41 protein-coding genes (1 of these 41 only partly in view) are annotated in these 57,671 nt (G+C 68.9%); 8 read left to right on the top strand and 33 right to left on the bottom strand.

Going from position 1 to position 57,671, the window contains the following annotated elements; translation table 11 throughout:
- Both KY469_02785 and KY469_02780 read left to right on the top strand, forming a co-directional pair.
- On the top strand, positions 1-720 hold the 3' end of the coding sequence (locus tag KY469_02785) for an acetyl-CoA carboxylase carboxyl transferase subunit beta (GenBank protein MBW3662000.1). Its footprint begins 795 nt before the window's first position; only the last 720 of its 1,515 coding nucleotides appear in the window; its start codon lies beyond the left edge, outside the window; the stop codon is at positions 718-720.
- Positions 717-1,226: a hypothetical protein gene (locus tag KY469_02780; GenBank protein MBW3661999.1), complete on the top strand. Its 510-nt coding sequence runs from the start codon at positions 717-719 to the stop codon at positions 1,224-1,226. The genes KY469_02785 and KY469_02780 overlap by 4 nt, the downstream gene beginning before the upstream one ends.
- A 135-nt stretch (positions 1,227-1,361) precedes the next feature.
- Here the strand turns inward: KY469_02780 and pcrA are convergent, their stop codons facing one another.
- The 13 genes from pcrA to KY469_02715 all read right to left on the bottom strand — a co-directional run bounded on the left by pcrA (position 1,362) and on the right by KY469_02715 (position 23,826).
- Complete coding sequence (gene pcrA / locus KY469_02775) at positions 1,362-3,551, bottom strand: DNA helicase PcrA (GenBank protein ID MBW3661998.1); 2,190 nt, start codon at positions 3,549-3,551, stop codon at positions 1,362-1,364.
- Between the two features lie 124 nt (positions 3,552-3,675).
- Positions 3,676-5,172: a hypothetical protein gene (locus KY469_02770; GenBank protein ID MBW3661997.1), complete on the bottom strand. Its 1,497-nt coding sequence runs from the start codon at positions 5,170-5,172 to the stop codon at positions 3,676-3,678.
- Between the two features lie 140 nt (positions 5,173-5,312).
- A complete protein-coding gene (locus KY469_02765; GenBank protein MBW3661996.1) occupies positions 5,313-6,701 on the bottom strand; it encodes an ABC transporter substrate-binding protein in 1,389 nt (462 codons plus the stop codon).
- Between the two features lie 76 nt (positions 6,702-6,777).
- On the bottom strand, positions 6,778-7,896 hold the full coding sequence (locus tag KY469_02760; protein ID MBW3661995.1) for a branched-chain amino acid ABC transporter permease: 1,119 nt from the start codon (positions 7,894-7,896) through the stop codon (positions 6,778-6,780).
- A gap of 2 nt (positions 7,897-7,898) precedes the next feature.
- A complete protein-coding gene (locus tag KY469_02755; protein MBW3661994.1) occupies positions 7,899-8,792 on the bottom strand; it encodes a branched-chain amino acid ABC transporter permease in 894 nt (297 codons plus the stop codon).
- On the bottom strand, positions 8,789-10,720 hold the full coding sequence (locus KY469_02750; protein MBW3661993.1) for an AMP-binding protein: 1,932 nt from the start codon (positions 10,718-10,720) through the stop codon (positions 8,789-8,791). Before KY469_02750 ends, KY469_02755 begins: the two co-directional genes overlap by 4 nt.
- Positions 10,717-11,559: an ABC transporter ATP-binding protein gene (locus KY469_02745; GenBank protein ID MBW3661992.1), complete on the bottom strand. Its 843-nt coding sequence runs from the start codon at positions 11,557-11,559 to the stop codon at positions 10,717-10,719. Before KY469_02745 ends, KY469_02750 begins: the two co-directional genes overlap by 4 nt.
- A 23-nt stretch (positions 11,560-11,582) precedes the next feature.
- Entirely contained in the window at positions 11,583-12,368 is a 786-nt protein-coding gene (locus KY469_02740; GenBank protein MBW3661991.1) for an ABC transporter ATP-binding protein, read from the bottom strand.
- Between the two features lie 173 nt (positions 12,369-12,541).
- Positions 12,542-18,544: a cell wall-binding repeat-containing protein gene (locus KY469_02735; protein ID MBW3661990.1), complete on the bottom strand. Its 6,003-nt coding sequence runs from the start codon at positions 18,542-18,544 to the stop codon at positions 12,542-12,544.
- Between the two features lie 275 nt (positions 18,545-18,819).
- Entirely contained in the window at positions 18,820-20,367 is a 1,548-nt protein-coding gene (gene guaA, locus KY469_02730) for a glutamine-hydrolyzing GMP synthase (GenBank protein ID MBW3661989.1), read from the bottom strand.
- A 32-nt stretch (positions 20,368-20,399) separates the two neighbouring features.
- Positions 20,400-21,659, bottom strand: coding sequence for an O-antigen ligase family protein (locus KY469_02725; GenBank protein MBW3661988.1), 1,260 nt, complete (start codon positions 21,657-21,659; stop codon positions 20,400-20,402).
- 54 nt (positions 21,660-21,713) lie between these two features.
- On the bottom strand, positions 21,714-22,652 hold the full coding sequence (locus KY469_02720; GenBank protein ID MBW3661987.1) for a hypothetical protein: 939 nt from the start codon (positions 22,650-22,652) through the stop codon (positions 21,714-21,716).
- Between the two features lie 61 nt (positions 22,653-22,713).
- Positions 22,714-23,826 (bottom strand): GuaB3 family IMP dehydrogenase-related protein, encoded by a 1,113-nt coding sequence (locus tag KY469_02715; protein MBW3661986.1) that lies wholly within the window; start codon positions 23,824-23,826, stop codon positions 22,714-22,716.
- 130 nt (positions 23,827-23,956) lie between these two features.
- Here KY469_02715 and KY469_02710 point away from each other — a divergent pair, with 130 nt between their 5' ends.
- Complete coding sequence (locus KY469_02710; GenBank protein MBW3661985.1) at positions 23,957-24,580, top strand: DUF5319 family protein; 624 nt, start codon at positions 23,957-23,959, stop codon at positions 24,578-24,580.
- Here the strand turns inward: KY469_02710 and KY469_02705 are convergent.
- The 8 genes from KY469_02705 to KY469_02670 all read right to left on the bottom strand — a co-directional run bounded on the left by KY469_02705 (position 24,577) and on the right by KY469_02670 (position 34,136).
- On the bottom strand, positions 24,577-26,049 hold the full coding sequence (locus KY469_02705) for a sugar transferase (GenBank protein MBW3661984.1): 1,473 nt from the start codon (positions 26,047-26,049) through the stop codon (positions 24,577-24,579). The genes KY469_02710 and KY469_02705 overlap by 4 nt on opposite strands.
- Positions 26,046-27,047, bottom strand: coding sequence for a glycosyltransferase family 2 protein (locus KY469_02700; protein ID MBW3661983.1), 1,002 nt, complete (start codon positions 27,045-27,047; stop codon positions 26,046-26,048). Before KY469_02700 ends, KY469_02705 begins: the two co-directional genes overlap by 4 nt.
- 10 nt (positions 27,048-27,057) lie before the next feature.
- A complete protein-coding gene (locus KY469_02695; protein MBW3661982.1) occupies positions 27,058-28,353 on the bottom strand; it encodes a nucleotide sugar dehydrogenase in 1,296 nt (431 codons plus the stop codon).
- 61 nt (positions 28,354-28,414) lie between these two features.
- Positions 28,415-29,542, bottom strand: coding sequence for a DegT/DnrJ/EryC1/StrS family aminotransferase (locus KY469_02690; protein ID MBW3661981.1), 1,128 nt, complete (start codon positions 29,540-29,542; stop codon positions 28,415-28,417).
- Between the two features lie 16 nt (positions 29,543-29,558).
- Positions 29,559-30,608 carry a nucleotidyltransferase family protein gene (locus tag KY469_02685; protein ID MBW3661980.1) on the bottom strand — a complete coding sequence of 350 codons (1,050 nt, stop codon included), beginning with the start codon at positions 30,606-30,608 and terminating at the stop codon, positions 29,559-29,561.
- Positions 30,608-31,774, bottom strand: a complete 1,167-nt coding sequence (gene neuC / locus KY469_02680) for a UDP-N-acetylglucosamine 2-epimerase (hydrolyzing) (protein ID MBW3661979.1) — start codon at positions 31,772-31,774, stop codon at positions 30,608-30,610. The genes KY469_02685 and neuC overlap by 1 nt, the downstream gene beginning before the upstream one ends.
- A complete protein-coding gene (locus tag KY469_02675; GenBank protein MBW3661978.1) occupies positions 31,771-32,820 on the bottom strand; it encodes an N-acetylneuraminate synthase family protein in 1,050 nt (349 codons plus the stop codon). The genes neuC and KY469_02675 overlap by 4 nt, the downstream gene beginning before the upstream one ends.
- Before the next feature lie 11 nt (positions 32,821-32,831).
- Positions 32,832-34,136, bottom strand: coding sequence for a NeuD/PglB/VioB family sugar acetyltransferase (locus KY469_02670; GenBank protein ID MBW3661977.1), 1,305 nt, complete (start codon positions 34,134-34,136; stop codon positions 32,832-32,834).
- A 130-nt stretch (positions 34,137-34,266) separates the two neighbouring features.
- Between KY469_02670 and KY469_02665 the strand changes: the two genes are divergently transcribed.
- The gene (locus KY469_02665; protein MBW3661976.1) at positions 34,267-35,289 is read left to right on the top strand and encodes an NAD(P)-dependent oxidoreductase; all 1,023 of its coding nucleotides are present in this window, start codon (positions 34,267-34,269) and stop codon (positions 35,287-35,289) included.
- Here the strand turns inward: KY469_02665 and KY469_02660 are convergent.
- The gene (locus tag KY469_02660) at positions 35,271-36,275 is read right to left on the bottom strand and encodes a hypothetical protein (protein MBW3661975.1); all 1,005 of its coding nucleotides are present in this window, start codon (positions 36,273-36,275) and stop codon (positions 35,271-35,273) included. The genes KY469_02665 and KY469_02660 overlap by 19 nt on opposite strands.
- Positions 36,276-36,335: 60 nt before the next feature.
- On the opposite strand from KY469_02660, the gene KY469_02655 reads away from it, so the two are divergent.
- The 3 genes from KY469_02655 to wecB are packed head-to-tail and all read left to right on the top strand — an operon-like array spanning position 36,336 to position 43,476.
- The gene (locus KY469_02655; protein ID MBW3661974.1) at positions 36,336-38,753 is read left to right on the top strand and encodes a tetratricopeptide repeat protein; all 2,418 of its coding nucleotides are present in this window, start codon (positions 36,336-36,338) and stop codon (positions 38,751-38,753) included.
- A 16-nt stretch (positions 38,754-38,769) separates the two neighbouring features.
- Entirely contained in the window at positions 38,770-42,390 is a 3,621-nt protein-coding gene (locus KY469_02650) for a hypothetical protein (protein MBW3661973.1), read from the top strand.
- 12 nt (positions 42,391-42,402) lie between these two features.
- Positions 42,403-43,476 (top strand): UDP-N-acetylglucosamine 2-epimerase (non-hydrolyzing), encoded by a 1,074-nt coding sequence (gene wecB, locus KY469_02645; protein ID MBW3661972.1) that lies wholly within the window; start codon positions 42,403-42,405, stop codon positions 43,474-43,476.
- Between the two features lie 18 nt (positions 43,477-43,494).
- Here the strand turns inward: wecB and KY469_02640 are convergent, their stop codons facing one another.
- The 9 genes from KY469_02640 to KY469_02600 are packed head-to-tail and all read right to left on the bottom strand — an operon-like array spanning position 43,495 to position 52,837.
- Positions 43,495-44,445: a Gfo/Idh/MocA family oxidoreductase gene (locus tag KY469_02640; protein MBW3661971.1), complete on the bottom strand. Its 951-nt coding sequence runs from the start codon at positions 44,443-44,445 to the stop codon at positions 43,495-43,497.
- Between the two features lie 35 nt (positions 44,446-44,480).
- Positions 44,481-45,533: a DegT/DnrJ/EryC1/StrS family aminotransferase gene (locus tag KY469_02635; protein ID MBW3661970.1), complete on the bottom strand. Its 1,053-nt coding sequence runs from the start codon at positions 45,531-45,533 to the stop codon at positions 44,481-44,483.
- The gene (locus KY469_02630) at positions 45,530-46,123 is read right to left on the bottom strand and encodes an N-acetyltransferase (protein ID MBW3661969.1); all 594 of its coding nucleotides are present in this window, start codon (positions 46,121-46,123) and stop codon (positions 45,530-45,532) included. Before KY469_02630 ends, KY469_02635 begins: the two co-directional genes overlap by 4 nt.
- Positions 46,120-47,211 (bottom strand): glycosyltransferase, encoded by a 1,092-nt coding sequence (locus tag KY469_02625; GenBank protein ID MBW3661968.1) that lies wholly within the window; start codon positions 47,209-47,211, stop codon positions 46,120-46,122. Before KY469_02625 ends, KY469_02630 begins: the two co-directional genes overlap by 4 nt.
- Before the next feature lie 39 nt (positions 47,212-47,250).
- Entirely contained in the window at positions 47,251-48,039 is a 789-nt protein-coding gene (locus KY469_02620; GenBank protein MBW3661967.1) for an ABC transporter ATP-binding protein, read from the bottom strand.
- A 1-nt stretch (position 48,040) separates the two neighbouring features.
- The gene (locus KY469_02615; GenBank protein ID MBW3661966.1) at positions 48,041-48,898 is read right to left on the bottom strand and encodes an ABC transporter permease; all 858 of its coding nucleotides are present in this window, start codon (positions 48,896-48,898) and stop codon (positions 48,041-48,043) included.
- Positions 48,888-50,342: a glycosyltransferase gene (locus KY469_02610; GenBank protein MBW3661965.1), complete on the bottom strand. Its 1,455-nt coding sequence runs from the start codon at positions 50,340-50,342 to the stop codon at positions 48,888-48,890. Before KY469_02610 ends, KY469_02615 begins: the two co-directional genes overlap by 11 nt.
- The gene (locus tag KY469_02605) at positions 50,339-51,682 is read right to left on the bottom strand and encodes a hypothetical protein (GenBank protein MBW3661964.1); all 1,344 of its coding nucleotides are present in this window, start codon (positions 51,680-51,682) and stop codon (positions 50,339-50,341) included. The genes KY469_02610 and KY469_02605 overlap by 4 nt, the downstream gene beginning before the upstream one ends.
- 30 nt (positions 51,683-51,712) lie before the next feature.
- Positions 51,713-52,837, bottom strand: coding sequence for a glycosyltransferase (locus tag KY469_02600; GenBank protein ID MBW3661963.1), 1,125 nt, complete (start codon positions 52,835-52,837; stop codon positions 51,713-51,715).
- Positions 52,838-52,942: 105 nt separating this feature from the next.
- Here KY469_02600 and KY469_02595 point away from each other — a divergent pair, with 105 nt between their 5' ends.
- On the top strand, positions 52,943-55,159 hold the full coding sequence (locus KY469_02595; protein MBW3661962.1) for a hypothetical protein: 2,217 nt from the start codon (positions 52,943-52,945) through the stop codon (positions 55,157-55,159).
- Here the strand turns inward: KY469_02595 and KY469_02590 are convergent.
- Positions 55,134-56,099, bottom strand: a complete 966-nt coding sequence (locus tag KY469_02590; GenBank protein ID MBW3661961.1) for a WxcM-like domain-containing protein — start codon at positions 56,097-56,099, stop codon at positions 55,134-55,136. The two genes, KY469_02595 and KY469_02590, sit on opposite strands and share 26 nt — an antisense overlap.
- Entirely contained in the window at positions 56,096-57,172 is a 1,077-nt protein-coding gene (locus KY469_02585) for a glycosyltransferase family 2 protein (GenBank protein ID MBW3661960.1), read from the bottom strand. The genes KY469_02590 and KY469_02585 overlap by 4 nt, the downstream gene beginning before the upstream one ends.
- Positions 57,173-57,671 lie beyond the last annotated feature (499 nt).

The following is a 57,671-nucleotide window of genomic DNA, read 5'->3' as shown; positions in this document are numbered from 1 at the left end:
CAGCTCGCCCGTGCCCCCGACCGGCCCCGGGCATCGGAGTGGCTGGCACCGCTCGACGATCCGTTCGAGCTGCACGGCGATCGCGAGGGCAGCGACGACCCGACGGTGCGCGTCGTCCTGGGCCGTGTCGGGGGACGCCGACTGGTTGCGGTCGCGCTCGATCGCAACGCGAACGCGGGGCGGGTCACGCCCGCGGGGTACCGCAAGGCTTGGCGCGGTCTTCACATCGCGGATCGCCTCGCCGCACCGGTCGTGGTCTTCATCGACACCCCTGGCGCGGACGCTTCGGCGCCCTCGGAGGCTGGAGGCATCGCGGCGGCCATCGCCCGCACGTTCAGCGAGGTGCTGGCGTGCCGGCCCCCCATCGTGGTCATGGTGATGGGCGAGGGTGGATCGGGCGGGGCGCTGTGTCTGACCGTAGGTGACCGCGTGTTGATCCAGGAGCACGCGGTCTTCAGCGTCATCGCCCCGGAAGGTGCCGCGGCGATCCTGCACCGCGATCCCACCCGTGCCGCAGAGGTCGCTGCGCTGCTGCGGCCCACGGCGTCAGGGCTGGCCGAGATCGGCATCGCCGACGAGGTGGTCGCCGAACCCGAAGGAGACGAGGTCGTCGTGGGCTGGGAGGCCATCCTGCGGCACCTCGACGAGATCTCGGGTCAGCCGTGGCCGGCGCGGATGGCGACCCGGCGTCGTCGCTGGCGCGGTGGGGGACGCGCGTGAGCGATGAGGATCCCGGCTTCGGTCCGGGTGGGTACCTGCCGGACCGCGCGGCACGGCGGGCGCGGAAGATCATGCTGCGCGCCCCGCTCGGTCTGCAGTGGATCATCGCGTCCGCGATCGCGGGGGTGGTCGTGCTCGTGGCGGGGCTGCTGTTCCTGCGGAGCGCCGACGAGCCTCCGGGCGATCCCTTCGTAGCCGCGGCAGACGACGCCGCGGTCGATCCTGCACTCGAGGTCGAGGGACTCGGAGTCCTCCTCGTCCGCGGCGGACGGCTCCGCGCGTTCCCGATCGGTGACAGGGGGATCGTCTGGTGCCCGCAGAGCGACTCCATCGAGTCGGCATCGGGGCGGGTGTGGAGCCCGACCGGGCGTGCGCTCGACGGTGGCGAGTCGCTCGCGTCACACCCCACCGTGGTCCACGACGGGACCGTCTACGTCGATCCGACCCGCCTCGAGGACGGCCCTCCCGGCACGAGGGCCGGCAACGCCGATCCCGCCTGCACCTGACGAACCCGACACGCCCCGAGCGGACGCTAACGCGCATCCACGCGTGTTTCCGTCACTCGCCCACCCCCGACCACGCCCCCAACGGACGGCAACGCGCATCCACGCGCGTTTCCGTCAGAAGCCGGGGACGAGCGGTCAGGTGCGCACGAGCGGGGCGTAGGCGAGGAGCAGCTGCTTCTGGCCCTCGTCCTCGAACACGACCGTCGCCTCGGTGTTCTCGCCCTGGCCAGCGAGGCGCACGATGACACCTGCGCCGTAGCGCGGGTGCCGGACGCGGTCCCCGACGCGGAACTCCTCGCCCTCGAACGAGACGACCTCGCGGTCGCGGACCCGCTGAGCAGCCGACCCTCCACCGGCCCGACGCAACTCGACGAGCTCCTCGGGCACCTCCGCCAGGAACCGCGACGGCGGGTTGTAGGAGGTGCCGCCCCACAGCGTGCGGTGCGAGGCGTGGGTGAGGTAGAGGCGCTGCTCGGCGCGGGTGAGTCCCACGTAGCACAGCCGTCGCTCCTCCTCGAGTTCGCTGGGTGTGTCGAGCGAGCGCACGTGGGGGAAGACCCCGTCTTCGAGGCCGACGAGGAACACGACCGGGAACTCCAGTCCCTTCGCGGTGTGGAGGGTCATGAGGGTGACCTGGCCCTCGTCGTCGTCGTCGAGCTCGTCCTGGTCGGAGACGAGGGTCACGGACTCGAGGAAGCCCTCGACCCCGCCTTCGGGATCGCGTTCGACGTACTCCTGGGCGACCGACTTCAGCTCGCGCAGGTTCTCCTCGCGGCCGAGCGCCTCGATGGAACGTTCCGCCTGGAGCTCGGCGAGGTAGCCGGTCCGTGACCACACCTCCTCGACGAGGTCGTCGACCGTGGCGCCCTCGACCATGAGGGTTCGGAGCAGGTCGATCAGGTTCACGAACGAGGTGACCGCCGAGACCGCGCGGCCGCCGAGCTGGGGGATGTGCTCGGCGGCGCGACAGGCATCGAGGAAGGCGATGCCCTCGCGGCGCGCGTGCATGGCGACGGCGTCCACCGTCTTCTGTCCGATGCCGCGGCGGGGCGTGTTCACGATCCGGCGTGAGTTGATGTCATCGGCGGGGTTGACGAGCACGCGCAGGTACGCCAGGACGTCCTTGATCTCCTTGCGCTCGTAGAAGCGCACGCCCCCGATCACGCGGTAGGGCGTGCCGACTCGGACGAACACCTCCTCGAGGACACGTGACTGGGCGTTGGTGCGGTAGAAGACGGCGACGTCGTCGAAGCCGTGTTCGCCCTCGGCGCGGAGCTTCTCGACCTCCTCGGCGACGAACGCGGCCTCGTCGTGCTCGTCCTCAGCCTCGTAGCGCACGACCAACGGTCCTACGCCCGCGTCGGTCCACAGTTCCTTGGGCTGGCGCTGCTGGTTGTTGCGGATCACCGCGTTCGCCGCGTCGAGGATGTTCTGCGTCGAGCGGTAGTTGCGGGTCAGCTTGATGACCGTCGCCTCGGGGTAGTCGCGCTCGAAGTCCAGGAGGTTCTGGATCGTGGCGCCCCTGAAGCGGTAGATGGACTGGTCCCCGTCCCCGACCACCATGAGGTTGCGATGCTCGGACGCGAGGTCGTTGACCAGGTGGTACTGGGCGCGGTTGGTGTCCTGGTACTCGTCGACGAGCAGGTAGCGGAAGCGGTGGCGGTAGTGCTCCAACACCTCGGGGAACAGCCGGAGGACCTCGACGGTCTTCGTGATGAGGTCGTCGAAGTCGAAGGCGCTCGCCCGGAGCAGCCGGTCCTGGTAGGTACGGTAGACCTCCGCGATGCGCTCCTCGAGGAAGCCCGAGGCGGCGGAGGCGTAGGTCTCGAAGTCGATCAGCTCGTCCTTCGCCGCGCTGATGGCGTAGCGCACCCCCTTGGGGGTGAGCCGTCGATCGTCGATGCCCAGATCCTTCATGATCTGGGTGACGAGCCGCACCGAGTCGGCCTCGTCGTAGATCGTGAACGCGCTGGCGTAGCCGAGCCGCTTGGCCTCGCGGCGCAGGATCCGCACGCACGCCTTGTGGAACGTCGTGACCCACATGTGTTGCCCCAGCCGAGTGCCGAGCAGCGCCCCGACACGATCAGCCATCTCGGACGCAGCCTTGTTCGTGAACGTGATGGCCAGGATCGCGAAGGGGTCGACGCCGTGGTCCTGGATCAGGTGCGCGATGCGGTGCGTCAGCACCCGAGTCTTGCCCGAACCGGCTCCGGCGACCACGAGGACGGGTCCCTCGACGGCCAGCACCGCCTCGCGCTGGCTGGGGTTCAGCCCCGAGAGGAGGTGGTCGGAAGCATGGGCGGCGTGCGTCGGCGTGTCGGACAAGAGACGTCGGGTTCCCGGTCGGGGCGCGGCGGATCGAGGCTACCGGACCCCACCGACACCCTCTCGTGCCACGGAGGGCCCGCCGATGGCGAGCCCTCCGTGCCCTCTCTCCCCAGCGGTCTGGTCAGTCGCTGCCGCCGCAGAGCGCGTCGATGTTGTACAGGCACCGGGTCGGCTCCAGCTCGCGCGGCTGCTCGAGCAGCTTGCCGCCCTCGGTCGCCTTGATGAAGATCGGGTTGCCGACCGGCTTGGGTCCACCGACGGGGTTGGCGACGGTGGTGTCACCGCTGACCACGAAGATGGTGCCCTCGTGGTCGAAGTTCACCGTGAAGAAGTCACCCAGCCGCCTATCGCCGGCCTCGAAGCTCTGGTTGGCGTTGCAGGTCGTGCCGCTGAGGCAGATGTTGCCGACGTGGATCGGGTCCTTCGACGCGTTCGTGATCGCGAACTGCGGCGGGCAGCCGTCCTCGGAGCCGTGCGCGTTCAGCGAGTACGCGACGAACAGGTAGAACTTCGTCGGGTCGTGCTCGCCGGTCTCGGGATCGACGAGCGTCTGGTACCAGGTCACGGCGACACGTCCGTCGTCTCCGGCGATGATCCAGGGCCACATCGCGTCGCCCTCGGGGATGTCGAGCATGACCTTCTCGCCCCACGTCCCGTTCGTCACGACCTCCGGGTCGCGCTCGAAGTACGCGAACTCGACGAAGCCGTTGGGGTTGGTGTCGCTCGAGCCGCGGTAGCCGCCGGCGCTGGACTGGTACACCGTGCCGCCGTTGTCGATGGCGATGGCGCCGAAGAACTGCGTGCCGGACTCAAGTCTCTTACCGTCTTCGATGTTCGGGTGGGTGACCCACGTCTCGCCGTCGTCCGGCGTGATGGTGATCCCGCTCTGGCCGGCGGGGGCGATGAACCCGGGTGCGTCGAGGTTCTCCCAGTCGACCTGGAGCGGGTCGCGGATGAGCTTGCTCGTTCCCGGGAAGCCCGTCTTCACCATGTCCCAGGTGATGCCGCCGTTCTCGGAGCGCCACAGCTGCTTGGGCAGGTTGACGTAGAGGAAGACCTCCTCGGGGTTGCCGCCCGTGACCCAGGGACGGTCGCCGGCCGTGACGAAGGCCTCGGCGAGGTTGTAGGACTGGCCGTAGTCGTCGCTGGAGAACACCGCGACGTTCGCCAGGTCGATCTCGGTGTTGTAGATGCGTCCACCGAGGTCGATGTCGAAGTCGGGGTCACTGAACCCGGTCGACGTCGGGCTGTGGGGACCGACCGGCAGGCCGGCGGTGCCCACGTACTGCCACGTCTCGCCGCCGTCGGTGGAGCGCCAGTTCAGCGTCTGGTTGTAGTAGCTGCCCAGGAAGTCGTAGTAGCCGGGCAGCGCCGCCGGGTCCTTGTAGATGTGGGTCGTCCCCGCGTGAGCCGAGACGCTGATCGATCCGTCCGGCGCGACGACGCTGACGGGCTCGCCACCCGCACGCGTCGTGTCGATGTAGCGGCGACGGTCGAACTCGAGCGGGGGCGGGGCGTGCTCGGAGCAATCGTCCGACAAGGCCGGCAAGGCGGACAGAGCGGGTACGAGGGCGGCGACGAGGCCGATGGACAGCAGGAGCGCGAACTTCCGACGCATGGGGTCATCCTCCGGTGAACCGGGCACGCGGGGGTCTCCCGTCTCCGGTCACCAGGGACTTCGCCGCCGACACCCCGGTCTCCTGCCACCCACGCGAGGAGGGGCGGCCAGCTGGCCGCCCCTCCTCGTCGTGTCCCGCGTCAGCCAGCAGCCACGCACGCTTCGGTCAACTCGAACGCCTCCGCCGTGGGACCGACGAAGAACTCCTCCTGCACCGACGCGCCCAGCGGCGCCTCGGGGTCAGGGGCGACGATCAGCGCCTCGCGCACGACCGTCTCGTTCGGGTCGCCGCCGTAGCTCTTGTCCGGCAGGGCACCCTCGTAGTCCACCGTCACGGACTCGATGACCGCGAGGAGTCCCTCACGTGTGAGGTCGCCCGCCTCGGCGGCAGCCTCGAGCACCGAGAGCACCGGGTACGACCAGACCCATCCGAAGGTGAAGCCGTCGTTGTCGGGTGCGTTGCCCTCGCCCAGCGCCTCCTGCATGGCTGCGTGCGCCTCGCTGTCCGAACCGAACGGGCCCCACGGGGCCACGAAGCGGTACATGGCCTGGATCGCCGGACCCGCCTCGCTCTGCAAGACCGCCGGGTTCCAGGTCGGGACGGAACCGACGAACTGCGGCGCGTAGCCCGACTCCTGGCCGGCGGCGGCGACCTTGCCGACGATCTCGGCCATCTCGAGCGGTCCCGTCGCGATCACGATCACGTCCGGCTGGACGTTCATGATCGCCTGCACGGGAGCGTCCTGGTTCCCCGCCACGGCGTTCGGGGCCGTCTGCACGATGTGGGTGCCCTCGTCGAACTCGATCGAGTTCGCCTCGGCCCAGTGGGCGACACCCGCGGCCGAGTCGCCGCCGTAGTCGCCGGGGTAGCCGACGGCCATCACGGTCGCGACGTCACCTTGCTCCATCGCCCAGTCGAGCCCGTTCATGGACTCGATGCAGTAGTTGTAACCCGACTGGACGATGTTGTCGTTGAACTCCCAGCCGCTCCACCAGCTCGCAGGCGCCCCGAGGACGTTGTCCTCCGCCATCAGGTCCGCCGCAGCCAGGGTCGTCGGCGTCCCCAGCGTCTGTGCCAACGCGAGGACGTTGGGCTCGATCTCGCGGTACCGCGCGACGTGCTCCTGCGGGTTGTACTTGTTGTCGCGCGTGTAGGTGTCGATGTCGATCTCGTAACGATCGGCGATCCCGCCGTTCTCGTTGACACGCTGCCAGAAGGCCTTCTGACCCTCCACGATCGGGACCGCGAGGGCCGCGAACGGGCCCTCGGTCAGGTCCGACAGGATGCCGAGGTAGATGCAGCCCTTGCTGTCATCGACCGGGTTCGGACAGGGCTCCTCGGTGACACCGACGTCGGTGGCGATATCGCCGCCGTCACCTCCGTCACCGGTCGTACCGTCGGTCGCCTCACCGGTCGGTTCGCCGCCGGTGGCCGTGTCGTCATCGTCGTCGCCGCCGCACGCCGTCGCGGCGAGCGCGGTCACGGCGAGCACCGCCGCTGCCTTCCGCCACTTGCTGGGGACCCGCATGTGCTGCTCCTCCTGGGTTGTCGTTCGATACTACGCGTGTAGTAGAGCCCGTGTCAGCAACTCGCTCCTGTCGTGATCAGTACGAGAACGGCCACGCCCTGAAGTAGTTGCGCGCTCGGACCCACAGCCCGTACAGACCACGGGGTTCGGCGATGAGGAACACGACGATCAGGACGCCGAACAGGATCGCCTGGACCTGGAAGGTCGTGAGGAAACCGCCCGTCGACTGGCCTTCGATGAACGGGACGAACCGTGGCAGCTCCTGCACGAGGCGGGGGAGGAGGATCACGAACGCCGCACCGAGCAGCGACCCAGAGATCGTGGCGATGCCGCCGATGAGGATCATGGCGAGGTACTGCACCGACAGGATCAGGTTGTAGCTCTCCGGCACGATGAAACCGGCCTGCGCGGTCACCGCCAACAGCGCCCCGGCGATGCCGGCGTAGAACGACGAGATGGCGAAAGCGATGACCTTGTACCGCGTGAGCGGGACGCCCATGATCTCGGCGGCGATGTCGCGGTCGCGGACGGCGGCGAACGCGCGCCCGACCTTGGATCGGACCAGGTTCTTGGCCAGCACCGCCATGACGATCAACAGCAGCAGGCAGAACAGGTACAGCTTGACGCGGCCGTCGAGCTCGATCCCGAACACCGAGCCCGTGCGGTCGAAGCGGAAGCCGCCGATCTCGACTGGGGCGGCGCGACGCCCCACCCCCGGACCGCCGGTGACGTCGCGCAGCTCGCGGAAGAAGTGCTCGCCGATGAACACCAGGCCGAGCGTGACGATCGCGAGGTAGAGGCCCCGCAGGCGCGTCGCCACCGGCCCGACCAGCAGACCCACGATCGCAGGCACCAGCCCCGCGAGCGGCAGCCAGATCCACATGTCGAGGTCGAAGCCGATGATGTTGGCGCTCCCTTCGCCCCCGAACACCGCCGCCGTGTACGCCCCGAGCCCGATGAAGAACGCGTGGCCGAGCGAGACCTGGCCGGCGTAGCCGGTCACGATGTTCAGCCCGATGGATCCGATCGCGGCGACGAACGCCCAGGTGACGAGGGATTCGAGCTCCGTGGAGAGCACGGCAGGCGCGAACGCGAGCAGCAGCAGGAAGATGCCCGTGGCCGTGCGCTTGGTGGGCGTGTTGAGCGCGGCCTGGTCGGACGCGTAGGAGGTGAAGAGCTCGGGGCGACCGCGCATCCTCAGACCCGCTCGATCTCGGGCGTGCCGAACAACCCGTAGGGTCGGACGAGCAGGACGATCAGCATGACGATGTAGGGGACGGCCTGGTCGAAGTTGGCCCCGGCCCAGGGGAACAGGTCGGGCTGGTAGGTCTTGGTCAGCGCCTCGGCGAGCCCGATGACGAGGCCGCCGATGACCGCACCGGGGATGGAATCGAGACCACCGAGGATGATGGCGGGGAGCGCCTTGAGCGCGAGGAACGAGGTGCCGGCCTCCACGCCGACCCCGATGCCCACGAACGTCCCGGCGACCGCCGCCAGTCCGCCCGCGATCGCCCACGACAGCCCGAACACGTACCCGACCTTGATGCCCTGGGCGAGCGCGGTCTCCTGGTCGAACGCGGTCGCGCGCATGGCGAGACCGGTGCGCGAGTACTTGAAGAACAGGACGAGGGCGGTGACGATCACGGCGGCGAAGACGAACACCGCCAGATCGCGGTGGAGGAACACGACGCCGCCGATCGCGGAAGAGCCGAACCCCCATGGTGCGCCGACCTGTCGCGGTTGCAGCCCGATGAGGTCGGCCGCCACCACCTGCAGGGCGAAGAAGACCCCGATGGTCACCATCGCGGCCGCGAACACCGGTTCGCCGACCATCGGGCGCAGGGCCACCCGCTCGACGGCCGCCCCGATGAACGCTGACACGATGATGGCCGCCGGCAGGGCGAGCGCGAACGGCAGGTCCATCGTGACCGCGAAGTAGCTGGTGAAGTAGGCACCCAGGATCATCAGCGACGGCTGGGCGAAGTTCACGACCTGGGTGCTCTTGAAGATGATCACGAAGCCGAGCCCGAGCAGGGTGTAGATCGAGCCCGTTCCGAGGCCGCGGATGACGCTGGTCAGGAACTCGGTCACGACGCCTGTGCCTCAGCGCCGGAGATCGCCGGTGAGTGGATGTCGGTCAGGTCGCCCCCGGCGTGGAGCGTGCGGTTGCCGTACATGTCCTCGACGAGATCGCCGAACATGTCCGCGATGGCCGCCCGCTTGACCTTCTGCGTGGCGGTCAGCTCGCCGTCCTCGTGGTCGAGCTCCTTGGTGATCATGCGGAACTTGCGCACGTTCTCGACCCGCGCGAACCGCTCGTTGGTGTCGCGGACGACGCCCTGGACGAGCCGCAGCACCTCCGGCTTCTCCGACAGGTCACGGTAGGTGGTGTAGGGGATCCGCTTGCGCTGCGCCCACTCGCCGACCGTGTCGAGCTCGAGGCCGATGAGGGCCACCAGGTAGGGCTGGCGATCACCGATGACGACCGCCTCGCGGACGAACGGCGACGTCTTGAGGCTGTTCTCGATCTCGGACGGCGAGATGTTCTTCCCGCCTGCCGTGATGATGATGTCCTTCATCCGGTCCACGATGCGCAGGTGGGTGCCGTCCACCCACTCGCCCACGTCGCCCGTCCGGAGGAAACCGTCCTCGGTGAACGCCTCCTCGGTCTTGTCTGGCTTGTTCCAGTAGCCCCTGAAGACCGCGGGGTGTCGCGTCTGGATCTCGCCCGTCTCCTCGTCGAGCCGCACCTCGATGCCTGGATGCGCCTCGCCGACGGTGCCCAGCTTGACCCGGCCTGGTCGGTTGCTGGTGGCAACGGCGGCGTTCTCGGTCATCCCGTAGATCTCGTAGATGGGCACGCCGATGCCGAAGAACCACTTGAGGATCTCGGGTGCGATCGGGGCGGCCCCGGAACCGGCGACACGGCACTTGCGCAGTCCGATGCGGTCGCGCAGCGCCCGGTACAGGAACGGGTAGCCGACCCAGTAGCGGATCCGTGACCAGGGTGTATGGGCCCCGCCGTTGGCGACCATGTCGTCGCCGATGCCCTCCGCCACGCGCATCCAGAAGGCGAAGTTGGCGCGCTTGAGCCAGCTCGCCCCGGCCATCCGGATCTGGATCCCGGCGTGGATCTTCTCCCAGATGCGGGGGACCGCGAAGAACAGCGTGGGTTGGACCTCACGCAGGTTGGTCGTGACGGTGTCGATCGACTCGGCGAAGTGCACGGTCGTTCCCGCTTCGGCGTTGTACCACTCGGTCGAGATGCGCTCGGCCACGTGGCACAGGGGCAGGTAGGACAACGTCACGTCGGATTCGTTCGCCGGCGGGTAGAAGAAGCCGCCCTCGGTCACCAGCTTGGTGATGGCGAACTCGACGTTGGCGACCGTCAGCATCGCGCCCTTGGGCGGGCCGGTCGTGCCCGACGTGTAGATGAGCGTGACGAGGTCATCGGCTTCGAGCTGGGCCAGCGAAAGGTCGATGAGGTCGGGGTGCTGGTCGCGGTGATCACGAGCGCGCTCGAGGAAGTCCCCCCAGAACAGCAGCTCCGGGTCGTCGTACTCACGCACGCCCCGAGGTTCGAAGTAGACGATGTGCTCGAGGTCGGGCAGGTTGCCCCTGACCGCGAGCGCCTTGTCGACCTGCTCCTGGTCCTCGGCGAAGAGCACCTTCGCACCGGAGTCGCGCAGCAGGTACTCCACCTCCACCGGAGGGTTTGTCGGGTACAGCCCGATCGTGATCGCGCCGGCCGCGACCGTGCCGACGTCGGCGTAGAGCCACTCAGGGCGGTTCTCGGAGTGGACCGCCACGCGATCACCGCGCTCGACGCCGAGCGCAGCGAGTCCGTGCGCCACCAGGGCAACCGTGTCCCAGTAGCTCGCCCACGTGATGTCCTGCCAGATCCCGAAGCGCTTCTCGCGCAGTGCCACCTTGTCGGGCGTCCGGCGTGCCCACTCCCGGATCCGGCCGGGGACGCTCGCGACGGTGGTCGTTGGCTCGACGTTGGCGGTGGCGGTCACGACGATCCTCCTTCGACGGTGGCGTGGTCCTCCCCCAGGTAGGCGCGGATGACCTCCGGGTCGCTCTGGACCTCGTCGGGGGTGCCGAGGGCGATGGACTTGCCGAAGTCCATGACCAGGACGCGGTCTGCGAGGTCCATCACCAGACCCATGTCGTGCTCGACCAGGATCATCGCGAGGTCGAGCTCCATGCGGATGTCGAGGATGTAGCGAGCCATGTCCTCGGTCTCCTCGACGTTCATGCCCGCGACCGGCTCGTCGAGCAGCAGCAGCTTGGGTTCCATGGCCAGCGCGCGCCCGAGCTCGACCCGCTTCTTGATGCCGTACGGCAGCAGGCCGACCGGGAACTTGCGGTAGGCCTCCAGCTCGAGGAAGTCGATGACGTCCTCGATGACACGGCGGTGCTCGACCTCCTCGCGCTTCGCCTTCCCGAGCCACGCGAAGGCGGCCGCGGTGCCGTAGCCGATGTGGACGTGCCGTCCCAGCATCAGGTTGTCCAGGACGGTCAGGTTCTCGAACAGTTCGATGTTCTGGAACATCCGGGCGATGCCGGCCGCGGCGACGCGGTCGGGCTTGCGGCCCAGCAGCGGCTGGCCGAGGTAGCTGATCGCTCCCTGTTGGGGGTGGTAGACGCCCGAGATACAGTTGAAGATGGAGGTCTTGCCCGCACCGTTGGGGCCGATGATCGCGAACAGCTCCTCCTGGTGCACCTCGAAGCCGACCCCATCCAGCGCGCGGACACCGGCGAAGGAGAGCTGGAGGCCGGAGACCTCGATCACCGGCCTTCCCTCGGGCAGATCGACCGCGGTGTTGGTCAGCGCCTCGCTCAACGGTCGGATGATCGCCACGGGTCAGCTCCGGCTCACGACAGCCAGCGCTTGCGACGCTTGTAGTGCTTGACGTCCCGGAACGACTTGACGTCACCCTCCTTGCGCAGCCCGAGGTAGAACTCCTTGACATCCTCGTCCTCGCGGAGCTCGGCTGCGGGCTTGTCCATGACGATCTTGCCGGTCTCCATGATGTAGCCGTGGCTGGCGATCGACAGCGCCAGGTTCGCGTTCTGCTCGACGAGCAGGATCCCGGTGCCCTGCCCGTTGATCTGCACGATCAGGTCGCGGATGGAGCGCATGATGAGCGGGGCGAGCCCGAGGCTGGGCTCGTCGAGGAGCAGGTAGCGGGGGTCGGCCATCAATGCGCGTCCGATGGCGAGCATCTGCTGCTCACCACCCGACAGGTAGCCCGCGACCTGCTTGCGACGCTCAGCGAGCCGCGGGAACAGCTCGTAGACGCGCTCGAAGTTCGTCTTGATGTTGCGGGTGTTGGTGTGCCCCCCGACCCGCAGGTTCTCTTCGACGGTGAACTCCGCGAAGACCCGCCGACCCTCCATGACCTGGCTGATGCCGGCGTTGACGATGTCGGCGCTCGGGGCGCCCCGCAGCGGCTGGCCGTCGAGGGTGATGCTGCCCTTGCGGATCTCGCCTCGGTGCACGTCGAGCAGACCGGTGAGCGCACGCAGCAACGTCGTCTTCCCCGCCCCGTTGGCGCCGAGGAGCGCCACGATCTCCCCGTCCGGAACCCGGAGGCTGACGCCCTTCAGGACGAGGATGACGTCCTCGTAGACGACCTCGAGGTTCTCGACCGCCAACACCCGTCAGGGCTCCCGTCGCCGCCTCGCCCACGCGACGCTGAAGCGTTGAACGCGTCGCGACGCATCCAACCCTTCAACCTCGATCCGTTCGGTCCAGGGGGACGCTAGTAGGAACGAACCCGGTCCGTCAGAGGTTTCTCGAGCAGGTGGACCGGCAGGCCGCCGGGCGGGGGCTACGGATCGCCGCGCCAGATGGTCTCGCCGACTCCGAAGACGTCGTCATCGGGGTCGAAGTCGGGTCGCGTCGGCTCGCCCGACGCCACGATGATCCCATCGGCGCAGCCGTCTCCATCGGTGTCGATGCAGACCACGATCACGTCGATCGCGTCGCCCTCCGTTCCGTCGTACTGGTACTCGAACGTCGCCTCGCCGTTGTTGCCGGTGATGACGGTGCCCGTCTCGACCGGCATCGCCATGAAACTGGCGCCGCCATCGGTGGATCGGAACACCTCGACGGTGAGTGTCTCCGCGGCCATGACGTCACCGAACGGATCGATCAACTGGATGCCGACCGTGCGGGTCTCCGCGTCCGGGCTGTGCATCAGCTCCACGTTCTCGGGCGTGAGGATGATGCGCAGCCAGCGCTTGTCAGCCGATGCCGAGAGCTCGTCGCCATCGTCCAGCTCGACGTCGCCGCCGACGAGCGTCGCGCAGTCACCGTCGCCGTCGTCCACGCACACCACGATGCGATCGTGCACAGGCGCCTCGTCGCCCGTGTACGAGTACGTGAAGGTCGTCGTGCCATCATCGGCCGTCGTGACCGTCGTGTCGATCACCGGGCCGGTGTAGTTGGCGCCGAGATCGAACGAGCGGAAGACTTGGAGCGGCAGCGTGTCCTCGATGCCGTTGCCGAACTCGTCCTCCAACTTGATCGTCACGGTGTGGTCTTCGCCGTTGCGGTTGGTCGCCGTCTCCGGCTCGAGGGTGAGCAGGTCCGGAGCCGCGGCAGCCCACACCTTCGTCGCCGTGACGTTCACCTCGGGGGAGTCGTCCGCGGTGAACGTGACCTCGCCGGTCGTCGTGTTGACCGCCGTCGGACCGGCGGTGCTGCACGCCCCGTCGCCGTCCTCATCCCAGCACGCGATGATGGCGTCGACGCCCTCCCGGGTCGACGTGAAGTCGTGGCTGAGGCGGCCGTCCGGGCCCGTCGTGCCGCTCGCACCGACGAGCTCGGTGAAGCCGTTGCCCTCTGGCTCGACGTCACGCCACAGCTCGATGACGGCGTCCTCGCCGGCCATCGCCGCGCCGAACTGGTCGCGCAGCTCGACCGTCACGGTGTGGGTCGTTCCGGCCGGGTTGGTGGCAGCCGCCAACGTGCCCGCGACGAGCTCCAGCGTGGTGGGGAACGCCCAGCGCTTGACGACGCTCGCAGACACGAACGGGGCGTCTTCGTCATCCAGCGTCACCTGCGGCACCCCGGAGCTGAGCCCGACCGACTCGGTGCACCCGTCGGGTGAGGGATCCCGGTCGATGCAAGCCACGATCACGTGGACCGCACCCTGAGGCGCCCCGGCGTAGGGGTACGTGAAGTCGACCTCGCCCCGGTCGGCGAACACCCCGCTCGTCTCGAGGATCTCCGAGTCGACCTCGGTGAACGATCCGCTCCCGGTCGGGTCGTCGGACTCGTGGACCTCGAACCGGAGCGAGGACGGAAGCACGCGGTTCCCGTACTGGTCGAGCACGAGGGCGGACACGGTGTGCTCCGCTCCCGTCGCCGCACGGTTCGTCTCGGATGTCGGAGTGAGCGATACCGTGGCCGGGACATCCGGCTCCCAGGTCTTCGCCCCCATCGCCAGGACGTCGTCGCCATCCGGAACGACGTCACCAAGGACGACCGACGCGCAGCCATCGGCACCCTCGTCGATGCACACGACGATCGTGTCGATCGCCGTCGCGAACTGCGGCCCGTAGTCGAAGTAGGCCACACCGGGGAGCACGGGGACCGCGACGTTGTTGTCGTTGCGGTCGTCCCCGGTCTTGTCGGCGAGGCTGACGACCGGCCCCGCGAACGACACTCCGTCGTCGGTCGACCGGAACACGTCCACGTCCAGCCACACGTCATCGATCCTGCGCCCGAACGGGTCCACCAGGCGCGCCTCGAACGCGTGGACGTTGCCGACGACGTTGGTCGCGTTGACGGGGTCGAGCAGGATGCGTCGTGGTGCAGGGTCGTGCGGCCCCCACGCCTTGCCGACGTCGGCGATCAGGCCACCCTCATCGTCGAGCTCCACGACATCGTCCGCTGCAACCTGCGCGCAGTTGCCGTCATCGGCTCCGATGGTGTCGTTGTCGAGGCACGCGACGATCCGGTCGATCGCCACCACCGACGAGGTGTAGGTACCCAGGTCGACCTCCCCGGCGGCATCCGTCGGCTCGTTGGTAAGGGATGGGGTTCCGAGCGCGACGAAACTCCTACCGTCGTCTTCCGACCGGAAGACGTGCATCGTGACCTGGTCACCCTCGCGCGGATTGCCGAAGCGGTCTGTCACGCGTGCGGTGGCGGTGTGTGGCTGATTCAGCTCGTTGACGCTGGCGCCCGGCGTGATGGTCACGCTGGCTGCCGGACCGGGGATCCAGGTCTTGATCGTCGAGTCCTGCACGGCATCGTCACCGTCCAGCGTAAGTGCCCCGGTGGTGTTGAGTTGGGCACAGCCGTCGTTGTCGCTGTCGACGCACGCGATGATGCGGTCGACGCGCGGGGCGGTGGGTCCGCGGTAGCTGAACGTCGCCACACCGGCCGCCTCGGCCACGGCTGCGCCGTCGGGGTCGAGGTTGTCGCCAGTGGTGTCGAGCTTGGACCGTCGACGCACGTCGAACGTGAGACCACCGTCCGGGGAGCTCCACACCTCGAAGCGCACGTCGGTAGGAACGCCGTTGCCGAACGTGTCGACCACGTTCGCGGTGCTGACGTGGACGCTGTCGACCTCGTTGACGGGGAGGTCGGGTAGCAGCTCCAGCGTCTCCGGGGGACCGGCGACCCAGTTCTTGGTCACGAGGCCGGCCAGCGGCGTGTCTTTGCCGTCGAGCGTTGGCGAGGCCGTACCCGTCTGGACCGCGCAGCCGTCCGCGTCCACGTCGACACAGACGAAGATCCGGTCCCGCGCCGGAGCCTGCGTCGGCCCGGTGTAGACGAAGGTCGCGACGCCGGTCGCCTCCGCGATCGAGCTGCCACGGTTGTCGCTGCCATCTCCGGTCAGGTCGTCGCCATCCGCCGGAACGGGCGGATCGTTCAGGTCCACCTCGTTCCAGGTCGTGCCGTCGTCGAAGGTGCGGTAGACGTCGATGTGCACCGTGCAGGTGCCCTCGGGATCCGGGTCGGGAGCGCCGTCGCACTCGAGCGCAGGGTTCGTGCGCGCGTCGGTGAGTGTGGCCGTGACGATGTGGCTCGTCCCGACCGGGTTCACCCCCGTGGGGGGAGACACCAGGATGTCGACGGCGGCGCCGGGCAGCCACGTCTTCGTGACGACGCTGCGGACCTCGTCGTTGGGATCGATGACGACGACCCCGTCTGGGGCGGCAGCGCAGCCGTTGGCCTCGACGTCCCAGCAGGCGACGATGCGGTCCACCGCCGGCTGAGCAGGGCCGACGTATGTCAGGGTCGCAATGCCGGGCGCCTCCGACGGCGGGGCGATGTCCAGATCCGGGTCGAGGATGTCGCCGTCGGCATCCACCCGAACGCGCTGCTGATCGCCTGGGAGGTCGATGGCGCGGGGGCCCCAAGGCTCGAAGGGCCCGCCATCCATGGAGCGGAAGATCTCGAACGTGACGACCTCGTCGGCACCGTTGGTGTGCTGGTCGCGCGAATCCGCGGTCACGGTGTGCGACTCCGCCACGGTGTTGAACGCCGTGACGGGCGTCGCCGTGATGGAGGCTGGGACGTCCGCCTCCCAGATCACCGACTTCGAGTGCCGGGCCGTGTCATCGGGGTCGGCTGACGGGATGCCACCTCCCAACGACGCGCACCCGTCGCCGTCGACATCGACGCACGCGAAGATGCGGTCTTCGCCGACCTGGAGGGGCCCTCGGTAGTCGAACGTCGACACGCCCGTCGCCTCGGTGACGATGTGGCCGTCGTCATCGCGCCCGTCGCCGGTCTTGTCCGTGACGAGGGCCGGAGGCAGCAAGGTGAAGGGGCCACCGACGGGGCCTCGGAACACCTGGTAGCGCACCGTCGCCCCGTTGACGGCGTTGCCGAACTCGTCACGGACGGTGGCGCGCACCTGGTGGGTCTGGTTGACGATCCCGCGGTCGCCGGGGTGTGTGAGCAGGAGCGCCGTTGGCGCGCTCGGCAGCCACGTGACGGAGACGTCGGCGTTGACCTCGCCACGGTCGAGGATGACCTTGCCACCTACCGTGCGAGCGCAACCGTCGGGCCCCGCCGTGGCGCGATCACAGGCCACGATGCGGTGGACCTCGGCCTTCTCCGGACCGGGATAGCTGAAGGTCGCGTCGCCGGCGCCCTCCCCGTCGGCGACCGGGTCGTTGCCCGCGTCGAAGTTGTCGCCGGTCTGGTCCTCACCGCTGCGGAGTGCGGTGAAGGTCGATCCGCCGTCAGTAGAGCGGTAGACCTCGAAGCGGATGTCAGCGCCGCGTTGCTCGACGCCGAACCCGTCCCGCAGGTTCGCCGTGACCGTGTGGATCGTGTTGACGGTGCGCTTCGACGCGGTGGGGGTCAGCGTGAAGATGGGGGGACGCTGGAGCCACTCGTGGGTGACGAGACGCACAGCGCGGTCGTCATCGAGCACCACTCCGCCGTCCGAGACCGTGGCGCACCCGTCGCGGTCGACATCGATGCACGAGACGATGTGGTCGACGGCCGGCTCTCGCGGCCCCTCGTAATCGAGGGTCGCCTGTCCCGCGGTCTCGGCGGCCGAGTCGCCATCGTCATCGCGGTTGTCACCCGTGACGTCGGTTCGCGCCACCACGGCGCCCTCGGCGAAGGTCGAGCCCCCGTCGGTGGACCGGTACACCTCGAAGCGCACCGTCTCGCCGTCCTTGAGCACACCGAACTGGTCGCGGGTCGTAGCGCGGACGGTGTGGTCGTTCCCCGCGAGCAGTTCCGTGCCGGTCGGCGAGAGCGTCAGCGAGCAACCGCGGTCAGAGCTCACGAGCTCGCGGGCGGCCGCCTCGAGTGAGCGGTCGAATGCCGCGGGGCCGCCGGCGATGCGCAGCCCCTCGACACGGCACTTCAAGGCCGCGAGGAACGTCGAGAGCTGTGCCCCTTCCGGTTCGAGCTGAGAGGGGCTGTTGGAGAGCAGGATGACGCCCGGGGGGTCGGATCCTGCGCGGGGCCCGAGCGCGAGGGCGTCGGGGAAGGCGTTGCCGACGGCGAAGTTCAACGTCTCGGTACCGAAGCCGAGCTGCTCGATGGCGAACTCCGCGATCTCGACGGCGGTGTCGACGCGGTTGGGACCGGCGAGGCGGATGACGTCGATGCCCATGGCCGCGATCGCATCGCCAACCGCCTTCGACACGGCGGCGGTCCCACCAGGGATGATGACGGTGCCGATGCTGAGGTCATCGAGAGCGTCAGCGGTCTCCGCGTTGAGGGCATCACGCGACGAGAGCAGCAGCGGGAAGCGCGACTGGGTCGCGATGGCTCCCATGACCACGGCATCCGGGAAGTTCTCACCGCTCGCCACGATGGCGGTTCGGTCGCCACCGATCCGGCCGATGTCCTCGCCAGCACGTGCGATCGCAGCCGCGGTCGCGAAGCGGTTGGGCCCCGCGACACGCGTGACCGAGAGCCCGGAGTTCTGCAACGCCGTGACGACGTCGTCGCTGATCGCGGCGGGACCGCCGAGGACGTACACCTTCGACGCCCCGATGTCGCTCATCGCGGTCAGGGCCTCGCTGGAGAGGCTCGACGTGGACGTGAGCAGGACGGGGGCTCCGAACTGCCCAGCCAGGTAGCTAGCTGCCAGCGAGTCGGGGAAGTCGTCGGACCGAGCGAGCAGGACGATGCCAGCACCATCGAAGCCCTCGCGGGCGATCAGCGCCGCGGTGTCGGTGCGTACCGCCCCGAAGTAGCGCTCGGTGGGCACGAGGCCGTCTCCGCCGTGGTCGACCACGCTCCCGGCGCTCCCGGGGAAGGCCGAGCGGGGCGCGGCGGCGGATGCCGGGGACGCGGCCAGGAGGGCCAGGAGGCCCACCAGCGCGCCGATCACGGCACGCAACGCGCGCCTACGCCGTACCTCGTTCGAAGCCCCCCCGGACCCCTTGCCCCACGACGAACCCCAAGACACGGCCGACCTTTCCGTTTTCCCCGCGCGACCACCCGGGGACCCAGCCCCCGGGACTGGTAGAAGGTAGTGCGCCGCCGCCCCGAGCGATAGGGTTCCGGTGAGATGTTCCGGGCAATCGCGGCCGCCCGGATGGGCAACGCTGAAGGTCCGGAAGCGCTAACGGCGCTCGTTCGGCCCCCTACCCACCGCGATCGCCAGTTACCTCCTCACTCCCACTCGATCGTCCCGGGAGGCTTGGAGGTCACGTCGTACACGACGCGGTTCACCCCCGGAACCTCGTTGATGACCCGGTTACTGATGCGTTCGAGCACATCGGGAGGTAGCCGCGCCCAGTCCGCCGTCATGGCGTCCTCCGAGGTGACGGCACGGACGACGATCGGGTGGCCGTAGGTGCGTTCGTCGCCCATCACGCCGACGGAACGCACGGTGAGGAGGGCCGCGTACGACTGCCACAGCTCACGTTCGAGGCCAGCGCGGCGCAGTTCGTCGAGGACGATGTGGTCGGCAGCGCGGACCATCTGGAGACGCTCTCGCGTCACCTCGCCCACGACGCGGACCGCGAGCCCCGGCCCCGGGAAGGGCTGGCGCCAGACGATCTCCTCGGGCAACCCCAGCTCCTCGCCGATGACCCGGACCTCGTCCTTGAACAGCGACCGCAGGGGCTCGACCAGGTCGAAGTCCATCTCTTCGGGCAGCCCGCCCACGTTGTGGTGGCTCTTGATGGTCGCCGCGGTGTCGCTGCCCGACTCGATGACGTCGGGGTAGAGGGTCCCTTGCACCAGGAACTTCGGCCCCGGCGTGTCGCCGTACAGGTCGCGTGCGGCCTCTTCGAAGACGCGGATGAAGTGCTCGCCGATGGTCTTGCGCTTGGTCTCGGGCTCCGTGACGCCGGCCAGAGCATCGAGGAACCGGTCCTCGGCCTTCACGTGCACGAGGTTGACGTCGAAGTGGTCGCGGAAGGTCTGCTCGACCTGTATCCCCTCGTCATGGCGCATGAGTCCGTGGTCCACGAACACGCACGTGAGCTGGTCGCCGACGGCACGGTGGACGAGCGCGGCCGCGACCGACGAGTCGACCCCGCCGGAGAGGCCGCACAGGACGGGGCGGTCGCCGACCTGCTCTCGGATCCTGCCGACGAGATCATCGATCACGTTGACCGGCGTCCAGGTCGGTCGGCAGTCGGCTCCGTCGTACAGGAAGCGGCGGAGGTGGTCACGGCCGTAGGGCGTGTGGCTGACCTCAGGGTGGAACTGCACGCCGTACAGGTGTCGTGCCGGGTCCTCGATGACCGCGCAGGGGGACGTCGGTGTCGCCGCGGTCACGCGGAAGCCCGGCGGCGGATCGATGACGGCGTCGAAGTGGCTCATCCAGACCGTCTGCGTCTCGGGCGTGCCCGCGAGGACGGTGCCGGGACCGTCGGTGTGCAGCTCCGCCTTGCCGTACTCGCCGACGCCCGACTTCGAGACCGTCCCGCCGAGGCTCGCCGCCATGAGCTGCTGGCCGTAGCAGATCCCCAGCACCGGGATGCCGAGGTCGAGGATGTCGGGGTCGATGCGCGGCGCCCCGACCTCGTTCACGCTCTTGGGGCCGCCCGAGAGGATGATCGCCGCAGGGCGACGCGACCGGACAGCGTCCGCGGAGATGGTGAACGGGACGATCTCGGAGTAGACGTGGGCCTCGCGCACGCGGCGCGCGATCAACTGGGCGTACTGCGCCCCGAAGTCGACGACCAGCACCTCGTCGAACGAGGGCACGGGCAGCTCCTGGCGCGGTGACCCCGTCGAGGCTACCGGTGGGCGGTGCGGCGACGGGCCAGCGCGAACTCGCGGATCCCGATCGCGCCGGCGTGGGATCCCGCCAGGACCAGCAGGAGCGCGAGGACGACCTCGATGCCGCGCGTGAACGCGAGTGCCTCGATCTGGGCGTGGGCGAACAGCCCGGTCGCCGCCGCGGCCAGGGCGGTCCGCTCGGTACCCGGCCCTATGCTGCGGAGACGCCAGGCGAGGAGCACCCAGATCGCGAGGTAGGGGATGGTCCCCAGGATCCCGACGCTGGCCAGCGCGTGCAGCTCGAGGTTGTGCGCGTTGTCGTGCGGCGGACCCGTCTCGACCGTGACGGTCTCGAGCCGGTTCAGTCCCACCCCGAGCAACGGGTCGTCGAGGAACGCGTTCCACGCCGCCTCGTACAGCACGAGTCGTCCGTTGGTGTTGGGGTCCTGCGCCGCCTGCACCGTCACCTCGGAGCGGCCGGTCACCGCAGCGGTGCTGGCAGCAGCCAGCTCCACGGACCTGCCGCCAGCGATCCCGAGGCGCTCGAGGTCCTGTTCCTCTCCTCCGACGCCTGCGAAGAGTGCGAGGGCGATCACGGCGGTGGCACCGGCCGCCGCGAGGAGCTGCCACGATCGCGCCAGCCACGCCCCGAAGACCAGCGCGACGCCGAAGGCGAGCATCGCGCCACGCGACAGGGTCCCGACCAGACCGAGGACGACGATGGCCGCGACGAGGTTCCAGTCACGGCGCGTCGCGGCGTACACCACACCGATGAGAGCCGACACGAGCAGGAACGCGGCGAGGTAGTTGCTCGCCCCGATCGGCAGCGCGATGGCGTTCTTGACGTCGTAGAACGATCCGGCGTCCGTGCCGGCGAGGGCGCGGCCCAACTGCACGAGCGTCCACGCCGTCAGCGCCAGCCCGAACACCAGGAACGCCGGCGCCCACGACCTGGCGGTCTCGCCTCGTCCCGGCGCGAGCTGACTCAGTCCGAACAGGATGAACAGTGCCGTGAGGAAACGGCTGCTGGCTCCGATGGTCGACCACGGGTCGGGCAACACCAGCGCCTGGACGAGCACCACCACGAGGAGGCCGCCGTAGGCCACCAGGACGAGGTCCACCCGCACGACGCGTCGACGCCACGCCTCTACCGTCCCGACGAGGAGCACGCCAACGGCGAGCAGGTCGATCCAGCTGACGGTGAACTCACGCCCCACGGCCTCGACGTGGAACGCGACCCCGAGGAACAACGCCAAGAGGCTGAGGTGCAGCGACAACCGGTCTTCCCACGCCGTTGAGGAACCCGCCGCCTGGAACGTAGCGCCGAGCGGTCAGAGGCGACCGCTCCTGAGACCCTCGAGGTCCTGTCGGTCGGCGTCATCGAAGCGGTCAGGAGGTGGGCCGTCGAACACCTGCGCGATCGCATCCGACTCGATCGCCCAGTACATCACCGACCCGCGGTTCGACGAGTGGCCCGGGTTGTCGGGGTCCTCGTGATCGATCGGGCTCTGGTAGGTGAGGTTGACGAGACCGAGCAGGTGCCCGAGCTCGTGGACCAGGACCGCCCGCTCGATCGCGTCTCTGCCTCCGAGGAGGCCGTTCGTCAGGCTCTGCCAGCGCTGGGGGAACAGGGCGAACTCGCTCGCGGAGAAGGCGACGCCGATGGACCCGGTCTGCCCGCCGTCGCGGAAGAACCCGCCCCGCAGGTACAGCACGTAGACCACGACCGCATCGCCACCGGAGAACTGGCTGCGGTTCGCCGCGACCGCATCCCGCAGCGCGTCGCGGGTCCACTCGGTGCGGTCGGAGACGAAGGTGTTGCCACCCGCGAAGCCGATGCCGCCGGGCTTGTCGACCACACCGCCCGCCACGGCGGTCAGGTGGTCGAGTGCAGCCTGCGAGGGGGCGACGCCCTCCTGGACATCCACCTCGAAGACCAGCCGCGGCACCGCGGCTCGCAGGATCGCGCGGCCGTTGGCTCCGACGCCGCCCGCGTCATCGATCGGTGGCGGTGGCGGTTGCGCTTCGGTCGGCGGCTCGCCGGCGTCGTCGCGAGCGGGGGCCTCGGTGGCTGGCGGCGCGGTCGGGGCGCCGGGCTCCTGCGGTGGCGGGGCCGGATCCTCTTGGGCGTCGGGCTGCTCGACGGGCTCGGGGCGGAGATCCTCGGCAGCGGTCTGGACCTCGTCTGCCAAGTCGCTCGCAGCCGAGCACGCGGTCGTCAGCGCGACCACGGCGATCATCGCCGCGGCGACCCCTCGCGTGCCGATCACCTCTGACTATCTCCTCGGATGGCCACTGAGGGTACGACGGTCGAGACCCGGGAGGAGTTCCTCAGGGGCGCACGACGAGGTCGGTGCGCTGGAGCCCGCGCAGATCCTCCACGCCCAGCACGCCCATCGCCCGACGAAGTCCTCCGAAGAGGTTGACGGTGCCGTCATCGCGCTGCGCCGGGCCGACCAGGATCTGCTCGAGCGTTCCGAGCGTCTCGAGGCGGTCGAGACGTCCGCGGGGGAGCTCGTGGTGAGCCGCCGACAAGCCCCAGTACGCCCCGCGTCCTGGGGCCTCCTCTGCACTGGCCAGCGGCCGGCCCAGCATGACCGCGTCCGCACCGCACGCGACCGCCTTGGCGACGTCCCCACCGGTGGCGATACCCCCCGTCGCCACGACCTGCACGTACCTGCCCGATTCCTGCAGGTACCGCGCGCGGGCGGCGGCGACGTCGGCGATCGCGGTGGCGAGCGGGGCACCGACGCCCAGGGCGCGGCGCGTGGTCGACACGCTGCCTCCTCCGATCCCGACGAGTACGCCGATGGCGCCGGTACGCATCAGGTGCAGCGCCGACTTCGCGCTGGCCACTCCCCCGACCAGGACCGGGATGTCGTAGCGGGCCGTGAAGGCACGCAGGTCCAGCGGCTCCTCGTCGTCCGACGTAGCCACGTGCTGTGCCGTGACGACGACACCGACGACGACGAGCAGGTCGAGTCCGGCTTCCAGCGCGGCGGCGTGGTAGCGCTCGACCTTCTGCGGGGTGAGGCTCCCCGCGGCGTGGCCGGCTCGCTTGAGCTCCTCGACCCGACGCCCGATCAGCTCTTCCTTTACGGCTTGGCTGTAGAGCTCCTGGAGCCGTCGCGTCGCCGCTGGGCCAGGTGCGAGCTGTCTGATCTCCTCGAACACCTCGGCCGGTTCCTCGTAGCGGGTCCACAGACCCTCGAGGTTCAGGATGCCGACTCCACCTAGATCCGCGATGGTCGAAGCGGTGGCCGGCGAGGTGACCGCGTCCATCGGCGCGGCCAGCAGCGGCAGGTCGAGGGTGTACGCGTCCAGACGCCAGCTGAGGTCGATGCGATCGCGGTCACGGGTACGTCGGCGCGGCACCAGATCGAGATCCTCGAGCTCGTAGCCGACGCGCGCGCGGCGACCACCTCCGATGTCGACCTCGACCAACGGTACCTCCTGGAGCGGCGCGAGCGGGGCGGGTCGTCCGCACCGTACCCGTCACCCCCAACGTCCTCGCGGTCGGTGCGCGTCAGGCAGCCGGACGTGCGAGACTGCGGGCATCCGACAGGCCGGACCCATGCGCGACCAACCACCAGACCCGCCGGGCGACGAGCCCTTCGACGACGGCGACGAGCAAGACGGCGCCGCGGACGACTACGACGACCTCGGGGGTGGCGGCTACGACGAAGAGCTCGACGACCCCGGGTACGACGACGAACTCGACCCGCTCGACGAACACGAGTCCGCGCTCGTCCGCCAGGACCTCGTCGACCTCGAGCGGTTCTACAACACGTTCGGCGCCGAGGGGTTCAGGGGCGTCAGCGTGTACTGCCACGACTGCGCCGAGGAGCACTACTACCCCTGGGACATGCTCCGCGAGAACCTGCGGACCCTCCTCGACACCGGCGAGACGCCGGTGCACGAACCCGCGTTCGCTCCCGACCCCGACCAGTACGTGCCGTGGGAGTACGCGCGCGGGTACGTCGACGCGCTCCAGGACGTGGGCGTCGACCAGCGCGGAGATGTCGACATGTGCCGGCGCTGCGGCTACGAGATCCCGGGCGAGATGCAGCAGGGCAACTTCTGTCCGCGCTGCGGGACGCCGCTGCTCAACGAACGGCTCCGGCAAGCGCTCGGGGCGCGCGGCCTGCGCCCCGACGACGTCAGCGAGGTCCTCCGCGAGACGGGTCTACCGGACTAGACCCGGCGGGTGAGGACGACCCAGACGGTGCGGACGAGGATCTCGAGGTCGAGGACCGGGGACCAGTTCACCACGTACTGCAGGTCGTAGCCGAGCTTGTACTCCGGATCGGTGTGGTAGCGACCGTGGATCTGCGCGAGCCCGGTGATGCCCGGAGGGATCTCGTGACGGCTCTCGTAACCGGGGATGAGCTGTTCGTAACGCTCGGCGAACTCGACCCGTTCGGGGCGCGGACCGATGAGCGACATCTCGCCCCGCACGACGTTCCAGATCTGGGGGAGCTCGTCCAGGCGGGTGGCGCGGAGCCACCGGCACGCCGGGATGATGCGCGGGTCGTCGCGCGTCGCGAGCTGAGGGCGGCCATCTTCCTCGGCGTCGGAGTACATCGTGCGGAACTTGATCATGTCGAAGCGCCGCCCCGCCGCCCCGACTCGCTCCTGGCGGAACAGCACGGGGCGTCCCGCGACGAGCAGCACGTACAGGGCGGTGAACGTCACGATCGGCACGAGGATCGGGACGGCGGCGAACAGCGCGATGAGGTCGGTGAAGCGCTTGAAGTGGGCACGGCTGCGCGGCAGCGTGTGCAGTCGCAGCAGCACGAACGGCATGCCGCCGACCTGGCGCACCCGCTCGAGCCCGAACATCGTCTCCTTGCCCGTCACCCGAAGCAGCACGTTGACGTTGCGGTCCTCGAGGGTGGAGATGACGGTCGGGTAGATGTCATCGAGCCACCGGCTCGACAGCAGCACGACCTCGCTGGCCTTCAGCTCCGCGACCTTCTCGACGAGATCGTCGGTACTGGTCGCGGCCCCCACGACGCGCGCGCGGTTCTGCTCCTCGCCGATGTGGCTGCGCGCGACGTTCACCTCGTCAGGGGCGCCCACGAGGAGGATGCGGGGCGGACCCTCGCGGTTCAGGCGGAGCCAGTTGGCGAGTTTGCGGTTCCCGGCGACCCCGACCGCGCCGAGGACGAAGATGACCACCAGGTTCGTCAGGGGCATCGGCAGCGCACGGTCGGTGACGTAGCCCAGTCGCTGCGCGGCCGACGTCGCGCCGAACTCCAGTATCGCGAACAGACCCGTAGCGGCGAGCACGTGTCGGGTGACCCGCGGGAGGGCCGGCGGCGGCCCCAGACGGGGCTCGCGCTCGTACAGACCGCCGAAGTAGAAGGTCCCGAGGTACAGACCCGTCACGAGGAGGAACGAGACCACGTAGAGAGACTTGGGGTAGTCCGGCCACGCCCAGCCGTGGATCGCGAACTGCGTGCCGAAGGCGATCGCGAGCAGGACCAGCGCGTCCGCCATCATGATCAAGCGGAAGCCGTGCTCGTTGAGCCTGGTCAGCAGCCGTTGATGATCGGTCGTGAACCCTGCGGCGCTCGGGGACGGCCGAGGGGCCGGTGACGGGGTCGCGGACGTGTCCGAGGACCGCTCCTCGGCTGATCCGGGTACGACGTCGGGATCGCTCATGGCTCGGGAGGGGGTCGGGACGCGGTCGCCCGACCGATGAGGAAGCCTACCCCCCAGGCGAGGTGCATCACGGCCAGGGCAACGGCAACTGGAGGCGTTGCCGCGAGCGAACGAGCGCTCGCGCACGCGCCAGCGAGGAGCACGAAGATCCACGCCGTGACCAGCCCCACGAGCGGCCAGGGGGACCACGTGAGAGCGAGCACCGCCCCGACGACGAGCGCCAGCACCAGCGTCGGTGCGACGAGCTGACGCAGCCGCACGGAGCCAGGGAACCGCCGAAGCACGCGGCGTTTCCACGCCCCGTACTGGAAGTACTGGCGCCACAGCGCTCCGACCGTGTCACGGGGCCGGTACTCCACCGCCAGGTCGGGATGGAAGAAGACGACCCCGCCGGCGCGTCGGAGGCGGTGGTTGAGTTCGTAGTCCTGGTTGCGGACCAGGGTCTCGTCGAAGCCACCGACCTGGTCGAGTGCGGGGCGCCGGAAGACGCCGAGGTAGACCGTGTCGACCACGCCGGGGCGCGCACCCGAACGGTACGTCGCACCGCCGCTCCCGACCGGGGAACGCATCGCGTGCGCGACCGCTCTGGCGAAGCCCTCGTCCGCAACCGGGACCTGGCGTCCCCCGACGTTGACCGCCCCGGTGTCACGGAGGATCTCGATCGCCCGCGCGATGTACCCCGGCGGCAGGACCGCGTGGGCGTCCAGCCGGACGACGACCTCCCCGGAAGATGCGGCGATGGCCGCGTTCAGCGCCGCCGACGTCAGACCCCACGGGTTCGCCACCACCTTCACGGCGGGTGAGGAGTCCGCCAGCGAGGCGGCCACCGTCTCGGTCCCGTCGCGCGACGGCCCGACCGCGACGATCACCTCGAGGGAACCGGGTACCTGCTGCTCCAGGGCCGACGCGACGGCCGCAGGCAATCCATCAGCATCGTCGCGCGCCGGAACGATCACCGAGACCGTCGGAGACTGCGGTAACGGTCCGAGCTGTCCCACGCCGCCACCTTCAGGATCTGCCCGCACCGATGACCAGGCGCGGGACCTGCTCCCAACGGGCCGGGTCGGTGCAGGCCCGCCCGTCCACGAGGACCCGGATGCCCGGCAGTTCGCCGGGGCCGATGCTCGCGTACTCGCGGTGATCGGCCTGCACGATCGCGGCGTCGACCGGCTCTCCGAACCGGTACGGCGCGAACCCCAGCTCGGTGAGCTCGTCGTCTCCGTAGAGGGGGTCGTGCACCAGGGCTGTCGCGCCAGCATTTCGGAGCTCCGCGACAAGTGGGAAGACCCCGCTGAAGGCGGTCTCCTTGACCCCTCCACGGTACGCCGCTCCCAGCACCGCGACCCGCGCTCCCGACAGCGACCCGGTCGCGTTCGAGAGGAGCTCGACGGCGTACCTCGGCATCCCTTCGTTCACGGTCCTGGCCGCACGAGGGATCACGGCATCCTCGTGGGTCGACAGGTAGAAGCGGGGGTACACGGGGATGCAGTGACCCCCGACCGCGACACCGGGTTGGTGCACGTGGCTGAAGGGTTGGCTGTTGGAAGCGGCGATCACGTCGTAGACGTCGACCCCGATGCGGTCGGCGAAGACCGCGAACTCGTTCGCGAGCGCGATGTTGACGTCGCGGTACGTCGTCTCGACGAGCTTGGCCAGTTCCGCGGCCTCGGCGCTGCCCAGGTCCCACACACCGTTCGGACGATCGAGGTCGGGGCGCTCGTCCAGATCGAGGACGGCCTCGTAGAACGCCACGGCGCGGCGCGCGCTCTCCGGATCGGTACCCCCCACGAGCTTGGGGTAGCGCCGAAGATCGCTGAAGACCCGTCCGCTGAAGACACGCTCGGGGCTGTGACACAGGAACAGGTCCTGCCCGACGGTCAGACCGCTCCCACGCTCCAGCATCGGACCGAAGCGCCGTCTCGTCGTATGGACCGGGAGCGTGGTCTCGTAGCTGACCAGGGTGCCCGGCCGCAACCCCGCGGCGACCGTCTGCGTCGCGGCGTCTAACGCCCCGAAGTCGGGGCGACCAACGGCATCGACGATCAGCGGAACGACCACGACCACGATCTCGGAGGCGGCTACCGCCCCGGCCCCGTCCGTCGTCGCGGTGAGCAGTCCACGCTCGACCACGTCCTTGAGCCGCACATCGAGATCCGCCTCGCCGGGGAACGGCTCGTGACCGCTGTTGACGAGATCCACGACGCGCTCATCGATGTCCACGCCCCGCACGCGGTGGCCTTTGCTCGCGATCTGCACCGCCAGGGGCAGACCGATCTTGCCGAGCGCGACCATGCAGACGTCCATCCGGGACCTCTCTTCTGCGGATCCAGACGCGAGCGCGTCCAACGACGAGGCTACCGCTGCCTCAGGTCCCGAGTGCCTTCCGGAACTCCTCAACGACGCGCTCGAACTCGCCGTCGGTGAGACCGACCGAACTGGGCAGCGAAAGGCCACGGGTGTACAGGTCGTCCGCCACCGTGGATCCGATGAAGATGGCGCCCTCGTACGGAGGCTGACGATGCAGCGGCAGCCACAGCGGTCGAGCGAGGACCCCTGCCTCGTTCAGCCGGTCGAGGACCTGGTCCCGCGGTGGGGCACCGTCCGCGAGAAGTACCGAGTAGAGCCAGAAGGACGGGTCAGCCCACCCGGCGTGAGGTGCGGGGTCGATAGGCAGTTCGGCCAAGGCCTCCGTGTACCTGGCAGCCAGCTTCCGCTTCGCATCCAGGTAGGACGGGAGCTGTTCGAGTTGCGCGACCCCTATCGCCGCGGCGACGTTGGTCAAGCGGTAGTTGTAACCCACCTCGTCGTGGACGTAGCCGAGGCCGGGTCGTTTCGCCTGGGTCGTGAGGTGCTTCGCACGGCTCGCCAGCTCGGCGTCGTCGGTGACGATCATGCCGCCACCGCCGGTGGTGATGATCTTGTTCCCGTTGAACGAGAAGCATCCCATGGAGCCGATGGTGCCGACGTGGCGTCCCGCCAGGGACCCCGTTCGGTACGTGGCGCCGAGGGATTCCGCCGCGTCCTCGACGATCGGTATGTCGAACCGGTCACGCAGGGCGAGGATGGGCTCCAGCTCCGACGGGTGTCCCAGGATGTGGACGACCTCGATGACCTTCGGCACCTCGCCGCCGCGCGTAGCGCGGCGGACGACTTCGTCGTGCAGCAGTTCCGCATCGAGGTTCCACGTCCGTGGCTCGCTGTCGACGAAGAGCGGAGCCGCCCCGGTGTAGGTCACGGCGTTGCCCGATGCGATGAACGTGAAGCTCGACAGCGCGACGAGTTCGCCCGGTTCTGCGCCGGCGAGCCGCAACGCAACGTGCAGCGCAGCCGTCCCGGTCGAACACGCCACGGCGTGCCGTGCGCCCACGGAGATCGCGAACTCCTGCTCGAACCGATCCACGAACGGCCCCACCGACGACACGTAGTTCGTCTCGATGCACTCCTCGACGTAGCGGCTCTCGTTCCCGCCCAGCAACGGGACCGACAGCGGGATGGGGCGCTCCGTCACGTCACTCCCCTCGCGCCCGACGGAGCTCCGCGGGCTGTCCGACGTCCTGCCAGTCGGCGGTCATCCGCCACGTGGTGACCCGCTCACCCCGTGCGCGAGCATCCTCGAGCAGCTCCGTCATGGGGAACTCGCGGTCGGTCGGGACGCGTGGAAGGAGCACCGGTTCGATGGCGTAGATCCCGGCGTTGACCTGCCACGTGCTGATCGGCTTCTCGAGCAGATCGACCACGCAGCCCTCACGCTCCTCGACGACGCCGAAGGGAACCTGGTGGCGGTACTCCTTCACGGCCAACGTTGCGACACCCTTGCCTGCCGCGTGACGTTCGAGCATCGCGCCGACGTTGAAGTCGGTGATCAGGTCGCCGTTCATGACCAGCACCGGGTCGGCAGGAATGGCGCCGGTCTCGTGGAGCAGGCCCAGCGCTCCCGCGCTGCCGAGTGGTCGATCGGCATCCTCGCGCAGGTACCGGATCGAGCAGCCGTGGCTGCTGCCGTCGCCGAAGTGCTCCTCGACGATCTCTGCGAGGTAGTTCACAGCGAGGTAGATGCGCCGGATCCCTGAACCGACGAGGTGCAGAACGATGCGCTCGAGGATGGGGCGGCCGGCGACCCGGAGCATCGGCTTGGGCGTCTCGGCGGTCAGCGAACCGAGGCGGGTCCCGCGACCCCCAGCCATTATGACGGCCCAGTTGTCACGCTCGACACTGCCGAGGAGTTCGCGCATGACGTGGAGTCCGACGAGTCGACCCTCGGCGCCGACGACGGGGACCTGACTGAGCGATCGTGCTCGCATGAGGTCGAGGACGTCCGCGCGTGACGCGTCCGGCGACACCACCGTCGGGGAGGCCGCCATGATCGGCTCCACGAGATCCTCGAGCGTCGCGCCCCCGAGCAGAGCGCGACGGATGTCGCCGTCGCTCACCGTGCCCAGCAGGTGGCCGTCACCCGTCACGACGAGTGCGATCTCCACGGCACCGATGTCGATCGTCTCCATCGCGTCCCGGATGGTCGCATCCGGACCGATGAGCACCGCTTGGAGTTGCTCGTACATCAGGCCTCCCCTAGCCCGACGTCGTGGAAACGCTTCCGGGTGATCGCGGCCAGGTCGACGCTCGTGACGATGTCAACGATCCGTGCGGCGGAGCGGCCGTCGCCGTAGGGCGAGCCGGCGGACGCGCACAGCTCACGGAAATCCGGCTCGAGGGCGCGGCGTATCGCGGACTCGATGGCGTCGGAGGATGCCTCGGCGTCGATGACGGTCTCGCCGCGTAACCGACCTTGCTGGCGCGGGCCGATGTTGACCGTCGGGGTTCCGAGCGCCGGTGCCTCGATGAGACCGCTCGAGGAGTTGCCCACCACCACATCGGCGTGGCGTACGGCGCTGAGGTACCGACGCTGCCCCAGGGACGTGAACAGTCCCGTGGGGCCGGGGCGGACCGCCACGTACCGTTCGATCTCGTCGCCGAGCGCTCGTCCCTCGACGTCCGCGTTCGGGTACGTGAACACCACCGTCGCGTCCGGGAAACGTTCCAGGGCATCGATCAGGGCGACGAGGCCAGGCCGAGAGGTCGTCGACCGTGTCGCCGGGTGGTAGGTCACAAGGAACGTCGGTACGCGCAGTTCGAGCCCGAGCTCGGCCTCGAGGCCGGATCGGTCGAGCAGGTCGAGTCGTAGCACGTGGTCCAGACCCGGCGCCCCGACGACGTGGACGCAGGCTGGGTCCTCTCCCATCTGCGTCACGCGACGGGCGAACTCGGGCGCCGCGACGAGGTGGAGGTGCGAGAGCTTGGTGATCGCGTGACGCAGCTGATCGTCCACGGCCCCTTCGGTCACCTCGCCACCGTGGATGTGGGCGACCGGTACCCGTGCGATCGCGGCGGCGAAGGCGGCGGCGGCCGCCTCGTAGCGGTCCCCCACGAGCAGCAGCAGGTCGGGCTGGAGGCGGTCGAGCGCGTCGGCCAGCCCGATCAGCGCCAAACCACCGGACTTCGTCACCCCGACCGGGGTGTCGCTCGAGAGCAACATCTCGATCCGCGCGCCGACCGGGAACCCATCCTCGACGATCACGTCCACCGTGTGTCCGTACTCTGGAGAGAGGTGCGTGCCCGCGACGATGAGCTGGAGTGCCACCTCGGGTCGTTGTTCGAGTTCGCGCAGCACCCAGTACAGCAGCCCGTACTCGGCACGGGTGCCGGTGAAGACGGCGATGGTCCTCATCTTTGGGCGTCCGGGCGAGACGTCAGATCGGCGGCGGTGATGACGGCTCCGGCTGCGACATCGCGCACGAGGGTCAACCCCGCGACCGGGACGGAGGGTGATAGCCCTGTCGCGGGACGCAACGCGACCACATCGGCATCGGCGAGGGTGGTTCCCGTGGCGAGGTCGCGCGCGGCGTGCCAACTCCGTCGAGCTGCGATGCGGTTCGGTTCCTCCGAGGGTCGGGGCCGCTTGACACCGTCTCCGAGTGCTGTCTCTGCCTCGCGCACCGCCTCGACGAAGAAGGCGAACGAACCGGGATCCTCCGACGCTTCGTGATCCGGTCCCGCCATCCCGCGGTCCAGCGTCAGATGCTTCTCGATGAGCGCTGCTCCGAGGGCGACGGACGCCACCGCCGTGACGGGCCCGACGGTGTGGTCGGACCAGCCGACCGGGACCTCGAACTGCTGTCGCAGCGTTCGGATCGCGAGGAGGTTCGCGTCACCCGCGGGGGTGGGGTACGCGGTGACGCAGTGGAAGAGCGCTGTCCCGGGGGCCTCAGCGGCCGCATCGAGCGCCGCCTTCACCTCATCGAGTGTGCCCATGCCAGTCGAGATGAGCAGCGGTCGATCGAGACGAGCGAGCGAGCGGATGAACGGCAGGTTGTCGAGTTCCCCCGACGGCACCTTGAGCGCCGGAACACCGAGATCGAGGAGCAGCTCGGCACTACCCACATCGAACGGTGTCGAGAGGAAGACGAGGCCGCGCTCAGCAGCGTGGTCGCGTAGCTCCGCCCACGCAGACGCAGGCAGCGTCAGCGACTCGAGCATGCCTCGCTGCGACCGCAGTCCCGTCGTGCGCACCTGGTAGGGAGCGGTCTCCGCAGCCTCACCGCTCAACGCTGCCGGATCGAACGTCTGGAACTTGACCGCATCGGCTCGTGCCTCGGCGGCCACATCGACCAGATCGTGGGCGAGCTGCACCTCGCCGTTGTGGTTGACACCCGCCTCGGCGATCACGAAACACGGGCGGCCCTCTCCGATGAGCGTCCCGTCCGCGAGGCGGATGTCCGACGAGGTCACGAGGGTCCCAGGGTCCGTGCTGGCACGCCCGCGACGGTGACGTGGTCGGGGACGTCATCGCGGACGACGGCACCAGCTCCCACGCGAGCGTGCCTCCCGACGCGGCTGAGCGGTAGCGCCACCGCGCCGGCGCCGACCAGCGCCTCGTCTCCGACCTCGACGCCTCCGTTGAGGACGGCGCCTGGCGCAACGTGGGCTCCCGGCCCGACGACGCAGCCGTGTTCGACGACGCTGTGGGTGTTGACGATGGCGGCCGCGCCGACGCGAGCTCCGGGCCCGACGTGCGCGTGCTCGAGCACCACAGATCCCGACCCGAGCTGCGCGTCGCGAGCCACGGTTGCCGTCCGCGCGACGATGGGTGGGAGCGAGACACCCGCGTTGGAGATGCGCACGCAGAGCGCGCGACGGGTCGCGTTATCTCCGATGGCGACCACCGCGGCGACCCCCAGCTCGCGGGTCAGCTCGATGCCCGCCGGGTCCGAGGTGACCACACGCACGCCCTCGACGGCTCGGTCTGCCGCCGGATCGACGATGGCCACGACCTCGGTCCCCATCCGCCCCAGGGCGTCCGCGACGGCTCGAGCGTGACCTCCCCCGCCGAAGAGGACCACCTCATCGGCCACCTTGCTCCCGTCTCCGCTCTCCGCCGCCAGGATGCGCGCGACGAGGAGATCGTGATGGTCGTCGACGTCGATCGCCCGCGCGCGCGGTGTCACGATACCGACTGTGCCCGGCCCGACGAGCGCCCCTCCAGCACGCAGATGCTCGGCCCGAGCCACGTAGACCGCGCCCGTCAGTCGGTACGTCGATGACGCGTCCTGACGACGTCCCACCACACCGTCCCAGCCCGAAGCCGGCAGGAGCTCGCCTCCCGTTCCGAGGCGGAACGTCCACTCGATCGGATGCTCGACCGGTGTGACCGTCACGGCGACCGGTGCCGAGCCGACCGACCGCAGACAGGCCTGGACATCGTCCGGGCTGCGCAGCGGCGAGGTCGGTTGCAGCAGCACGAGTAGGTCCGCGTCCGGCCGCTCCGCGAGGAGATGGGCGACCACATCCAGGGTCGGCGCCTCGTCGGTCGCGAGTTGGGCAGGTCGACGCAGCGGCGTTGCGCCGCTGACCTCTCCCTCGTGCAGGATGGCGTCGTCGTCACTGGAGACCACGATCTCGTCGATCTCGGGACACGCCGCGGCGACCTGCACGGCGCGAGCGACGAGTGTCCGCCCGGCGACGCGTGCGAGGTTCTTGCCGGGCAGCCCCTTCGAACCACCTCGCGCCGGGACGAGGGCGATCGTCGTCATCGGGTGTCGTGGACTCCGTGCTGGCTGCGCGTCAGCGTACTCAGCGGTGGCCCTACGCCATCTTCGCGTTGGTGAGTCAGCGCTACGCTGCACGGCCCGCTCCCGTCACGCCCACATCTCGGGGTGAAACATGTCCGACACCGCACCGGCGAACCGCCACGTCCTCGTCGTCGGGGGTGGCGGGTACGTGGGTTCGGTTCTGGTACGCGCCCTCCTGACATCCGGTTACCGCGTCCGGGTCCTCGACCGGTTCATCTACGGACACGCGGATTCCCTCTCCAGCGTTATCGACGAGCCAGCGTTCTCGCTCGTCCGGGGGGATCTGCGCGACGTCGGTGCCTCGTCCGCGGCGTTCGAGGACATCACCGACGTCGTTCTGCTCGCATCGATGGTCGGTGATCCGATCAGCAAGCAGTACCCCGATCTGACGCGCAGCATCAACGTCGATGGCAGCGAACGCTTCCTTCAGGCCGCGTCAGACGCCGGCGTCGAGCGCGTGGTCTTCACGTCGACGTGCAGCAACTACGGGCTCCGTGACACCGACACGCCGGCCGTCGAGACCGATGCGCTGAACCCGAAGTCGCTGTACGCCGAGACCAAGGTGGCACTCGAGAGGTGGCTGGTCGAGGAGCAGGACGAGCTCGCCTTCGAACCCGTCATCCTCCGGATCGCGACCGCGTACGGGGGATCGCCCCGCATGCGGTTCGACCTGACCGTGAACGAGTTCGTCCGCGAACTCGCGCTCGGCCGGAACCTCCTCGTCTACGACAAGGACACCTGGCGGCCGTACTGTCACACCCATGACATCGCCCGCGCCATCCTGCTCGCGCTCCAGGCGTCGAGCACTGACGTCGCCGGCGAGGTCTTCAACGTCGGCGGTGGCGATAGCAACTGGACGAAGGCCACGATCGTTCAGGAGATCCTTCGCCACCTCGACGGGGAGGTCGAGTACGGGGAGCACGGTTCCGACCCGCGCAACTACCGGGTGTCCTTCGACAAGATCGAGCGCGTCCTCGGGTTCACGACGCAGCGCTCGGTAGCTGACTTCGTCCCGCGCTTGGTCGCGGCGGTCGAGGCGGGGCTCTTCCACGAGGTGGAGGACCGCGGGAACTACCACGGCAACTGGTCGGTAGGTCAGGACGTGACGGCGTAGCCAGCACCGGAGAGGTCGTACCCCGTCATCTGCTCGGCGCGGCGGTTGCTCTGCACGTAGCGCCGACCGAGGTCGCGCGCCAGTGATGATGGCATGGAGGCGATCGGGGTCTCCCACCTGACCCGGGGGTCCTCGTCGACAGGACCGGCGCGAGGCACGGGGAGCGATCTCACCCAACCAGGCCACCGGGGGGTGACGGTCCTCGGATCGGAGGTAGAGGGACCGAACGCTCGGTTGAGCGCACGCTGGAGGATGACGGTCGAACGTGACCTCGCGCACAGGGACGGACGCTCCAGGTCGACGAGCCACGGTGCGTCACTCTGAACCCCCAGGGACGAGTAGCAGCGAGCGGCCCACGCCTCGGGATCGACGAGGCAGTCCTCGTCGAGCAGGACCTCGACCCGATCGTCCCCGAAGACGTCACGGAGGAGCTCGATCGTCGCGTCGTGGTGCAGGACGTCGCTCGCGCCCTCCTGGCACAGCTCGCTCACGAAACGCCGTGCACTGCCCTGGCCGCCCGCATCGAGATGTTCGGCGTACGCCGTGGCGACGGCAGCCACCTGTTCGCGGACGACGAACAGGATGCGAGCTTCGGGGAAGAGAGAACCGAGGCGTCTCAAGCTGCGTTCCAGGGAGGACCGCGTCGCCTCACCGAGCGCGGTGAACCCATCGAACGAGGCCACGCTCACCTTGCCCATCACCGGTCGAGCCGCGCGCACCAGCGACTGCCACGCAGGGTGGTCCGGATCGAACTCACGCTCCCCGGGGATGCGTCGGAGCAACGTGGGCGCCAGCCGGTTCGCCTGCGGGAACAGACGCAGTTGAGGGTGTCGGCGGATCAGCACGTGCCGGAGCCACGCGGATGCCGGGCCGGCGTGGCCGAGGTGGAACCACGGTCCCGTCGATCCTGGTGCCCCCACTCCCGCCACGTCCTCCCACCGCTCGGAGATCACGATGCTGTTAGGCTCGGCCAGCCTACGACCCACACGTCGCCTTCCCCGTGTCGGTCGGCCGTAACCCCGACTCGCACTCACGGGCCTCCACCGATGGATCGTCGCGACACCGCCACGCTCTACGCCGAGGGTCAGGCGGCCTACAAGACCGGCGACATCGATACCGCGATCGACCGCTTCGAAGCGGTCGTCGACTCAGATCCGACCTTCGCCAAGGCGACCGCCAAGCTGGCGGGTCTGCTGCACCACAAGGCGAAGCTCGCGACGAGGGAGGGCCTGTACGCGGACGCGTTGCCTTTGTTCCGGCGCTCGTTCGAGCTGTACCCCGGCGATCCCAAGCTGCCGGTTCGCTTCGCGGTCGCACTGCGAGGACGTGCCCGGCAGTACCTGGCCGAGGGCGAGCGCGAGGTCGCTCGGCACCTGCTCCAGGAGGTCCTGGAGCTGGTCGTGGACGATACCGAAGCGGAGGGCTTGCTCCTCGCACTCGCTGACCTGCCCGAGAGACCGCTCGACGAGGTTCGACCTCTCCCGCCTCACGATCGAGGGCCGGACCTCGTCGTCGTGGAGGCCGGCGTCAGTCCGGTGATCCTGCCCGCGTACCTTCGTCTGATGCCGGAAGGGCACGTCGTCGTGACGGAGTCGCGGCTGAGCGACAAGGTCGCCAGGCTGAGCCCAGGGGGCATCACGGCACTGCTCGACCACGGAACGGAGGGGCTGCAGAGCCTCGACGTGCGTGTCGCGACACAGACCGATCCGCTGGGGGAGCGGATCGTTGCGCTGATCGCATCGAACCTGCCGTCTGAACTCCATCACATCGTGGGCGTCGACCTCCTCGATCGGATGTCGTACCGCGTCGGAGACAGCGCCTTCGCGGTGGGGAAGACGGTGACCGTCCTCGCTGACCTCCTCCGTTCTGGACGCTACCGGCAGGTGATCTTCCTGCTCGGTGACAACCGACTGAACCGCACCGTGCGAGGCTTCGCGGAGGAGCGGTTCGGCCCGGACCGTGTGCTGTCGTACTGGGCGTCGAGCCGGGCGGGGTTGTACGACGCCCTGCCGTGGACATCCGACGAGTACCACGACCGCGCTGCCGGGGTGACACCGCCTGTGCTCGTCGAACCCCCGACGCTGTGGCCCCTCCCACGCACCGCCTCTCGGACGGGTCACCGCCCCCGGCGACGACGTCGCTCGACGCCGACCATCACCGTGATCGCCTCACCCATGGCCCAGCACGTCCAGAACTCGGCGCCGGTGCTCGAGTGCCTGACCGACCGAGCGGTCATCGACATCCCACTCCTGGGCACGAAGGAGACCAGCTACATCGAGTACCGCGACCTGGCCGAGCGCTACCCAGGACGGGTGGAGCTCGACGACCACCTCGCGCTCCTGACGTCCGAGCACGACGCTGCCATCGGACTGCCCTCGATCCTGTGGTGGACGGCACGTGAGGCGCTCGCGCAGGCCAGCGGACGTAGCTGGGGGGTCGACGACGTCGACATCTGGCCCGTTCTCGAGCCGCACGTGGAACGGCTGGTTCGTGCTCGTCTTCCGGCGTACCGCAGGTTCGCCATCCACCTCGACCGCCACCTCGAGCGTCGCCGCCCCGACGCGCTGATCCTCGCTCCCGATCGGTTCCCCGAGGCACGGATCGCAGCAGCCCTCGCGCGCCGGCACCGCGTGCCCAGCCTCTTCCCGCAAGCTGCCGTGTTCTCCGCCTCGCCGCGGTGGAAGCCGCTACAGGCCGATTGGATCGCCGTTCACGATGACCACACGCGCGATCTGTACATCGACTACTTCGGCTGCGCCCCTCACCGGATCCTCATGACGGGGATCCCCCGGTTCACCGCGCTCGTGACCCGCCGGGAGGAACTGTTGGCGCGAGCGCGGCCCCAAGGCTCGAGCTCCCGGGTACTGCTCGCGCTGCAGCGCTACGCCGAGACGTACTGTGAGCGGCTGCTCGGCGCGGTGGCCAGCGGTGTCGCGCAGGTCCCCGACGCTCGCCTCGACGTGCGGATGCACCCGCGGGACCCCGAGAGCCGTGGCGTGTGGTACGAAGGTCTCCTCGCTCGACATCTCTCACCTGATCACTTCACCGTCGGCCACGGCGGGGCGATCGCGGAGCAGTTGGTCGAAGCCGACCTGGTTGTCTCAGGGTGGAGCACGGTGGTCATCGAGGCCGCGATCCTCGACCGTCGCGTGCTGTCCGTGAACCTGACGGGTGAGCCGCTACCCGTTCCCTACGTCGACGTCGGCCTCGCCGACGGTGCCACGACCGAGGACCAGACCCGTCACGGGGTCGTCTCGCTCCTGACGGATCCCGCGGTCCGCGAGGCGTCGGATCGGCGTCGGCACGCGTACTTCGAACGCAACCCCCACCTCGTGGCCGACAACCCTGCCGGGCGGGTCGCCCGGGCCGTCCTGGCTCTGGCGACGGGGGCGGATCCAGCGGCGCTCCTCGACCCGGCTGCGGTCCCGGGGCTGGGCACTAGGCTTGGGCATCCCCGCTCGTAGCTCGGGAGGAACACGCGTGGGTGAAACGGCCGAGCCTGCGGTCGCCCACGTGGTCATCACCGCAGGACGACGCCTCGTCGGCGACCCTCAGGTCGAGGACATCGCACGGAGCCTCGCCAGGCACGGCCTCGAGGTGACGGTTGTGGGTCTCGCTCACGGATCCCAGCGTGGGATCACCCAGGGCGATGGCTTCTGGCACGTCGAGGTACCCCACCGGATCCGACTGCGACGGGGCGGAGGCGGGAACCGAGTGCCCCGGTGGCGGCGGCTCGTGGGCCTGTCCGACCAGGACGAGGTCACTAGTGCCCGTCAGCGCGGGAAGCTGCGCGAACGTCGCACCGCCACCAGGATCGCTCGGACCAAGGTCGCCGTCGCGGACGCCCCTAAACCCATCCGTCGCGCGCTGGGGTGGCTGGCCAGGATCTACATCGGGACGCTGCGCCGTGGCATCGCCGTGCGCCGCAGGGTCGAACGCCGACGGGTCGAGATCGGTGCCCCACAGGGTGACGCCGATCATGACGCGGAGACCCAGCCGGAACGACGCGCCGACGAGTTCGAACTGATCCTCGGGCCGGCTCTCGACGAGTTGCGACCTGATGTCGTGCATGTGCTGGATCCCGCCGCGGTACGCGTCGCGTTCGACTTCCGGATCCGTGGCGCCGCGACGGGCCAGGATCTCTACGTGGTGGCGGACGACGAGACGGCGTGTCGGCTACCGCGAGCCCAGCGGCAGGGCCTCGATGTCGTCTTGGACCACACTGCCAGCACCGGCGATCTCGTAACCGCCTACGGGCAACTGCTCGGCCGCGACCTACCCAGCCATCGCACCCCGGTCCAGGCGAGTCGTCCCACCCCGTTGACTCCACCGCTGGCGAAGGCCCTCGCGCGTGTGCGTCGCCTGGGGATCGGCCCGAGGAACGGCAACGGACAGGCATGGGCCTGGTCGCAGGCACTACAGGAGTGGTACCCCTCGGTCGACGTCGAGGTGTTCGGGGTCCAGTTCGCGACCGGCCGCCTCGACATGGCGTTCCCGAGCCATCACAGCATCTCGATCGGACAGTGGCGTTCGCTCGACTGGCAGCTGCAGTGGACGCGTTACGTCCTCGAGAACTATTCGCACGTGCTGGTCGAGCAGGCGCTCTCGGTGCTCGGCCGGTTGAACGGGAGGTACTTCTTCGACGACCTACCCGCCCTGGCGAGTCACCGGATCGCGGTCGGCCTCGTCTTCCGCGGTTCGGAGATCCGCGATCCCAGACGCCACGCGGAGATCGAGCCGTGGTCGCCCTTCCGCGGCGGCGAGCATCCGCTCACCGAGAAGCTGCAGACCCAGGTGGACGCGATCCGGCCCTACGTCGAAGCCTTCGATGGACCGATGTTCGTGACCACCGTCGACCTGCTCGATGACGTTCCCTCAGCCACGTGGCTCCCCCACGTGCTCGAGTTGGGCACGTGGGGAGGTGGTCGACCACCGCTCCGACGTGACCGGCCGGTCGTCGTCCACGCCCCGTCGAAGGAGGTGATGAAGGGCTCGGGGTACGTCGACGAGGTGTGCGTACCGCTCCACGAGGCGGGTCGGATCGAGTACCGCCGTCTCCGAGGCGTTCCGTTCGAGCAGATGCCGGACACGCTACGCGATGCCGATGTCGTGCTCGACCAGTTCCGTATCGGCAGCTACGGACTCCTGGCCTCCCAAGCCCTCGCCTCTGGGAGGGTCGTCGTCGGACACATCCGCGAGCCGATCCGAGACCGAATCGCCAAACTCGGGACCGAGGTCCCCATCGTCGAGGCGACACCGGACGATCTGGGTGAGGTGCTCTCCTCCATCTGCGCGGAACCCGATCGGTACCGCGCGATCGCCGCCCGTGGCCCCGCCTACGTGAGCACCTACCACTCGGGCCGACATTCGGCCGCCGTCATCGGCAGGTTCCTCGGCTTGCCTGATCCGGAGAGCAACGAAGCGGTCATGCCTGCCGGCGCGCACGGACGTGCCAGGACTCCTGAGACGATCTACCTCCGCCACCGATCGACGAAGCTCGATCGACTTCTGCGTGAGCGGTTCGGATCCTCCAGCAAGGTCACCGCGGTCGACGTGGAGCCGCTGGCCGATGTCCCTGCCGTCGCGCTCCTACCCGACTACTTCCCCACGGCACGCCGGCTTGCGGACGAGCGCGTCGACGCCCTGCTCGCCGCTACTCCCTCGCTACTCCGGGATCTGGTGCCGAGCCTGGATCTCGTGCCGGTCCTGCGTCTGGCTCTCACGCTGCGCCTAGGCATCCAGGAGCTTCCGCCGCTCATCGCCTTCCTCCGCACCCACCGTGGGCCGGCGACCGTCGTCAACACGATGTTGACGACCACGCAGCTTGTGGACGTAGCCGAGGCGATCGATGCGCCCGGCGGTCCGTTCACGGCGGGCCACACGGTGCGACGTGATCTTCTGGCCCGACACCGCAAGGCGCTGGGCGCCCGTCGTGGCCCGCCCCACGGGACAGAGGCGACCTCCAGCGTCCCACGTGGCAGCGCCGTCGTCCTCGTCGGGGCAGCGACGGAACGCGCCATCCTGACGTGCCTCGCCGCTGAGCTCGGCGAGCGGCTTCCGACGGTCCTGCTCGCGAAGAACGACCGTCCCGGTACGCACGAGACGATCGAGGCCATCGCCGGGCCCCGCGTTACGATCGACGCCGCAACGTTCGCCGAGCTCCACATCGACGAAGAGGCTCACGGAGCCGGCACGGCAGCCCTGGTGCGAGCCGAAGAGCAGTTGTCGTTGTCGGACCCCGCACAGCGCCACGAGCTCCTCGATGTCCTCGCCGAGGGCCTGCAGCTGCTCAAGATCGCGAGTCCGCTGGACGGGCTCGTGCGTTCGCGCGAGGTGCGCGTCCTCGCCGGATCGATGGACCGGACGGTCTGGGGGCCGCTGGCCAGCACGGCGCCGGTCACGAGTATCGATGTCCAGCACGGTGCCATCCTCCCGTTCTCGATCGCCGACCTCCTGAGCTTCGACCTCATGTTGGCATGGAGCCAACGAGCCGAGCGCGCGATGCACCTGGACGGTTACGACCCGCGTCGACGGATCGCCTCCGTGGGGAACGCCGCCTGGGAAGTCACCGACGCGCCGTGCCCCGAGCACATCGTGGCGTGGAAGGATCGGGACCGTCTGGCGGTGCTCTTCCCGCAGGCCGCGAAAGGACCGCTGCTCACGACCAGCAGCATCCGTCGCACCTACGAATCGATCCGAGCGACGGTGGAGGCGCTCCCGGGGTGGAAGTTGCTGGTCAAGCTGCGCGAGGGAGCCAGCGGCGAGCTCGAGCGTGAGGTGCTCACCTCTCCGCGGATACGGGTGCTCACGGATCGAGAGGCTCCGCTCCGATCGGTGCTGGGCTGCGCCGACGTCGCGCTCTCGATCTACTCGTCGGCACTGGCAGACGCGCTGCACGCCGGGGTTCCCGCAGCCATCGTTGACCTCGCCGCCGTCGTGCCCATCGACGAACTCGACTTCGCTGACCGTGTCACGGTGTGCCGCGATGGAGAGGATCTCAGACGGTTCCTGGGCTCACCACCGTCAGCCTCGCCCCCGACCTCCAGTGGTTCCGTCCTGGGGCGCATCCGTGCCGAGCTCGCCGAACTCGATCTCGGTTAGCAAGGGGAGAGCGTGCGACTGCTGAGCATCGTCGGGGCGCGTCCCCAGTTCATCAAGTTGGCCCCCTTGGCTACCGCGTTCCAGGCGGCTGGTCACGAGCACATCATCGTCCACACCGGCCAGCACTACGACGTCGGAATGTCCGAGGTCTTCTTCGCCGACCTGCGCATCCCCGAACCCGACGTGAACCTCGGAGTGGGCTCGGACTCCCACGCTGCTCAGACCGCGGCGATGCTCGTCGGCCTCGAGCGAGAGATCGCGGCGGTCGAGCCGACGTGGGCCATCGTCTACGGCGATACCAACTCGACACTGGCCGGAGCTCTCGCAGCGGTCAAGATCCACACGCCCCTGGCACACGTCGAGGCTGGCCTGCGGTCCTTCAACCGTCGCATGCCCGAAGAGCACAACCGCGTCGCCTCCGATCACCTCGCCGATCTGCTCCTGGCCCCCTCACGGGTCGCGCTCGAGAACCTGCGGCGCGAGGGGCTCGAGGCCAGATCGGAACTGGTCGGTGACGTGATGATCGACGTCCTCACCCGCGTGCGGGCGGCGGTCGAAGCCGAGGAGCCGCCGCTGCCTGCGCCCGTTCGTGACCTCACCGACTTCGTGCTCGCGACGATCCACCGAGCGGAGAACACCGATAAGCCCGCCCGGCTGGCAGCCATCGTGGCGTCCCTCGCCGCGCTGGATATCCCGGTCGTCCTCAGCGTCCACCCGCGCCTCGCAGCTCGGGCTGCCGAGCACGGCCTCGAGCTCGCGTACGGTGCGATACGCCCTGTCGAACCCTTGGCCTACCCAGCGCTGGTCGCCAGCGTGCTACGCGCACGGGGTGTGATCACCGACTCCGGTGGCCTGCAGAAGGAGGCGCATGCGCTCGGCACACCCTGCACGACGCTGCGATCCGAGACCGAGTGGCTCGAGACACTCGAGGGAGGCTGGAACGTGCTGGCAGCTGACGTCGCCTCGCTGGCAGATGTGGTCATGCGTCCCCCCCCGGACCAGCCCCCGACGGCGCCCTACGGGGACGGGCAAGCCAGCGAGCGGATCGTCGCCCTGCTCGAGGAGCACGCCCGAGCCGCGATCTAGGCACCAAGCTGTCCTAGCTCACAACTCCTCGAGGGTTCCCTCCTGCGCAGAACGCAGTACCGCTTCCGCGACCGCAACCACGGCCAGCCCGTCGCGCAGCGTGACGATGTCCGCGTCCTGGCCGAGGACCGCGTCTCGGAAGTTGGCGAGCTCGACCTGCAGCGGCTCCGGCTTCTCGATCGCGAACCGGTGCATGTCACCTTCGGTCACGCCCCGGAACCGCGAGATGGTGTCCCACTGCGTGGCGACGTCGCCGTTCTCGTAGAAGGTGAGGTCGGCGAGCAGCGTGTCGGCGACGAAACAGCCCGCGTCACCGGTGACGACCGTCACGCGCTCCTTGAACGGCGTCAGCCAGTTCACCAGATGGTTGGTGATCGTGCCGTTCGCGAGGGTCCCGACGGCCGAGACCATATCCTCGTGGGGTCGACCCACCTTGTGGGTGATCCGGGCCGCGACCGACACGAACCGTGAGTTGCCGACCCAGGCCGACAGATCGAAGTCGTGCGTCGCCAGATCCTTGACCACACCGACATCCCGGATGCGATCGGGGAACGGTCCCTGACGGCGCGTCGCGATCTGGAAGATCTCGCCGAGCTCACCGGCCTCGAGTCGCTGGCGTAGGGATCGGAGAGCGGGGTTGTAGCGCTCGATGTGGCCGACGCAGCCGACCAGACCTGCCCGCTCGAAGACCTCGACCAGACGCCGGGCACCCTCGGAATCGTTCGCCAGTGGCTTCTCGATCAGCGCGTGGACCCCCGCCTGCGCCAGTTGCAGTCCGACCGACTCGTGGTCCTCGGTGGGCACGGCGACGACGCAGAGGTCGAGGTCGTGTTCGAGGAGTTCGTCCAACGAACCGCAGAGCGGCAGATCCGCCGCGATGTCGCGTCGATCCTGCTGCGAATCCGCGACCGCGACGAGCTCGACCCCGCCCAGGGAACCCAGGACGCGGACGTGGTTGCGTCCCATCATCCCGAGACCGATGACACCAGCCCTCAGCGCGTGGGTCACGAGTTCACCGCCTCGACGATGTGCTCGAGATCGGCCGGCGTGAGGTGCGGACCGACCGGCAGCGACAGCACCTCCGCTGCGGCCCGCTCCGTCTCTGGCAGATCGAGCCGCAGGTCGAACGAGGGCAGTCGGTGGACCGGAACGGGGTAGTACACACCGACTCCGACGCCACGACGCGGCAGGACCTCGCCGAGCTCGTCACGACGGTCGGACCGCACGGTGTACTGGTGGTAGACGTGCTTGGCGCCCGATGCAACGGGTGGTGTCACCACGGTCTGCAGGTGGTCATCGAGGTGGCGCGCGTTGGCGATCCGCCGCTCGGTCCAGCCCGCGAGCCGGCCGAGCTGGACGCGACCGATGGCCGCCCCGATATCGGTCATCCTGAGGTTGAAGCCCACGACCTCGTTGCGGTAGCGCTCCTCCATGCCCTGGTTGCGGAAGAGCCGACAGCGCCGCGCGACGTCGGCGTCATCGGTGACGATCATCCCCCCCTCGCCCGTGGTCATGTTCTTGGTGGGGTAGAAGCTGAACGCTGCGATCGAGCCGAACGTGCCGATCGGCTCGCCGTCGAGTTCCCCGGCGTGTGCCTGGGCGGCGTCCTCGATGACCAGCAGCCCGTGCCGCTGGGCGAGCACCACCAGCTCACGCATGCGGGCGGGGTGCCCGTACAGGTGAACGGGCATGATCGCGGCTGTGCGGGGGGTTATCGCGGCTGCGACAGCCTCCGGATCGATGGTGAAGGTCGCAGGTTCGATGTCGACGAAGACCGGTGTCGCACCGACGAGCCGGACCGAGTTCGCGGTCGCCGCGAAGGTGAACGATGGCACGACGACCTCATCGCCCGGACCGACGCCGGCCGCGAGCAGCGCCAGGTGAAGAGCCGACGTGCCGGCGTTCACCGCGACGCAGTGGCGTCCCTCGACCAGGTCCGAGAACTCGTCCTCGAAGGCCGCTACCTCTGGACCCTGCGCCAGTGCGCCGGAACGGAGCACGGCGTCGACGGCGGCCCGTTCCTCGTCGCCGATGAGTGGCTTCGCGATCGGGATCACGCCAGTTCCTCCAGGTCGCCATCACGTTCTCGGAACATCTGACCGGTCGCGGGACAGATGAGGTGATCGCGGTCATCGAGCTCGAGCGGCACCCCCGCGGGGCCGACCCACGCCACTCGTCGAGCCGGGACACCCACGACGAGCGCGTACGCCGGGACGTCACGCGTCACGACCGCACCGGCAGCGACCATCGCCCAGGACCCGATGCGCACACCGCCAAGGACGACCGACCGCGCGCCGATCGAGGCCCCGCGGCCCACGCTCACGCCCCGCGCTTCCCAGTCGGCGGCGGACTTCAGCTTCCCGTCGGGGTTGACGGCTCTGGGGTAGCCATCGTTGGTGAAGACGACCGCCGGACCCACGAACACCCCGTCCTCGAGTTCGGCCGGCGCGTACAGCAGAGCGTGGTTCTGGATCTTGCAGTTCGCTCCGAGCTTGACGCCGACATCGACGTACGCGCCACGACCGATCGTGCAGTCGGGACCGACCTCAGCATCTTCACGGATCTGCGCCAGGTGCCAGACCACGGTTCCGGCGCCGATCCTGGCTCGTTCGTCCACGTCTGCACTGGGCAGGATACGAGCGCTCATCGGAGGTCTCCCGCAGCAGGTCGGACGAGGCGTCGCACCGCGACACCCAGGTCATCGAAGGGGGATGGGGTTGTCAGGTGAGCCTCGGCCCAGGCCCGACCCGCCTCGCGGAGGCGGTCGAGCGGAGTCGGGTCATCCCTCCACGCCCGGAGTCTAGCTGTCACGGCTTCGGCTCCGTCCGTCACGACTCCTCCCCCGCTCTCCGCGACGAAACGCCGCAGCGGCTCGAGGTCCGAGACCAGGGGGGGGATGCCCATCGCCGCGTACTCGTAGAGCTTGGTCGGCATGGCCTGCCGGAACGCAGGGGTGTCCGCGAGTACCGCGAAGCCGATCCAGGCTCCGGACGCGATGGCCCACGACCCGTCGGGGGGCCGCCGCCCGTGAACCCGGACCGCGTCAGGGCGGCCCCCACGTGCCGCGCGCTCACGGACCCAGGCGGCATCGCCGGCTGAGATGGCGCCGATCAGATCGAGCGTCCACGGTTCGGTGCTCACCACCGTGTCGACCATCGTGTGCAGACCCCGCGACGCACGAACATCACCGACGTACACCGCCCGGGGCGCGTCATCCCGCGGAGCTGGCGTGGGCAGGTCGTCGAGCCGCGGCAGGTTGCGGACGACCATCCGGTCATCGAGCGGAGGGACGTGATGGTCAGCCACGACGGTCAGGTCGGCGCGCGCGGCGGCACGGGGAACCATCCGGGCTGCGAAGGAGCCGAGGGGGCGCGACCACGACGGGAGCCACCAGCGGTCGTGGACCACCGCGGCGTAGTCCTCGTGGACGTCCGCGACCACTGGGGCTCGATGCAACGCGCGCCAGAGAGGTGCCAGCAGGATCAGCTCCGGATCGACGACGACCAGGACGCGGGCACGAGCGGTAGCGACGGTACGCAGAGCACGCCAGGCGCGGACGAGCCGAGGCCGACCAGCGTGCACACGGACGTCCAGTGCCGCGGCTGGTGCGTCCTCGCGACGCCCGATGCCCTCGACGGCGACGTCGAGGCCGGCCGCAGCCATCCCGGAGACCAGCCGGTGCAGACGTGCATCCGCCACGTCGTGAGCCGTGGTGGCTACGAGGACGTCGAGCACAGCCTCAGCGTCCAGCGGCGGGAGACGAGCAACGTGCCGTCACACATCCTCCATCACGACGGAGGTGCGTTTGACGTTGACGAACTCGGTGTACTGATCGACCACGGCGTCCGGCTCGCCGTGAGCCATGACGTGTCCCTTGTGCAGCCAGACGCAATCGGTCGCGAGCTCCTTGATGACGCCGAGTCCGTGCGTGACCAGCACGATCGTGCCGGCGTTCTGGACCACGCCCATCATCCGTGCCTTCGCCTTCTCGCGGAAGCTGGCATCCCCGGCGGACAGCGTCTCGTCGATGAGGAGGATGTCCGGGTCGAGCTGCGTGGCGACGGCGAAGGCGAGGCGACCGTACATGCCTGATGAGTAGGTGCTGACGGGCATGTCGATCCACTCTTCGAGCTCCGCGAACGCGACGATCTTCTCGAAGTCGTACTCGACCTCCTCGGGCGACCGCCCCGCCGCGAGCCCACCCAGGAAGACGTTCTCGCGGCCGCTGAGCGCCTTGTTGAAACCGATCCCGAGAGACAGGAGCGTGGTGACCTCTCCTCTGACGACGACCCTCCCCTTGGCAGGTGGGAGGATCCCTGCGATGGCGCGCAGGAGCGTGGATTTGCCCGCCCCGTTCGCTCCGATGACCCCGAGGACGTTGCCTCGCGGGAGGGTGAACGAGACGTCCTCGAGCGCCGTGATGTGCCGGACGGTGCGTGTCCGCCGAGTCAGTCGCCGCAGGGTGGTCTTCAGCGTCGGCACCTTGTCGACGTTCGTCCGGTAGCGGACGGTCAGATCATCGACCTCGAGCGCGAGCTCGTCGCGGGTGGTGTCTGCGTTCACATCAGATCCGAACCGCGAACTCGCGTTCGCGCGCCAGGAAGACCCACATGCCGACGACGAGGCAGGCGAACGCCCACAGCGCGCTGAGTCCGAGCAGGCCCTGATCGGGCCACCGTCCGTCGCTGAGGATCTGATGCCACGACTCGAGCATCGGGTACATGGGGTTGATCTTCAGGATCGTCACGATGACGTCGGAGATCCCGCTGGGGATCTCGTCGAAGCGGTAGAGCACAGGCGAGACGTAGAGCCAGATCCTGAGCAGGTACGGCAGGAAGGCGCTCGTGTCCCGGAAGTAGACGGTCAGCGTCCCGAACAGCATGGCGAGGCCGACGTTGAAGACGGTGAGCAAGGCGACGATGAGGGGCAGGCCGAGCATCTGTGGCCCCACGGGTAGGTCCGCGAGGACGTGGAAGACGGCGTACACGAGCAAGGTGGGGATGTACAGCATCAGCGCGGTCAGCACCGACGACAGGGGCAGAAGGGCCCGCGGCATCGTCGTGTTCGTGATGAGGCCCACCCCACCGACGACCGACTTGGCGCCGGTGCCGATCGAGTTGCGCGTGTAGTAGAAGGTGAAAAGGCCTCCGAAGAGGAACGTCAGGAAGCCCAGGCCCCGGGAGGAGCCGCGGATGACCGTGACGAGTAGCCAGTAGACCGATGCGAGCAGCATCGGGTTGAGCAGGACCCACAGCTGACCGAACCACGTGTCGAAGTGCCTGGCTTTCAGGTCGGCTCGTGCCTGGTAGTACAGGAACGCACGACGTCCCCACAGGCGGCGCAGGTACGTGCCCAGCACCGGCAGGCGATGGGTGCCGTGCGGTTCGTAGACATAGACCGGAGCCTGCGTCCTAGCCATCATGGTCGCCTCCCTGAACACCAACCGGCCTCGCAGGCAGCGCGGGACCGGTCACCTCCGCGGTCAGGTCGTCGTAGACGCGCAGCAACTTGTCCGCCTGCGCCCGCCAACCGTACCGCTCGGCGAGGACGCCCCGAAGCTCGGGCGAAGCTCGGTACATCTCCCCGTGCGAGACCAGCTCCTCCACCGTGGCGCCGACCGACCCCGGGTTACCCACGTCGAAGGTGAGACCGAGGCCGTACTGACGGACGAAGCGTCCCATCTCGCGCAGGTCCGTCACCGCGATGGGCAACCCGCCGAAGACGTAGTCGAACAGCTTGTTCGGCAGCGCGAGGTCGTGGTTGAGACAGGTCGGCTCCATCGGATGGATACCGACATCGGCCGTGCTGATGTACGAGGGAAGCGCGGCGGCGGGCACGGGCGGGATCACGTGGAGCCGGTCGTCGAGCCCGACTCGTCGGGCCTCCGCGATCACGGTGTGCAGTTGCGGATCGGTTCCGGGCCCGACGAGCGCGAGATGCCACCGGCCCTGCCCGAGGGCGGGCAGCAGCCGGTCGATCCCCCGCCCCTCCTTGACCGCCCCGACGTACACCGCCAGCGCCTCGTCGGACCCGATCCCGACGTCACGACGCAGGTCCGATGGGGCCACCTCGGAGGGATCGTCGTGAGGAGCGTTGTAGATCACGATCGGTCGTGTCCGGAGTCGGTACCGGCGTTGCATCGCATCGGCGATCCCGTCCGACACCGTGATCACGGCATCGGCCTTCCGGATCCACCGCTGAGCGTGGAGACGCCACAGCCCGCTCTCGAGGCGCTTCCACTTCGTCGTCTGCTCCACGTAGAACTCGTGCGCGTCGTAGATCACACGAGGCCTCGGAAGGTCAGGATGCTGTTCGGACCAGTGCCGAGCGAGGCGGATCGCACCCCTCAAAGGCCCGAGGTCGTGGGCATGCACGACGTCGCACCGTCGCATGATGGCGGGCACCCGCGAGAGCATGCCGGCGTCGTACTCGGCGACCAGGATGCGGCTGCGCACGAGCTTCAAGACCGCTCCCGCGACGGCCCATCGCAACCGCGAGACGATCTCACGCCCGACGATCGCGAGCAGGTGCAGCCAACCGACGACCAACGACAGCAGACCGCGGTCCGTGACCGGCCGGTTGATGATGGCGGCGCGGACGAGGTACCGGGCGTCACGGTGCCGTGACTTCTCACGTACGCGCCGGTCGACGACACGGTCCTTGATCACCCGGCGGTACGACAGGCGGGTGACGGCGTAGTCGCCGCGATCCTCGGAGCTCGGCAGTCCCTCCCCGGCCGTCGCCAGGACGGTCACGTCGTAGCCGGCCGCTCCCAGAGCGGTGGCCTGCTTGTCGACGCGCGTGTCCGCCGTCATCGGGTTGATGACCAGCATGAGCACGCGGGGAGAGAGGTCCGTGACGCTCACCCGCCGACTATCCGTGAGACGCGGCGGGCCCAACGGTGGAGAACCGGGTGGCGCTTGACGAACTCCCGGAAGGTGCGCCGAAGCTGGCGGCGTCTGAGCAGCCGCGAACGCGGCTGTCTCGCCTCGACCGCGGCCTCGAGCTCGACGATGCGGGCGAGCAGGCGGTCCACCGCGAACCTCGTGCTGCCAGTGGTGAACAGCGACAGGCTGCCGACCACCGGATCGACGGACGTCCTCAGGCGCTCGATCTCGTCCTCCAACGCGGCGAGGTTCACCTGCGCGGCCGATCGCGGCCAATCGGGGTACGCGGCGACGACGGGTGCAGAGCGACGTCGGTAGGCGCCGACTAGCAGGGGCGCGACCGTGCGGCGATCGTGGCGGTTCTCCGCCCACGCTCGGACGACCATGCGCAGATCGGCGCGACGGTCGCGGTCTCGGGCCAGGTCGCGCAGGACCTGCTCGAGGGTCGCCGGCTGAGCCTCGACGACGGGTACCCCCGGGTTACGTTCCCGGTTCTGGGGGTGGATGTGCGCGACCGGGATCGCACCGAGCGACATCGCCTCGACCGAGATGAGCCCGTGATCGCCGATGGTGATGCTGTCCACGACGATGTCCGCTCTCTCGAGAGCACCGCGCAGGCTGACCCGATCGAGTCCGTTCAGGGTCTGGTACCGGATCAGGCCCTGCTCCACGAGCGGGGCGACGGCCGTCTCCACGTGGTGGGAGCCCTTGATGCCCCGGTTCGACGGGATGTGCACGACGAGGGGGACGTCGGGCTCGACACGGTCGACGTACGCCCACTCCTGTGTGTCGATGACGTGAGGTACCCAGTCCGCGTCCGGCACGTAGTCGAGCAGCCCAGGAGTCGACACGAACATCGCATCGCAGTAGCGGCGGCAGATCGAGATCCTGCCACGCACCCGGTCCTCATCGACCTCCAGGTCGACATCGTTGAAGTACGAGTCCGGTTCGCGGGTCCGGTGCTCCGACGGGAGTCGGATGTCCGAGCCACGCCAATGCATGAAGACCTTCTTGCCCAGCGAGCGCAGTAGGGGCAGATCCCACAGGTCCGGCAGGACCGCTCCGACGGGATCGAGCAGCGAGCGACCGTACTGGAAGTGGAAGACGTCGAACCGAGTCACGGCCTCGTGCAGGACTTCGAAGCGGAAGGCGGGGTCGGTTCGCAGCCTGACCTTGTCGATGATCCGGTCCGCCGAGAAGCCGTAGGCGACATCGCCGTAGCTCCAGATCTCACCCGCGAAGCCGTGCGGCGCTACGGCGGCGGCGTACTCACTGGCCTGCCCCGAGATGTTGCGGGGCGCGTAGAGCACGCGCGTCACCAAGACGAACTCCGAACCGAGGGATCATCCTCAGGAGGCTCCGAGTCGGTCGTACACATCGAGGAGCCGTCGGGAGTCTACTTCCCACGAGAACTCCTGGCGGACCGCGCCGATGCGTTCGACGTAGGAGGCATGATCGCTCGCCACGCGGTGGAGCGCAGCAAGGAAGGACTCCGCGTCGCCTGGTCGGTACAGAGCACCGAGTCCGTGCGACACCACGACCCGACGGATCTCAGGTAGGTCTGCCGCGACGACCGGGACCCCGACCTGGATCGCGTGGAAGAGCTTGTTCGGGAGTGCTACCCGGTGGTTCAGAGGACCGTCCTCCATCGGCACGACCGCGATGCCGCTGTCGCGGTAGAGCGAGCCCACCTCGTCGACCAGGATCGGCTCGCGGACGTCGACCCCGGCCAGGTCCGCGCCCCGCAGCCACGTTCGATCCACCGGTCCGACCAGGATCAGTCGTAGGTCCATCCGTCGACGCATCGCCGAGACGACCGTCGGAAGGTCCCGGCCGGGACCCAGTCGACCGGCGTAGACAACGCCCGTGGGTGGCGGAACCGGTCGGGGCGCCACCGAAGGGAAGGTGTTGCGCACCACCACCACGTCACGCCACCCGTAGGTGCGGTCGAACCACTCGGCGAGGCCATCGCTCACGGTCAGCACCGCTCGCGCGGCTCCGCCCAGACGCGACTCGAGGGTCCGCTGGCGATACCGCTTCCAGGGTGTAGGACGGCCGTAGCGAGGTCGGCCGGTCCAGCACTCGTGGGCGTCGTAGACCAGCGCCGCCCCGCCGTCGCGCGCCACGGAGGCGGCGACCGGGAGGGTGGGTAGATCGTGCGCGTGCACGACATCGAAGTCCGCCGATGCGGCGACGAGCGCACCGGCGGAACGCCGGAAGGTCATCTCGACCGCCTCGCGGTGGCGAGGGAGCAGCAGCCACCTCGCCAGCCGGCCCGTCGGTCCGAGCCGTCGGGACGATGCCGCAGGGAAGGGCGAGGCCGCGGAGGCGGCCCGCACGGACACGCCGCTAGGTGCATCGTCCCACCCCTTGGCGTTCCGACAGACGATGACGACCTCGTGCCCGGCGGTCGCGAGGGCGGAGGCCTCACGTCGCACCCTCGTGTCGTGAGCGATGTCGCTCAGGACGATCATGAGCACACGCAAGGAGTGGCCTGACAGGTGACGGTTCGCGGTGACGAGGCCCTGGGCGCTCGCTGGCCGTGGCTACGCTACCGGCCCCTTCGCGGAGCCCGATCATTGTCCGTCGTTCCGACGCGGCGTGGTCTCGTGTGGACCATCGCGGGCCTGGCGGGTGCTGTCGTCGCCCTGTGGACCTGGGGCGGTCTCGCACCCATGGATTGGATCCGCTACGTCGGGTTCGAGGCCACCTTCGCCCTCGTTCCGGGGTGGGCGTTGGTGTGGTGGTCGTCCGTAGACCTCCGTGATCCGCTCGGCCGGTTCACCCTCGCTTGGGCCACCGGCACCGTCATGACCGTCGGGGCGACCGCCCTGTCGGCTGCCCTCGGCCATCCCGGTCTCGTATGGGCTTACCCGCCAGCTGCTCTCGCGACGATCGGCCTCCTCCAACGCTTCCGACCTCGCGTTGCGCCATCGCGACACGAGACGCGAGCAGGAACCACCGTCCGAGGTGACAGGTGGTGGCGTGTGACGTTCCTCGTCGCTGGAGGTGCTGCTGCCCTCGTCGCCTTCGATCTCTTCCTCGTCACACCACCGGTCACCCCTGCGAGATCGGTGTCGTACGCGCCCGATCTCGTCTACCACGCGGGGTTGATCAGCGAGGTCTCGCTTCGGTGGCCTCCCCAGGTGCCGCAGCTCGCGGGCGAACCACTCCACTACCACTGGTTCGTGCACGCCTACATGGGTGCCGCAGCCACCGTCACCGGGCTGGATCCCTGGGTGATCCTCACTCGTCTCGCCCCCATCACGCTGACGGTTCTCGCCGCACTGCAGATCTCCGCCACGACGACGCGACTGACCCTCCGCGAGATGTCGGGTCCAGTCGCGGGCGCCCTCCTGTTCCTCGCTGGAGAGATCGACCCCAGCCCCGCGATCGAGTACGTGGCGAACGGAACCCTACGAACGCACCTGTGGTCGAGCCCGACCTTCACGCTCGGACTTGTCCTCGCCGTCCCTCTGCTCGATCGGCTCCGTGGCCCGTGGCGTGGCCGGCAGGGGTCGACCACCGTCCTGCTCCTGATCGGGGCCGCCGGAGCGAAGGCTACGATCCTGCCTGTCCTGCTCGGCGGGCTGGTCTTGTACGCGACCTGGCGTGTCGTGCGGAAGGTCTTCGTCCCTCGTTGGGTACCGATCGCAGCGGCGCTCACGGCGGTCGTGCTCTCAGCCAGCCTGGTGACCCTCTACGGCGGAGGCTCCGGCTCGCTGGTGTTCGATCCTCTCGCGTCGCTCCGTCGCTCGAACCTCCGGCCATTGCTGGTCGATGAGATCACCGGAGCTGGACGACCACTGATCGTCGCGCTCGCTGCTCTGCTGAGCGTGGCGCTGCTCTTGGCTCCAATCTCCGGCGTCCTCGCCCTACGGCGCTGGCCGCTCGCAGCGACCGCCCCTACCGCGTGGCTCGTCGCGGTCGGGGTAGCCGGAGTCGGTGCCTACTACACCTTCGACCACCTCGGGGGGAGCCAGGTCTTCTTCCTGCACTACGGCTACGTCGCGTTGATCATGTTGAGCGCGGCCGGGTTCGTGGGGGCTTGGGGTACGCAACGGCGTCGCCGCATCGGGCTCGCCGCGTCGATATCCGTGGCACTCGTGGCGATCGTCGCCGGTCTCGCGTTCGTCTCGACGGACTGGCGCCCGAGGGATGGCCTGGCCGGCCACCTCTGGGTCGCTGCGGCGTTGATCATCGCCGTGGCCGTGCTCAGGAGCCTCCTCCGACACCACGAGGCGGCGCTCCTGTTGCTCCTCCCAGGGCTCGTAGCGATCGACGCACCGCTGGACGCTGCTCCGACGGTGGCGGCGCTAGCGAGCGCCACCCCCGTGTACAACGAGGCGCAGCCCGACAGACAACGGGGACTCGACGCCGAGCTCCTCGGCGGACTGGAGTGGGTCGCGTCCAACACCGAGGCGACGGACGTAATAGCGGTGAACAACCACCGGACCGAACTCCAGGGAAGGGCGCGCTACTTCTACTACTCCGCTTTCACACGCCGGCGCGTCTTCTTGGAAGCGTGGGATTTCACGGATGAGTACGTCGAGTTGCGGGCGGCGACAGGGCGAGCACGGGTCCAGCCGTTCCCGGTTCGCGCAGCGTTGAACAGCGCAGCCTTCGAGGGACATCGCGAGAGCATCCGCCGTCTGGCGTCGGCAGGCGTGACGCTGTTGGTCGCGGATCTCCGGCACGCGGCTCCACCGCACGCTCTGCGTGAACTGGCAGAGCCCCGGTTCACCAACGGGTCCTTAGAGGTGTTCGCGGTCAGCGATCTGCTGGGGAGCCGTTGACGTCCTCGCCGCCGTGAGACGCGACGATGGCGAGGAACTCGGCGTAGTCACGGATGTAATCGTCCGGGTCGTACCTCTCCGACGCCGCCACGAGCAGCACCGCGTTCGACTCGTACCGGTACTGGGACGCCCACACCAGGGGGGGAACGTGCAGCCCCAGAGCAGGATCGTCCAGCGTCACCTCAGCCCGCTCCTGTCCATCGTCCAGCATGACCTTGATCCGGCCGCTCACGCAGACCAGGAACTGATGACATGCCCGGTGCGCGTGCTCACCGCGCACCTCTTCCGATGGGACGTCGTGGACGATGAACAGACGGCGCGCAGGGAACGGCAGGCCGTTGCCGATCTCCGCAACCGAAAGGCGACCCCGCATGTCCTCCGCGACGCGGAGTCGCATCAACATCGCCCCGCCGACGAGTGGAACTCGGCTCTCGGGTTCCACAGTCGGAACCGATGATCGCACGCTGACGTGGCCACTCGCGTAACCCCGGATGCGTGCGGGGTTCCCGACGACGATGGCGTGCGGAGGGACATCTGCCACGACCACCGCGCCGGCCCCGATCATCGCTCCACGGCCGACGGTGACGCCTGGAAGCAGCGTGGCGTTGGCGCCTACCGAAGCGTTCCGTTCCACCGTCGTCACGGGGTGAGCGTCGAGGTGCCGTCGGCTACGGGGGAAGGGATCGTTCGTGAAGGTCGCGTTCGGTCCGATGAAGACGTCGTCTTCGATCCTGACCCCATCCCACAGCTGGACTCCCGATTTCACGGTCACGCGGTCCCCCACGATCACATCGTTCTCGATGAACACGTGGTCGCAGATGTTGCAGTCGGCACCTATCCGCGCGCCGGGGAGGATGTGTGCGAAGGCCCAGATGCGAGTGCCGCCCCCCACGTGGCGGGACTCGCAGATCGCGTTGGCGTGGATCGACGGGCCCGTCACGATCGAGCCTCGTCGTACCGCCACGTCTCCATGACGACGTACCCGGGGCGACTCTTCGTGTTCTCGAAGGCCCGCCAGACGTACGCGCCGATGATGCCGAGGCCGAGGGAGTTCAACCCCGCGAAGAACAGCACGACCGTGACGGTCGCTGCGTAGCCCGGGACGGGATAGCCGACGGTGAGACGACCGATCACGACTGTGGCGCCGTACAAGGTAGAAGCGGCCACACCGAGGACCCCGATGAGCACGAGGAGACGGATCGGCAGGTCCGAGAAGCCGAAGAGACTGTCTACGAAGTAGGTCACGCGCCGCCTGAAACTCCAGGCGCTCCGACCGTGCACACGGGCGCGACGGACATACGAGACCTCGGCTCGGTTGAACCCGAGCCAGAAGAGCAGGCCGATGAGTGACGAGTTCCTCTCCGGCAGGGCGAGCAGGTGCCGACGGAAACGGTCGTTACAGGCGAACATGTCGACTCCGCCGCGTGGCACCCCAGCATGGACCAGACGCCGGTAGAGCCTCCAGAAGAGACCAGAGGTGAGCCGTGACAGGAGCGGATCGTTGCGCGACTCCCTGGTCCCTACGGCCACATCATGCCCGCCCGAGGACACCGCATCGAGGCAGCGCTCGACCGCTTCGACGGGATCCTGCAGATCCGCCGCCATGGTCGCGAAGTGGTCACCTTCGGCGACCTCGAGCCCGGCGCGTATCGCTTGGAAGCTGCCGAAGTTCCTCGACAGGAGGACCAATTGCGCCGCGAAGGGACAGTCAGGCAGCTGCTCCCGCAGTACCTCGACGCTCCGATCCGGACTGCCATCGACGACGAACACGGCTTCGAGTCCCCGATCGACCCAACCCTGTTGGAGTCGCGTCAGCTCGTCGAGCAGGGTCGGCAACGACGGTTCGTTGGCGTACACAGGAACGATGATCGACGCGAGGCTCACGGCTGCCAACTTCTCACCGCAGCGACAACGACGTCGACATCCTCGGTGCTCATGAAGGGGTGAAGGGGCAGAGATACCGATCTCGCCGCGCGATCTGTTGCTCTCGTCAGTCTTCCCACGACCCGCCATCCTGCCACGTGGCGCAAGGCTGCTTGGTCCGGGATGAGGGTCGGGTAGTGCACCGCGGTCTCGACGCCGGCATCCCGGAGATGTCGCCTGAAGTCATCACGCGAGCGGGCATCGCGAACGAGGATCGGGAACAGGTGCCAGACGCACGTGGCGCCCTCGGGGACATCCAGGAGCTCCAGCGCGGAACCTGTGAGGAGTTCCCGGTACCGGTCGGCGAGCTGCGTTCGCCTGGCGGTCCAGCTGGACAGGCGCGGCAGCATGCACGATCGAAGGATCGCGGCGTGAAGCTCGTCGAGGCGACTGTTCGCCCCGAGGTGGTCGTGTCGGTACTTCGCGGTCTGTCCGTAGTCGCGGAGGGAGCGAACCAGGTCGGCGACGGAGGGATCGCCGGCGACCACGGCGCCCGCGTCGCCCAGGGCACCGAGGTTCTTGGTCGGGTAGAAGCTCACACCGGCCGCAGATCCGACTGTGCCGACCGGGCGCCCTCCGCTGACGGCGC

The sequence above is a fragment of the Actinomycetota bacterium genome (assembly GCA_019347575.1).
GTDB lineage: Bacteria > Actinomycetota > Nitriliruptoria > Nitriliruptorales > Nitriliruptoraceae > JAHWKY01.
This window is presented reverse-complemented; position numbering and strand designations above follow the sequence as displayed.

What these genes read in the sequence shown, in the direction of transcription:
- neuC (MBW3661979.1), bottom strand. Translation starts at nt 31,774, where the DNA reads ATGAGGACCATCGCCGTCTTCACCGGCACCCGTGCCGAGTACGGGCTG.
- KY469_02640 (MBW3661971.1), bottom strand. Translation starts at nt 44,445, where the DNA reads ATGATGGGACGCAACCACGTCCGCGTCCTGGGTTCCCTGGGCGGGGTC.
- KY469_02710 (MBW3661985.1), top strand. Translation starts at nt 23,957, where the DNA reads ATGCGCGACCAACCACCAGACCCGCCGGGCGACGAGCCCTTCGACGAC.
- KY469_02695 (MBW3661982.1), bottom strand. Translation starts at nt 28,353, where the DNA reads ATGGACGTCTGCATGGTCGCGCTCGGCAAGATCGGTCTGCCCCTGGCG.
- KY469_02655 (MBW3661974.1), top strand. Translation starts at nt 36,336, where the DNA reads ATGGATCGTCGCGACACCGCCACGCTCTACGCCGAGGGTCAGGCGGCC.
- KY469_02705 (MBW3661984.1), bottom strand. Translation starts at nt 26,049, where the DNA reads ATGAGCGATCCCGACGTCGTACCCGGATCAGCCGAGGAGCGGTCCTCG.
- KY469_02685 (MBW3661980.1), bottom strand. Translation starts at nt 30,608, where the DNA reads ATGTACGAGCAACTCCAAGCGGTGCTCATCGGTCCGGATGCGACCATC.
- KY469_02665 (MBW3661976.1), top strand. Translation starts at nt 34,267, where the DNA reads ATGTCCGACACCGCACCGGCGAACCGCCACGTCCTCGTCGTCGGGGGT.
- KY469_02585 (MBW3661960.1), bottom strand. Translation starts at nt 57,172, where the DNA reads ATGGCGGGTCGTGGGAAGACTGACGAGAGCAACAGATCGCGCGGCGAG.
- KY469_02630 (MBW3661969.1), bottom strand. Translation starts at nt 46,123, where the DNA reads ATGAGCGCTCGTATCCTGCCCAGTGCAGACGTGGACGAACGAGCCAGG.
- KY469_02770 (MBW3661997.1), bottom strand. Translation starts at nt 5,172, where the DNA reads ATGCGTCGGAAGTTCGCGCTCCTGCTGTCCATCGGCCTCGTCGCCGCC.
- KY469_02760 (MBW3661995.1), bottom strand. Translation starts at nt 7,896, where the DNA reads ATGCGCGGTCGCCCCGAGCTCTTCACCTCCTACGCGTCCGACCAGGCC.
- KY469_02600 (MBW3661963.1), bottom strand. Translation starts at nt 52,837, where the DNA reads ATGATCGTCCTGAGCGACATCGCTCACGACACGAGGGTGCGACGTGAG.
- KY469_02765 (MBW3661996.1), bottom strand. Translation starts at nt 6,701, where the DNA reads ATGCGGGTCCCCAGCAAGTGGCGGAAGGCAGCGGCGGTGCTCGCCGTG.
- KY469_02670 (MBW3661977.1), bottom strand. Translation starts at nt 34,136, where the DNA reads ATGACGACGATCGCCCTCGTCCCGGCGCGAGGTGGTTCGAAGGGGCTG.
- KY469_02615 (MBW3661966.1), bottom strand. Translation starts at nt 48,898, where the DNA reads ATGATGGCTAGGACGCAGGCTCCGGTCTATGTCTACGAACCGCACGGC.